This is a genomic window from Trichocoleus sp. DQ-A1 (genome assembly GCF_039961955.1).
In the GTDB taxonomy this organism is placed as follows: domain Bacteria; phylum Cyanobacteriota; class Cyanobacteriia; order Cyanobacteriales; family FACHB-T130; genus FACHB-T130.
In genome coordinates, this window is record NZ_JAMPKE010000019.1 from 1 (window position 1) to 57671 (window position 57671).

Sequence of the window (57671 nt, forward strand, 5' to 3'; positions counted from 1 at the left end):
ATCGCGTTTAGTGAGGAAGACGTTATCGAATTCTTAGAAGTTGGAGAACCATATCGGGGCAATTTGGTACTTCGTTCACCACTACAATGCATCCTTACATCTTTAGCACTACCAAATCCTTTACCCTTTCAAACCACCCCTAGTTGGGATGGTCGTTGAAACAATACATATACGTCCGAATGTCCGATAACAACTTCTTTCAAACCACCCCTAGTTGGGATGGTCGTTGAAACTCGATCGGCACCCACTGGCAATAACCAGTGAAAAATATCTTTCAAACCACCCCTAGTTGGGATGGTCGTTGAAACGGGCTTGGTGGTGGGTAGCTTGCGTTCGCGGGCAGGCTTTCAAACCACCCCTAGTTGGGATGGTCGTTGAAACTTAAATCGGCAAGCTCTTCATAAGTAAACTTTTTGTCTTTCAAACCACCCCTAGTTGGGATGGTCGTTGAAACTTAAGTACCCAACGGCGTTCTGTGGTGCCTACATATTGCTTTCAAACCACCCCTAGTTGGGATGGTCGTTGAAACGTAGCAGACGCATTCTGTACAGTGACTCATTAAATGTCATCGTTGATAGATGAATGTCGCTTTGACAATTAGGGATGTCGTTAAGGCTAAATCATCCAATTTGCCGAAATGATTCGCAGTGGCTTGGGCAGTTGAGGCAGTGGCAGGCATTTTTACAAGGGGACTTGGAATATCGAAAAAAACCTCAATTGGGATTCAAGTTTTCTGACGCCGTTGGCTGAAATTGGAATTTCTATGTAAGGCTTGGCAACTTGCGACAGAGAACTTAGCCGGAAAAGTGAGAGTAGAGGCTAGCGATCGCGCACAATAACAAAGCTTCTGTCCACTCTACAACTGCTCCGTAGGTATCGCCGGTATGACCGCCTAGCTGGCGGTGAAACCAGACTCCTGTTAAAAACGCGATCGCGCATCCTGCGGCGGCTGTTCCCACCGCTGCGAGCCACCGAGTCGGCGATAGGACGATCTGTAATCCCATCAGGGCAAATAGCACTAGCAATCCCAGCAGGATGTCTTGAGGCGTCCGAATGGATTCTCTATGGAAGGCACCTTTACCCTCCGCTTTGAGGTAAGGATAGCAAGCGATCGCTACCACTTGTCCCCACCTTCCCCATCCTGCCGATACCATTAGTGCCAGCCACCGATAAGATTCTAAGTCACTCAGAGCAGATGTTTTTAATAGCAGCAGCGCGATCGCTGCCATCGCTCCAAAGGCACCCGTGGCGCTATCTGCCATCACCTTTAAACGCCGCTGCCGTTCGCGTAGCTCGTCCGAAGAAAAATCCTGCACTGCCAGTCCATCTGCTGTATCCATAGCCCCATCCAGATGCAGACCCCCGGTGAGGGCAATCCAAGCAACAACGACCATTGCAGAGCGAGTCAGCATTGGGACACCCAGCAGTTGAAAACAAGTATCCAGAAGAGCGAGTAACCCTCCAATAAATAAACCCACCAAAGGTGCCCAACGCGCAATGCCGCGAAATTCTAATGTCCATCCAGATGGAATCGGAATACAGGTGTAAAACGCGATCGCACCCAGAAATCCTTTCCAAAATGAGAAAATTTGCACCACAAACAAACTTAATGACTTTTCAATAACAAATTCAGCAGATTAGCGTATGAACAGGGGAGAAATGTTGGGCTAAGATTGTCTCGTAGCAGTTCCGATTGCCATAGGCGTATGCCGTTAGGCTCCTCGCGCTTTGCTGAGTGTTCGCGTTCGCCATAACCGTCGAATGCGTATGCCGTAAGGATTCGGATTCTTGCCCAAAGCGCGTATACCATTAGGTTATGAAAGCTACCTACTTCCCTAAGTAGTGTATATCGCATTATTCTGTTGCATCTACGCAGCGACCAGGCAAGATCGGGCTTGTTTGAACCAGAGGCTGTTCCCATGACTTATGACCAATCTCCGCCCCACTTACCGGCTCCATGTATTATTGACAGCGGCATTATTGTTAATAAACAAGATATGCGACGACTGTTGACCGATCTAGGTCGCGTTCGCTACATCCACACCCTCGATGGCAAAGTTCAGAGCGAGGGCGAAGGATGCGTACTGGACGTATTTGCTGAACCACAGCGGTCTACGATGATTGCTAACCAGGCAATCTATCTTAACGTCCATAGTTTTGATTATCTGCAACTGCACCAGTCGAGCGAACAGGAATCTTATTTTGACTTGATTCAAGATCATCGTCAGTTACGTTTGATACCACTTTCTAGCCCACTCCAAGAGCAAAGCACGCCGATCATTAACGCCGCTGCTTTAGAAGCAATGGTGACACAAGTTCTGTCTGCTAAGTGGGATGTCCAACTTGACGACGACGATTGCTTATTCTAAGTAATCTTTAGTTAGGAAGTCGTTAGTCATCAGTCATTAGTCAATAAAAATCGACTAATCATCTAAAAACTAAAGACTAAAGACTATTGTTAGTAGAACTCGCAGCTAAAGTAAGTGGGATTTTCGTTTCAATGTCAGGCGCGTTGTCGCCATACGCAGGCACGAGCCGGGACTTTTTTGACACCACATGGCTTAGTAGAAACACCTAAGTTTATGCCGGTAGGGACGCTGGCGACTGTCAAATCTGTGACAATCGATCAGCTGGAGGCAACGGGTGCCCAAATGGTTTTGGCGAATACCTTTCACCTCCACTTGCAACCTGGAGAAGCAATTGTGGCGGGTGCAGGTGGGCTGCACCGCTTTATGGGCTGGAAGAAGCCGATGCTGACAGATTCTGGCGGCTTCCAGGTGTTTAGCTTGAGCGAGTTGCGGAAAATTACTGAAGAGGGTGTAACTTTTCGCTCTCCCCGCGATGGGCGGATGATTCATCTAACGCCGGAGCGGTCAATCCAAATTCAGAACGAACTGGGAGCAGATGTCATTATGGCATTTGATGAGTGTCCGCCTTATCCAGCGGAGCGCTCAGAAGTCATGGCGGCAACAGAGCGGACTTATCGGTGGCTGGAACGATGTATAAATGCTAACCAACGTCCGAATGAGCAAGCTTTGTTTGGGATTGTTCAAGGTGGCGTTTACCTGGATTTGCGAGTTGCGGCTGCTGAGTCATTAGCGGAGTTAAATTTGCCAGGATACGCGATTGGCGGCGTCAGCGTGGGAGAACCGGCGGAACTGATTCACCAGATTGTGCGGGCGACTGCGCCAGTGTTACCCGCCGAAAAGCCTCGTTACCTGATGGGTGTGGGCACTTATCGAGAAATGGCACAAGCGATCGCTGCGGGTATCGATTTATTTGACTGTGTGATACCCACTCGCTGGGCGCGTCACGGTACTGTGATGGTACAGGGAGAACGCTGGAATTTGAAAAACGCCCAGTACAGAGAAGATTTCACTTCCCTGGATGCGAGTTGTCCTTGCTACACCTGCCAGAACTTCAGTCGCGCTTACTTGTGTCATTTAGTGCGAACGCGAGAAATCCTCGGTTACACCTTACTCTCAATTCACAACATTACTGAATTGATTCGGTTTACCCAACGAATCCGGGAAGCAATTTTAGGCGATCGCTTTGTCACGGAATTTGGTCACTGGCTAGACACTCCAACAGAATAATTAAAAATTAAAAAACTTTAAGCATGAGCGTAAACGTCTTTCGGATCGAGTCGGCCTTTTTAGAGATAGCGATCGCAATTTTGGGGAATTTTAGCGGTCGAGGATCGTCAAGAGCGATCGCCACCGTTTAGTAAAAGTAAATTTTCCATGTAGGCTGAAATCGCGTCCAGCTAACAGCCGAGTCATGTTAAGATACTTGTCAATTCTTAAAACTGTGTTGGAAAGGTGGATTTTAAATATGGAAGCAGCACTGCTGTTGGCAAAACTGCCGGAAGCTTATTCCTTCTTTGACCCCCTGGTAGACGTTCTCCCGATCATCCCCGTGTTCTTCTTGTTGTTGGCTTTCGTTTGGCAAGCATCTGTGGGTTTCCGCTAAACCCGAACTGCCAAAAAATTGAAAGGGCACCCACGTGGGTGCCCTTTTATGATTCAGGGTAGGCACAAGGCCGATCCCTAAAACTTTTTTAACCCTGCGATCCCATTGCTTTCTGAAAGGCAGGACGTTCCGAGAGTCGCTGGATATAGGTAACAACTGCTGGATATTCGCTCAGGTCGAGCTTCAGCATCATGGGTATATAAGCCAGAATCGACCCTACTGCTACATCGACGACCGTTAGTTCCTCGCCTAATAAAAATGGTTGCCCTGCCAAAATTTCATTCAGCGGTGTCAGCAACTTAGGCGTTTCGCGTTCCCGACTTGCTTCCACAAAAATCCCTGGTCCCAAAGTGGCATTGCCAAATATTACCCATTGGGTGGTTTGTGCTTGTTCCTCCAGAGTGGCTGGCATCTTGCCGTACTTTTGGGCGAGATACAGCAGAATCGCCCCTGACTCCCAGAGTTTAAAATCTCCATCAACAATTGCCGGGACTTTTCCGATCGGGTTAATTGCCAGAAACTCTGGTTGGAGATGAGCGCCTGCCTGCATATCGAGCTGGACGAATTCGTAAGGAACGCCCAACTCTTCAAGATACCACTTAACAATGGATGCCCGACTACGGGCACCGCCATACAGTTTCAACATCGCAGATATCCTAAAGGACTTTATGGGTGTGAGAGTGTTGTTTCACGTTGTCTTCTTTGCGGACAACGCGCTGAGCATTCAGTACTCGCTTGCGTTCGACAGAATAGTTAAAGTCATTGCGGGTAGTGCCCAGAGGAATATGAGATTTGGCCTCTGGTTTGTTCTTATAGGTGCGAACAGATGCGATCGCCCGAAAAGTGAACTCATCGCTAAATTGCGCCTCTTCTGGAAAATCTGCTGGCTTGTAGAGGTTATCGCCGACGATCACTGCACCCATTGTGGTCGCAACAGCCATCTTGTAGGAGGTCGGAATCCCTTTCAGAAGTGCTTCCAGAGCAGCTGATGGGATGGGTTCAATAATGTTGACTTCTTGGACTTCGCCATCTTCCTTGAAGAAACAAGTGGCTAAGCCAAGTAGCAGGTAGTCATTTTCGCTGAGATCGGGAGCATTGGGATAAGAAGTTGCAGTTGTCATAAGACCGTTTTAAGGAACGATTGCCAAACACCGACGGGAGGGCGTAAGTATCGCTTGCATTCTACCAGCATCCATTCAGTTGGGGCAGTGGGGAGAGGTGTAATGGGGAGCATCGCTTCAATTTTCCCTGCTCTTTTGCACCTTTGCATGGTTGTAGGATTTTCACCCCTCGCATCCCCCGCTCAAAATCCATAATTTTTTCCTATGCCAATCCTGCAAGCTTCACAGTCGTCAGTTCTCCTAGACGGGTAAATACGAGATTAAAGGAGTCTCTACAGATAGTTTCAGTAATGCTCTGGATTGGGGCTGTAGATTTCCTAAAGGACATTTAAACCGAACTGAAGGTATAGGAGATCGCTCCAGTGCTGGAAGACGCTTTAAGCAGTGACACAGAACACCCCGGCAACGAATAGGAAGCCGCTAAAGTAGATTCCAGAGAAGTCCAAGGTACCCTTGAGGATGATTATGAACGCTCGCGCAATCAATTTTCAAGACCAGGCAAAACACCAAAACGGTTCGCCGGTTTCATCGACCACCGGCACAGTTCCAAGGCGTTTTAATCTAGTCACCTCGGTATCTGGAGGACACCAGAACCAATCCCTTCGGTCTCTACGTGCTTTAGCAAAGGAAAAAGCTCAACATGGCGATCGCAACGCCGCGATCGCTATCCTGACGACTCTGATCGAACTAAACCCCAGCAGTGCCACTGACTATAACAACCGGGGGTTGATTTATTTCCAGAACGGTCAAAAGGAGCAAGCGATCGCCGACTATAACACGGCGTTGGAACTCGATCCCCACTTGGACAGTGTTTACAACAATCGCGCCAACTACTACGCTTCTTTAGGACAGTTGGCAGAAGCGATCGCGGACTACGAGATGACCCTGGATCTTAACCCTGGTAACGTTCGGGCTTGGATTAACCAAGGGATCACCTTTCGGGATCTGGGACTTTACGACTTGGCGTTAGAAAATTTTGACCTAGTGCTGAGATTAGGTCAGCTACAAGGGAATATCTACGCAGAGCGGGGTCGTACCCATCATCTGCACGGCGACTGGAACTGCGCGATCGCTGATTATCAAAACGCTTTGGCTGTGCTTGCTCCTTTTGGTTCTGCCGGACGCTTGCGCTTGCAAGTCGAAAATTGGATGAACCAACTGCTGAAACCTATCAGCGCTTGAGGAACCATTTAAAATTCAAAAAAATTCAAAATTCAAAATATTTTGAATTTTTACTCATCAGTCGTATTGTTATCCAGCCACACAACTGGACGCTGAGAAGGATCAACTCGATGGCTTTGTTCCTGCATCACGCTTTTGGCTTGCTGGGGATCGAAGTAGCGGCTGAAGTTATTACTTAAACGATTGACTCGTTTTTCTGTGCGCTTCACTTCTTGTCGGATTTCTCCTAGCTTTGCTTGCTGGGACAGGTGATAAGGCAAAAGTTGCACGAGAGCGGCGATCGCTGCCGATGAAAGCACTACATTTACTGCTAATTTAGCTGTCGTTTCTATCGCGATCGCTCGCTTAGGATGGCGTCGCGGTTGTCGCCGCGTCCGAGGAACTATCCGGCTGTTTGGTGCCGGTTGCTGATGAGGTTGTGAGGGTTCAATAGCATTCATGGTGTCAGGATACCACTCTGGACGCAAGCGCCACTATGTCTGTCGATAGATGTCAAAGGCTTTAAGGGAGGTACCCCTGCCTAGAGTTGCTGCAAGTGAATTAAGAAGCTAGGGATTGGATGCTAAGGACTAGAAACCAGGGGAAGAGGGAGCGGGAGAAGGGGAGCCGATGTGTACTAAAGCCCTGTCATTCCCTCACTCTCTCTTGCCATCAGCGGCTAGTCCCTAGCAAGGGGTGACATCTACTTGTACAGTTCCGTTGATAGCCGGAATGCCATGATGCCAGCAAACAGCGCCACAACTAAAGCAATATACACTTGGGTATCGGATATCGACATCGTTTACCAACTCCTTATTTCAGGTTTATAGTTCAACAATTTCGGCTAAATTATGCCCAATATAAACATCTTGTAACAAGATGCAACACAGCCGCGTAAAAATTCTAGCTCCATTGTTTGGCTTGCTGAATGGAATTTTCGACTAATTTTTCCCGACAAAGGTTAAGCTTAATTAAGACAGCAATCATTTTGGCACAATTTAGCCAGTTAATTTTTGCTTTTAGTTTGATAGTTCCAGTTTGAAGCTTGCGTGAATGCTAGACCAAATCCTGAACTCTCCGCTCAATCCGGGACTTGAAGCTCCCCTTGTACTGCTTGTTCTAGTTGTATTAGAGGCAGTGCTGTCAGCGGATAACGCGATCGCCCTAGCAGCTATTGCCCAAGGCTTAGAAGACAGCACGCTCCAGCGTCGCGCCCTCAACTTCGGATTAGCAGTTGCCTACATCCTCCGAATCACTTTGATTCTGACAGCAACCTGGGTAATTCAGTTCTGGCAGTTTGAGTTATTAGGGGCACTCTATCTGCTTTGGCTGGTGTTTCAGTATTTTACTTCCGATGAAGGGGAAGCTCAGGAACATCATGGGCCGCGATTTGCTTCTCTATGGCATGCAATTCCGATAATCGCCGTCACCGATTTAGCTTTTTCCCTCGATAGCGTCACTACAGCGATCGCAATTTCTAAAGATACCTGGCTGGTTCTCACCGGAGGTACGATTGGAGTGATTACGCTGCGGTTTATGGCTGGCTTATTCATCCGTTGGCTCGATGAATTTGTCCATCTTCAGGATGCTGGCTATATCACCGTTGCCCTTGTAGGATTGCGATTGCTCTGCAAAGCGATTCAGCCAGATTTGGTGCCGCCAGAGTGGTTAACCATTGCCTGTATTGGGGTGATATTTGCCTGGGGATTTGCTCAGCGCGTCCCCGCTGAGCAAACCGTAGAGATTCAGCAGAAGGAAGAGCAAAAGCGTTAGGCGAAAAAAGATTGAAAATGGCTAATCGCCGATGGCACATTCTTTAAGCGCCGTTCGCGATTAGCCGTTGGTGATTTACTCGTAGATCCAGGAAGTCAAGCTGGGCTTCCAGCTAACAAGTTCTTCATCTTTAAACCACAGAGCAATCTCGCGCTGCGCGGTTTCGATAGCGTCGGAACCGTGGATGAGGTTGCGACCAATACTGACTCCATAATCGCCGCGAATTGTACCCGGTTCAGCGGTCAGTGGGTTAGTCGCCCCAATCATTTTTCTAGCGGCTGCGACCACTCCATCGGCTTCCCATACCGTCGCGACTACTGGGCCAGAGGTGATAAACTCGACCAAACCCGCAAAAAACGGTCTTTCTCGGTGTACGTCATAGTGCTGCTCTGCCAGTTCCCGGCTCACACTCATCAACTTTAAGCCAACCAGAGTAAAACCTTTGGCTTCAAAGCGCCGGATGACCTCACCCGCGAGGTTGCGCTGTACACCATCAGGCTTGACCATGACAAATGTCCGTTCCAAGTTTATCTCCTTTAGATTTTACAAACTGATACAAAACACAGATTAGACTAGAAGGCTTTTTAACGCAAAGGGCGCAAAGGTTTACGCAAAAGGATATGAAGATCAACTTTAAGTAAATTCCCACCGCGTTGACACTGCCAAATTGAGCATCTCACCCAAATCCCTCTTGGCGTTCCTTTGCGGTTTCCTTCGCCTACCTTTGCGTTAAAAGTTTAAATGAATTGCTGCCGATCTACCCGTTATGACGTTCTAAGGCTAATTGAATCAGTTGATCGACTAATTCTGGGAAAGCAACACCCGTCGCCCCCCAAAGTTGGGGATACATACTCGTTGCCGTGAAACCAGGCATGGTATTAATTTCATTAATCAATACTTCGCCAGTGGCTTCAACGTAGAAAAAGTCCACCCGCCCCAAACCAGCCCCATCAACTGCGGCAAACGCTTGAAGAGCCATTTCTTGGATTTGAGTGGCAACGGCATCTGGCACTCTCGCTGGGATCGCTAAATCCGCGCGTCCCTCGGTGTACTTCGTTTCGTAGTCGTAAAAATCACTGTCAAAGGTAATTTCTCCAACGACAGAAGCTTTGGGATTGTCATTCCCCAAAACGGCACATTCTAACTCCCGCGCCACCACGCCTGCTTCCACAATTAAGCGACGGTCGTAGCTGGCAGCGTTATCGAGGGCGGTTTCTAACTCAGCACGCGATCGCACTTTGGAAATTCCCACCGATGAACCTAAATTCGCCGGTTTCACAAAACAGGGATAACCGAGTGTCGCTTCAATTTGTTCGCAAAGCTTGGGGAAAACACAGGGATTCGACCACACTTGCGAGCGATTAACGGTGATGTATTTCACTTGAGGCAATCCTGCATTGGCGAATGCCATTTTCATGGCAATTTTGTCCATTCCCATCGCAGAACCTAAAACCCCAGTCCCGACAAAAGGCACTTGCATTAATTTAAGCATTCCCTGAATGGTGCCATCTTCCCCATTCGGGCCGTGGAGGATGGGAAACCAGACATCTACCTCAGCAGCTTGGGGGGGAGATTGCCAACGATTGAGGTCTGGCGATGGGATCGTAAGTTCGGTATTCGGTGATGCGTTTTCGTTACTGGGTAATTGTTGCGGAGAATTTTCTGAGGCCAGTTGGGATTCCGGGGGTCTTCCAGATGCTAAAACTTGTTGAGCCACTTCCCCGGCTTGCCAACGTCCATCTTTGTGGATGTAGAAAGGCAGGAGTTCGTACTTAGCGCTGTTTTGGTCGGCACTCAAAGCTTGCGCGATCGCCCGTGCCGAACTTAGCGAAACTTCATGTTCTCCCGAACAGCCCCCAAACAGCAATCCCACCCGCATTTTATTCATTTCGGATATTCCTGACACTGCACACCGCCGATAGTTTACTACAGCCTAGAGGCGTGAGACAAACTCCGATACGGAAACTCCCTCAACCCTCTTTCTTATGATGCCAGTGTTATTTGCCTCGCTCAGGAGCGGACAACGAGTTTCCAGGGACGTTGGACAGTCATCGCTTCTTCCGGCTCCAGCACGGCAATCCGCCATCCTCTGCCCCAAGGTCGCGCCAGGACGACCCGATCGGGATTTGCTGCTTTGACCTTTTGAGCCGCCGTAGTGGTCAACTCGCTCAGTGCGATTTTTTCCACGGCTAGAGGTGCGCGAGCGACTGGCGTCGTGTTTGTGGGAGGCTGAATGGTGGGTATTGCCGTGGGGACTGGGGTTGTGGCGGTGGAAGCCTGGATGCTTGGTTTAGCGGTGGGGAGGGGTGCCGTGGCGGTGCCAGTCTGAATCGCCTGAACCGGGGGTTTTTTACCCTTGAGCTGAAGCGGTTCCTGTTTAGGAAGAATCAGTTGACGAGTGCTAACACCGAGTAAGTAAGTAAAGCGGCAAGTCAACCAAGCAATGCTTCCCGTAGCAATTGCCGTCCAATACACCAATATCAGCGCGTTGTATAAAGTGTAAGCAATGCGAGGGGGAAGATAAACCGCTTCTTGCAAGTCTCGCCGGAGGAGTGGGAGGCGGGAGCTTACTTCAAGTTTCCACAAGGTGATAAATGTTTTCATAGCAGATGCTAGCACCGCGAAATCCTCCGATCCACCTAAAAATCTTATACCGGCACTGGCTGATGCACTTCCAATGGTTCCCCGGTCAAACTAAACGCGCGAACTTCGGTGATTTTGACTTTCACCACTTGACCTTTGAGTTCGGCAATGTTGCCGGTAAAGAAGGTGAGACGGTTGCCCCGCGTACGTCCCATCACCTGGGTGGGATCTTTGGTATTTTGATCTTCTACCAAGACTTCTTCGATGCGACCGAAGTAACGCTGGGACGCTTGAGCCGCTTTAATTGAAACTAAGTGATTGAGACGTTGAAGGCGATCGCTTTTCACCTGTTCGCTCAGCTGATTCTCCCACAAGGCTGCGGGTGTTCCCGGACGCGGAGAATAAGCTGCCGTATTTAACAGGTCAAAACCAATCTCGTCCACCAGTCGCAGCGTATTCTCAAACTGTTCCTCGGTTTCTCCCGGAAAGCCGACAATCGCATCCGCACTAATCGAGGCATCTGGCATATACCGGCGAATCGTGTCAATGATGCGGCGATATTTCTCATGGGTATAACCCCGCGCCATTGCCTTCAGAATGTCGTTATCTCCCGACTGGAAGGGAATGTGGAAATGTTCGCACACGTTGGGCAATTCGGCACAAGCTCGAATTAACCGTTCGGTGAAATAGCGGGGATGGCTGGTGGCAAACCGAATCCGCTCAATTCCCGGCACATCATGAACGTAATAAAGCAAGTCTGTGAGCGTATTCTGGTGTCGCCCTTCTGCCGTGATTCCAGGCAAATCCCGTCCGTAGGCGTCGATATTTTGCCCCAGCAGGGTGATTTCCTTATATCCTTGCCGCGCTATTTCCTCCATTTCGGCGCGAATCGCTTCTGGAGTCCGCGATTGCTCGACGCCGCGAACGCTTGGAACCACGCAGTACGTACAGCGTTCATTGCAGCCGTAAATTACATTCACCCAAGCTGTCACTTTACTGTCGCGGCGCGGCTTGGTGATGTCTTCAATGATATGAACTGCCTCAGTCGCCACTACCTGATTGCCATTGAAAACTTGTTCCAGCAAATCTTGGAGGCGATTGGCGTGTTGCGGTCCCATTACTAAGTCTAATTCTGGCACCCGCCGCAACAGTGCTTCCCCTTCCTGCTGAGCGACGCAACCAGCAACCACCAGTGTCAAATCTGGTTGCTCGTGCTTGCGCTTCGCCTGTCTGCCTAGGTAGGAATAAACTTTTTGCTCGGCGTTATCCCGGATGGTGCAGGTGTTGTAGAGGATCAGGTTTGCATTTTCAGGTTCTTCTGACCATTCAAAGCCCATATTTTCCAGAATGCCAGCCATACGCTCTGAGTCGGCTTTGTTCATCTGGCAGCCAAAGGTGGTGATGTGATACCGGCGGGGAGAAGTGGTCATGGACGGCTACAACAAATCAATGAAAGTAATCGGAACTGTATATCTATAGTACCTATCTGGAGAATACAGCTATCGCGTCTTTACATCTAAAACTGCCAGAACTGCCCGTAAGCATTGCGATCGCTCTCAGCTCTTTACATCTAACAATCGCTCCGACGGTGCCCCAGCAGCAGTGAGTTGGCGTTCTTGCCCCTTCAGGCAAGAGCCATATATTTTCTGATGGTTGTAAAAAATTGCGGCAACAAAGTAGGACTTTTATTCTACGAATTAAGAAATAAATTACAGCATTCTAAAGTCAGTTATTCACATTCTTTTGCAATTTTATCCTGATTATGCATCAGAGAGTCCGAATCAGGCAATAGAAGCTCTGACGAGACATCTACTATGCGCCTTTACAGCTCCCTCCTCTTATCAAGCCTGTTAGTTACTGGTTTAGCGGTGAATTTACCAAACCTACGGGATCGCTCGGAAAATTTGCAGCAATTAGACTCAGCTCAAAAACACTTATTTACTCATGATTCCAGGCATGACAGTGCCCATCGCGGTAGCGGACGACGAGGAAGAGGAAATTCTGAAGCCGCTATGAGGGGGTTGTTTTATCTGAATTTGACATAGAAGCCAACCCAGTTTTACCCAGTTTTTCAGGTCGGTTTTTCTATTTTCTGTGAGGATTAAAATAGTCAACATCAGCCAAATAATCGCCAAGTTATAAAAGCCCGTTTTATTCAAGAAAACGGGGTTTTTATATTATCTTTTTGGAGCCAGCTACTTTGGCTTATTTTGGAAAAATTCAGATAATTACTTAGCCAAAAAATTGTAGATGTAACTCTGGAAATCAGCGAAGAGGGCGCTCATCTGGGTTGATGCTGGAGTCGCCGGATGATGGAAAAAGGCGATCTCGCTTTGAGTGCAGTGTCAATCCTGTTTTGAGGATCTGTAGAGGCACTCTTGCTCTGTGCCCCTACAAGAGACTTCAAAACAAGGTTGATAGAACCCTAGGCTGGTTTCCAGGTGCCGTGGAAGCTATGGGGAATCACACTAGGTAATCCCAAACGGCACGCAGGTTGCTCCGAAAGGCGATCGCTATTCATAACCCAGACTTCGCTAGTGTCGGTGTTGCCGTCATACACCACCGTTAACACCCAACCCTGTTCGGGATTCAGGGCATCCGGGGCATAGATGGGTTCTGAGGGATAACGATTCTCTCCCAAATCGGCTTCCTCTAGGGTGCCAGTTTTAGCGTCAAAACGAGCGATCGCGCCAAATTGTTCTTGGCTAATCTCTACACCCTGCCGATGTACCGATAGATAAGTATGGGGCGAAGCTTGACCAACCAGGTGTTGTGGCACAACCGGGAACTCACAGTGCCGATCTAAGACTTCTTGGATGCTTGTTACCTGACTCCTTGCCGGGTTGAGATGGATTTGCCACAGCGTACTCTTGGCAGGAGTCCGGGTTTCACCCGTCGCGACTTCCTTGAGATACTGATTGGTCTGAAAGTCTTCGTAGCGGACAACATCCACAATCACCGATCCGCTGGTATCTACATAGCCGTTCGCAAAGTGCCACTGATACCAGGGTTCAGTTTCGCCACGACTCACCAACGATAGGGTTTCGCGGTCAAAAACCAAAAACTGAGTACCGAGGTTGGGTTGCCACTCCAGCGCATCGCTATAGCTGGTTATGCCTGTTAGCAACGGCAGCACGTTCACTCGCACTGGCGGCACGAAAAAGACTAAATACTGCCCAGCGAGGACAAAATCATGCACCATTGGGATGCCATCTAGTTGAACTGCCGCCTTTTGCAGAATCCTGCCTGTGGAGTCACTTTTATAAATATTCAGCGTTGCATTCCGTCCGGGTGAAACCCCAAAGTTAAAAATTTCCCCACTCTGGGCGTCGCGCTTGGGATGAGCGGAATAATGTAATCCGTCACTCAGTCCCGATAAATTATCTAATCCCCAAGTTTCCAGGGTTTGCAGATCGAGGGCGTGGGGTTTGCCGCCTTCCCACAGTGCCAGCAGTTTATCCGGCAAAGCGAGTACCGAGGTATTGGCGGCATTTTTAATCGGTTTGAACCATTGATTCCAAACGGGGCCTGGTGCGGTCATGCCATAGTTGCCATAGAGCAATTGATTCGCTTTGGCTTCCTCTTGGTACCCCTCTGATTGAACGTAGCGATAGACACCAGAGGCACCAGCATCGCTGAAATGCACTCCTAGAATTGCACCATCCCCATCAAACCAGTGTCCCACCCGGATGCCGCCACGTTCTAAACGGGCTGGGCCGTTGCGGTAGAGGGTGCCGCGCAAACCTTCCGGTATGTTGCCGGAAAGGAGCGGGAGGGGAGTCAGGGGAAATTCTTGTGCAGGTTGGGCGATCGCATTTGCCCAAGCTTTACGGGTTGACGGTTTCGTGGCTGTGGTCATAGTTCAGGAATAGAACGCTACAGAATGGGGATAAAATTAAGTAATGTTAAGCAAGGTCTTTCTTGAGTGTGAACGATCTTGCGGGCGTGCTGCTATATGAGAGGAAGTGCGATCGCAAAACGCCGACGTGTCGGTTCGCATCCTATGATTTACAGGGAAGGGATCGCGATCGCTAGAGCAAAAATTGGCTTTATATGAAGAAACTGATTAGAGGGCTGCGTGAGTTTCAAAGCAACTACTTCAGCGAACACCAGGAATTGTTTGAGCAACTCGCTCACGGTCAGAAACCGAGGGTACTGTTCATCACCTGCTCTGATTCTCGCATCGATCCGAATTTGATTACTCAAGCGGCTGTCGGCGAACTGTTTGTCATCCGTAATGCTGGCAACCTGATTCCGCCGTTTGGAGCAACCAATGGCGGCGAAGGCGCAAGCGTTGAATACGCCGTTCACGCTTTAGATATTCAGCAAATTGTTGTCTGCGGTCACTCTCACTGCGGTGCAATGAAGGGACTGTTAAAATTGAGCAGTTTGGCGGCAGAAATGCCGTTGGTTCACGACTGGTTAAAGCACGCAGAAGCGACCCGTCGGCTGATTAAAGAGAACTACACAGAGCTTTCTGGTGAAGAACTTCTGGAAGCCACGATTGCTGAGAACGTGTTAACGCAAATCGAAAATCTGCGGACTTATCCAGCAATTCGCGCTAAACTTCACCGAGGCAAACTGTCTCTCCACGCCTGGATTTATCACATTGAAACGGGAGATGTTTGGGGATACGATCCGATTCGTCAGGAGTACCTGCCACTCTACAGTCAACTTTCCACCAATCAGGATGAATCTGTAGAGCCTAAACCTGAGCGAATTGCCTCAATGCTGTTATCTCCGGAGCAAGCGGAACGAATTTACAGAGGTTCTGCCGCGAGATAAAGGTGTGGGTTATCAAGCGTTTATCTGCTGGTATCTGCAATTTCAATTATTAGGAACCAGCAACCTGAAAATCCTTGCCTCTAATAGGGGTTGGATTTTTAGGTATTTTTACTTTCATTTGTGCAATGGTAATTTGTAGCCTCCACATTAAGGGGGCTATCGGCTTCAAAATTACGCCTCACGGTCTTGATATTAAAAAGGAATTTGGGATCAAAAATTCTAACTTGATCGGCGTTAAAAGGAAATCTGCGATCGCACGTCTCAAATGTTTAGAAATATGCGATCGCTTACTTTTAAAACCTACCGACTTGCTGCTTCAGCGGTTTCCTGCTTTTGGGCAGATCCTTGAGTTCCTAGCTGAATCAGCTCAATCTTGTAGCCATTCGGATCTTCCACAAAGGCAATCACCGTAGAACCGTGCTTCATTGGCCCCGGTTCCCGCGACACTTTGCCGCCCCGCGCCTTAATTTCGTTACAGGTGGCGTAAATATCATCAACGCCAAGAGCTATATGACCGTAGGCATCTCCCAGGTTATACTGCTCTACGCCCCAGTTGTAGGTTAATTCCACAACTGTATGGTCAGATTCGTCACCGTAACCCACAAATGCCAGCGTGAACTTCCCATCCGGATAATCTTTGCGGCGCAGTAACTTCATGCCCAGCACGTCGCAGTAAAATTTCAAAGACTCTTCTAGGTTGCCGACTCGCAACATCGTATGTAGCATTCGCATCGTTTTGATCCCGAATTCCTTTTTAATATGACGTTTGAGTGTCCGCTCAGGACGTATTCTATTTCAATCCCCGATCGGGATCTTTACACAACAACCCACGCCACCATAGAAACCATATTACATTCAGCCACGCTAGGTGTTTTCGACAAGGGATGACCACCGCTATAACCAGCTGGCTAAAAAGCCTATCTAAGGTTTGCTGATGTGTGAGACACTTGCAATTTTGCTACTGAAGGGTGAAACGGAATGATTAACACGCCAGATACTGCCATCGACGCCATTGTGGCTCGTGAAATTCTCGACTCGCGGGGGCGTCCTACAGTGGAAGCCGAAGTCTATCTGATCAACGGTGTGATGGGATTGGCTCAAGTTCCCAGTGGCGCTTCTACAGGGACTTTTGAAGCCCACGAACTGCGGGATGAGGATGCCAGCCGCTACGGTGGCAAAGGCGTCCTCCAAGCCGTCCAGAATGTCGAGGAGAAAATTGCTCCTGAGTTGTTGGAGATGGATGCGCTCGATCAGGTTTTAGTTGACCGCACGATGATTGAGCTGGATGGCTCGGAAAATAAATCGAATTTGGGAGCAAATGCCATCCTCGCCGTCTCCCTGGCAACCGCCAAAGCGGGTGCGGCGGCTCTGGAATTGCCGCTCTATCGCTATCTCGGTAGTCCCTTATCGAATGTGCTGCCGGTGCCGTTGATGAACGTGATCAACGGCGGTGCCCACGCGGATAATAACGTGGATTTCCAAGAATTTATGATTGTGCCAGTCGGGGCGTCTTCATTTAAAGAAGCGCTGCGTTGGGGTGCCGAGGTGTTTGCGGCTCTTAGCAAAGTTTTAAAGGACAAAAACTTGCTGACTGGCGTTGGCGATGAAGGCGGTTTTGCTCCTAATTTAGAGTCCAATCAAGCGGCTTTGGAACTATTAGTGGCGGCGATTGAAAAGGCTGGCTATAAACCCGGACAAGACGTGGCGCTAGCGCTAGATGTTGCTGCCAGTGAGTTCTATAAAGAAGGGCAGTATGTTTACGATGGGTCATCTCACTCCCCGGCTGACTTTATTGAGTATCTGGGTAAGTTGGTGGGACAGTATCCAATTGTCTCAATTGAGGACGGACTGCACGAAGAAGACTGGGAAAACTGGAAACTCTTAACCGAGAAAATGGGCGATCGCGTTCAACTCATCGGCGACGATCTCTTTGTCACGAACCCCATCCGCTTGCAAAAAGGCATTGAGCAAGCCGCAGCGAACTCGATCCTGATTAAACTCAATCAAATTGGTTCTCTTACGGAAACTCTAGAAACGATTGAACTGGCTACCCGCAACGGATTCCGGTCAATCATCAGCCATCGCTCCGGCGAAACTGAAGACACCACGATTGCCGATTTAGCCGTAGCTACGAGAGCCGGACAAATCAAAACAGGTTCGCTTTGCCGCAGCGAACGGGTGGCGAAGTACAACCGACTGCTGCGAATTGAAGATGAATTGGGCGATCGCGCAGTTTATGCCGCTACCATTGGGCTAGGCCCCCGCTAAAGCGGATTAATTCGGGCAGTTTGTGCCAGATAATCGGGTGGCTCGTTCAGGAATTCAGTCAATTTGTCTGTTGTCTATAAAAGGATTGACCGACTTTTGCACAACTCAACATGAAACTAAAAATCCTGGCGATCGCCACCCTATTTGCTCCCCTGTCCGTGTCAGCAGCCGTCCGCGCCGAAGCAGTTAGACCATTACTTCAAATCCAACCCTGTAATAACTGTCAGCTCATCGGCGCTGCTGAAACGACGCCAGACGCTCAAGAGGATTGGCAGGAGTTTTCTTCCTCTGAAGGGGGCTTTGTGGTGTTAATGCCGGGAACCCCAGAGGAAGAGACACATACCGAGAAAGCTGAAGAAGGCGACGTTGAGCAGCATTTGTTTACAGCCGCTACGTCGGATGGTGTCTTTTTAGTCTCCTATGCTGACTTTGCCAACGAGATCGATCGGCTAGAGGCTGAAGAACTCTTGGATGCGGCGACTGAGGGTTATATAACGGATGGTGCGAAGTTAATCGCTCAGCGCCCAATTTCACTGCATGGAAGTCCCGGCAGAGAAATTAAGTATAAAGATTCGGATGGTTCTATTGGTCAATGTCGGATTTTTCTGGTGAACAAGCGGCTGTATCAAGTCAGTACGCTTGGTTCAAATACCAAGGAAGTTCAAAAGTTTTTCGGCTCATTTCAATTAGTGCCGTAATCAAAGCATTTGGAGTATTTTTTCACATAAACTCATTCACATTTTGTGGGGGCGTGTTTGTGCCATGCCCCCATACCAGGAATTAGGGGTGAATAAATACTACGACCTGCGATCGCTGTTTGCCAGCCAATTATTTTAGATACCCGTTTTCTAGACTAGAAAACGGGTTTTTGGTATGTACCTAGCGATCCAATATTTTATTGGGCTGCGACTGAGTCGCGCGATCGCGTCAAATTTTTCTCGCCGCAGCTAACTTCAGTAAGCCCCTCTGATTGCCAACACCAGCCGCTCATTCGACGACTCCGAAAAAACGATCCCTCAGCCATCCAACTCAACACCCAAAAATCTAAAAGGCGCTCGCTACGGGTAAAAACCGAGTTGAGGTAAACCTAGGGTTTCTTCCATACCCAGCATCAAATTGAGACATTGGAGAGCTTGACCAGCTTGACCTTTGATTAAATTATCAATCGCTGACATGACAATGACCCGATCCGTGCGGGGATCAACTTCGATGCCGATATAGCAAAGATTAGTCCCGCAAGCCCATTTCGTTTGGGGGTAGATGCCGCCTGGTAATATTTTGACAAAAGGCGAAGCACGGTAGAAGGCTGAAAAGATGGTAATTAAGTCTTCTCGGACTAACCCAGGATCGCGCAAGTTGGCATAAACGGTTGCGAGAATCCCGCGCACCATTGGAATCAAGTGAGGGGTAAACTGCACCGTAACTTCGTGACCGGCGAGATCGCTACAAACTTGCTCAATTTCGGGGGTATGTCGGTGCCGTCCGCCAACACCGTAAGCTCCAAGCGTATTATCTGCCTCAGCCAGTAACAAATTGGTTTTCGCTTGCCGTCCGCCGCCGGAGGTGCCAGATTTGGCGTCGATAATCGCCGTTTCTGGCAAGACTAACCCTTGCTTGAGTAGCGGCGAGAGTGCTAGCAAACTGGCGGTAGGATAGCAACCAGCGCAACCCACTAACTGAGCGTCAGCAATGCGATCGCGGTATAGTTCCGGTAAGCCGTAAACCGCCGTAGTTGCGAGTTCTCGGTCTTGACGTTCTCCACCGTACCAAGCTTGATAGGTTTCCGGGTTGGAAAATCGGTAATCGGCAGATAAATCCAGCACCTTGCAACCCTTCGCCACTAGCGTCGGTGCCATCTGATAGGCAAGACCATTGGGCAAAGAGAGAAAAACGGCTTGACAGCGATTGGCAATGGTATCTAAATCAAGCGGTTCTATCTTTAAGTCAACGCGATGACCTAAATGGGGGTAAAGGTCGGAAAATGACTTTCCAGCGCTACTCTCACCACCTAGGTAAACCAGTTCGACTCCTGGATGCTCCATCAAGAGTCTTACAAGTTGCACACCACCATAGCCTGACGCGCCAACAATTCCAACAGGCACGCGCCCTAAATCACCCATGATGCTTGTTCCCTAAAAAGTTTAAATTTTAAACGCTCACCGGTCAGCAAAGCGCAGTCAACCAAAGTCAGTACTGAGCGATCAGGATACGGCATTGCCATGTCCCTAATGGTTGCTGAATAGAATTTCTTTGTCATTGCTTATTCCTCAGTCCTGCTAAAAGCTGATGGCTGAAAGCGACTTTTGCTGCATTGTAGTATTAAAACCAAGATTTGGTGGTAGAAATATCAGCGTCATCATTTAGGGTTACAAGGTTAGCTGCGGGGAATTCAAGGTTGGCTAGAGCAACTGTTCGGGGAGTGACCGACTCTTTTGGGAATTTATCCTTATAGAAAAGCACCGCTCCAATTGATATTTTGGGCGGTGCTGCGTGGTCTAATTAGCGTTATAAATCAATATCATGACATATTGCGCTTCTCACTTGAACCTAACGCCATAACTCTCTTTTAGGCAAGGTGCGAGGGAATCCTTCTTCTTTCCCTTAATTCCTACTTATAGCAGTCATAAATGAGTTGTGAAGGCGAGATCCTCGACAAGTCTTACGAAGTGGGGGATCTGAAGGGCTGACATCACACAACTCAATTTGGATCGCTATAGCAGTCCGAGGGGATTTCTATGAGATATTTTAAACGAATCGTCTTAGCGAGCGAGCATAGCTGAGGGCGTCCACGCTATAGAATATAGAAGATAAGAGAAACGGAGAAAAAAGAATATTTCACTTTTTTTTAGTTACTATCTATGAATCTCGATTTAGTTATTTATATAATTATTTTTTAAGTTTATATTTTAATCTCAAAACGGTAATATTTTGTATTTCAATCGAATTACTTTCATAGAGATGACTTTAAAAAAACTAATAATGTGAGATTCATTTATTCAATTTGTTTTAGCAACTCGGAGGGAGATACGCTTAAAGCTTTTGCTAAACGGACGATATTAACAAGGGAAACATTTCTCTCGCCCCGCTCAATACCACCGATGTAAGTGCGGTGTAACCCGGTTAATTCTGCTAATTTTTCGTGGGAAAGTTCGCGTGTCTTTCTTAATTTTCGGAGTTGTTTGCCAAATTTTTCGAGTTCGGGATTAGCCGCCATAATTGAGAAAGAAGGTTGTTTTAGATAACGATAAGTCTACAGACGATAAGTATCAATTTGAGCGATCGCTGTCGAATTCGCGCGATCGCGCCGCTGGGGGCTGCCCACAGGCTACTCTCAAAAAGAGATACTGGAGCTATGGTTTATTGCGCTAATTAATCTGTGGAATTGTCTCAAAGCAAAGAGGCGCAAAATCGCGCTTCTTCAACCCAACCGTTTAAATTTGACGCGATTGACGCCGCCTTGGCAGACCTGAAGGCTGGGCGGGTGGTCGTAGTAGTCGATGATGAGAGCCGGGAAAACGAAGGCGACTTGATTGGCGCGGCTCAGTTCGCCACGCCCGACATGATTAATTTTATGGCGGTGAATGCAAGGGGTTTGATTTGTCTGGCGCTGACAGGCGATCGCTTGGACGAACTGGATCTGCCCTTGATGGTGAGTAACAACACCGACAGCAACCAAACGGCCTTCACCGTCAGCATCGACGCCGCACCGAATATGGGAGTTCGTACCGGCATCTCAGCGGAGGATAGGGCGGTGACGATACAAGTCGCCCTTAACCCAGCAACCCAGCCAAATGACTTGCGCCGTCCCGGTCACATTTTCCCCTTGCGGGCGCGGGAGGGGGGCGTCCTGAAACGAGCCGGTCATACAGAAGCCGGTGTTGATTTGGCAAGATTGGCGGGATTGTACCCGGCTGGGGTGATCTGTGAAATTCAAAATCCTGATGGGTCGATGGCGCGGTTGCCACAGTTAATCGAGTACGCCAAGACTCACCAACTGAAAATTATTAGCATTGCTGACTTAATTAGTTACCGCCTCAACCACGAACGGTTTGTCTGCCGGGAGACGATTGCTGAACTGCCGACTCAGTTTGGGAATTTTCAAATTTACGCCTACCGCAACAGCCTGGATCAATCCGAACACGTCGCAATTGTCAAGGGAGACCCAGCCGAGTTCTCAGACCACTCAGTGATGGTGCGGATGCACTCGGAATGCCTCACGGGTGACGCTTTGGGTTCTATGCGCTGCGACTGCCGTATGCAGTTGCAAGCGGCGCTGAAAATGATTCAGAATGCCGGGTCGGGGGTTGTGGTTTACCTGCGCCAAGAAGGACGGGGAATTGGGCTGGTTAATAAATTGAAAGCATACTCGTTGCAAGACATGGGGCTGGATACCGTCGAAGCAAACGAGCGCTTAGGTTTCCCTGCTGACTTGCGGGATTACGGGGTGGGGGCGCAAATTCTCAACGATTTGGGAGTGAAAAAAATTCGCCTGATTACGAATAATCCCCGCAAAATTGCAGGTTTAAAAGGGTATGGCTTAGAAGTGGTGGATCGGGTGCCGCTGTTGATTGAGGCGAATGATTATAATTCCATCTATCTAGCGACCAAAGCGAAAAAGCTGGGTCATATGCTGTTGCAGACGTATTTAATCACCGTAGCGCTGCACTGGCAGGATGAGCCGGAGTCAGTCACGAAGCGCTACGAACGATTAGAGAAACTGCGGCATTTGGCAAAAACTCACGATTTGTTGTTGCAGGAAGAAACGCGACCTGTTGGGATCGCTTTGTTCGGCACGCCATCGTTAACTGTTCATTTGGGTTTTGACCAACCGAATCTGGCGTCACCGGATTGGTATCAGCAGACAGGACATCCTTACGTCCGAGCGATCGCGCAAATTCTGGATGCTTTGAGCGCGTGGCCTCAGTTGCAATATCTAGAATTTATGGTTTCGACGGGAATAGACCCCCTGACAGGCTTACAAATCCAGCTAGACCGGCAGAACTTCCCCGCAAGTACCCTGCCTTCGTCAGTTTGCCATCAGTTAGAAACCCAGAAAATCTACAGCTTTCAGAGTGGTGAGGGCTAAGTAGAGTTAGGACTGAGGACTGAGGGCTGAGGACTGAGTAGAGTTAGGACTGAGGGCTGAGGACTGAGGACTGAGTAGAGTTAGGGCTGAGGACTGAGTAGAGTTAGGAAGGTTTTCAGCTAACGTTTGTGAGCTTTTACTTGATGAGCGTCTAAGTAGATTGGGATAAATAAACTTAACGGATAGGACTGTTTATCGCTCATGGAAAATTGAAAATTACCATGCATAATCAACGATGAACGGGCTTATTGAGTTATGTTTATTGTCACCCAGTTACTTAATTCCGTAATTTCTAGTAATGAAGCGATGCACTACGGATATAAAGCTATCACCGTTATAGGAACTGCCGCCTTACTTAGTGGAGGGACGACAGCTATCTATGCACAGGCTCAGCCCCTACTCTTTCCTCAGCACTCTTTCCCTAACACTCTTATAGTGGCTCAGTCGAGTGCAGAGGAATTATTCAATCGGGGGATGGAGAAGTATAACCAAGAAAACTATAGCGGCGCTTTCAATGATTTCACCGCTGCAATTCGCCAGGATGCCAACCTGACTAAAGCCTACTACAGCCGAGGGTTGGCAAGGCGGAAGCTAGGAGATAATCAGGGAGCGATCGCAGATTACACGGAGTTGCTGAAGCGAAATCCCCAGAATGCCGATGCCTACCTCAACCGGGGTGTAGTTTATGCCGACCAAAAAAAGTATGGGGAAGCAATTGAGGACTACACTAAGGCGCTGAATCTCGACCAGAAAAATGCGATCGCTTATTACAACCGGGGGAACGCCCGCAGTGCCCTAGGAAATCCTAGAGGAGCTGTTGAGGACTACAGCAAAGCGATTCAGCTTCGGCCTAGGGATGCCGCCGCCTACGTGAATCGGGGGAATGCTCGCGTTCAACTGGGAGAAACCCAGGAAGCGATCGCTGATTTTACGAAGGCTCTGGGTCTGAACCCTAATCTAGTAGAAGCTTATTACAATCGCGGGATTGTCCGGCGGCGGCTGGGAAATATCAAGGAAGCGATCGCGGATTATGATCAAGCCATCCAGCGCGATCCCAACAATGCAGCAGCTTACTACAATCGAGCGATCGCTCGTCAGCAAATCGGTAATCCTCAAGCAGCCATTGCCGACTATACCGAGGCGATCGCTATTTCTCCCAACTTTGCTAAAGCTTATGGCAACCGGGGGCTGCTGCGCTACGAAACCGGCGATGCTAGAGGCGCAATTGAGGATTTACAAGCATCTGCGCGACTTTTCTCCGAGCAAGGATTAACCGCTGACTCTCAAAAGGCATTGCAATTGCTGAGACAGTTAAAATAGACCGCCTCCGTCATCGAAATGAGCCAGTGCCCATCTTCTGCCAGATCCCAACCACGTTCTGAGGTGAAAGTCGGTCAGGGTTGTTATTTTTCGCAAACACCGCTGGAATTTTGTACACCCTTTTTCAGAGGAGATAGGGTAGAGATCGTGTGCCGCTTCGCAAGGATACGTCTCTTTAATTACAGCAAATCCAACCGCATCTCATTACTTTCGCTAAAGCAAAGACTAGAGTAGACTGGCTTACCTGGTGGGGAGGCGTGTAGGATAACCCTTGTGCAGTTAAGCGATTTTAGATGGTCGATCGCACAAAGCGTAAGTTTCTTGGCAAGTCCCTGTCTGCGGTGAGGCGGTTCAACGTAAACTCCCCAGATGTATCCATATTTGCGAGATTCCGGTTTGAGGATATGCGGGTAAAGACCAGCAAACAGCTGACAACTTGCTGAAGCGATCGCTCTCCCATCAATCTCCGCCACAAAAGCTTTATGGCATCCCTCTTTTCGAGCGCATTCTATAAACTGGAGCGTAATGTTGAGCCAGTCTGATTCTATTGAGTCAGAAGGAACATGATTATCCAGCCACATTTGATAAAAATGTTGAGCAATTAGAGAATCTTCCTCTGGAAAAGCTTCTCTGATATAAATTTCTCGTTCCATCACCACGATACGGGTTCATTCTTATTTTACGGTCAGAGTAATCTTGAAAGTGGTCTTCTACAAGAGTCACTTTTTCAATCTAATCTCAGTCCACTTCGGTTTGATTATCTCTTATCTGGTAACTATGGATTTAGCGATCGCGCTCGACAGCAATTCCGTATCCTTACCCTTGGGTTAAGTCACCAAAGCGATCGCGATATCTCTCTAATAACTCTGCCAGTTCATTTGAGCGTTGTCGTTCCAACTCAGCTTGCTGTTGTGCTAACTCCCGCTGATTCCGCTCAATTTCAGCTAATTCCTCCCCTGTCTGATACCTCACACCTTGGGCATCGTACCAGTACAATACCTCGCGCTGTATGCCTCCGACTTGAGCCACAAATCGCCCAATTCCTAAACCGATTTCTGGCATCCAGAATGGTTCTCCGATTTGTAACTGATATTGCCCATTTACTAAACGGTAAACTTCAAAAGGTTGTTCCTGGTCGCGCCGCCAGAAATTCGGATTATAAATTACATAATACAACACTCCTAAATTGGCATAAATTGCCATTTTTGTATCGTATTCTCCCCCATAAGTGTGAGAGACAATTTCTAAGACAAAAATGGGGGCAATATTATTTTCTTCCCAGAGAACATAGCTGGAGCGAGAACCATTGTTTTTCCTCCGTTCCACTCCCAAACTTAGAAATCCATCTGGCACCACGGGTACTCTTGGATTCACGCCTGTCGTGTGATAGATGCCCATATCTACACCAAAATACCAGTCAAGGCGATTACCCCAAATGAACTCTAGCAAGAATAATAGAAAATTCGGGATAAAATTCTGGTCTTCGTTATCCACAGGTGTATCATCCGAACAAGGAAGTTCAGCACTTGTTGGTAATCTGGTTTCCGGGTTGTGCTGTACCATAAAGATTAGCTCCACAAGCTATTAATATAATTATCCAATAAATCTCCCTAATATAAATCCAATCTATTTAAAGAATAATCTCTTTTCTCTTCCTCTGCGTTCTCAGCTTCTAAAGCGCTAACGCGCATGGCTTCGCTAACGCTAAGGCGATTCGTTTAAAAAAGATAGTGTTCATAAATTAAATGAGATTGTCATACCATGAGTTTAGATGTAATTGTTATCGGTAGCGGAATTGGCGGTTTAACCGCAGGGGCGTTACTTGCCCGTTACGGAAAACGAGTGCTAGTGTGCGAAAGTCACGCGATCGCTGGTGGCGCTGCACACAGTTTCTCTCGGCAGGGATTCCATTTTGACTCTGGCCCCTCATTTTATTGCGGACTCACCCCTGGAAGCGGTCTAAATCCATTACAGCAAGTGTTAGAACTTTTGGGAGAATCGTTGCAAGCGGTTCCCTACGATCCCCTAGGACATTACCATTTTCCTGAAGGCACCTTTCCCGTTTACAGCAATGCTGAACGCTATCGACAAACTGTTGCTAAAATTACACCTCAAGGTGCAAGAGAATTAGAAAAATTTGAAAAACGTCTGCTACCTCTTTACGAATCGCTGCGGGAGATTCCTACTATTGCTTTAAGGGCAGATTGGCAGATAATACCAGTGGTTTTGGGGAAATATTTACCATCTGTATTGAAACTGCTACCGCATCTAAAAACCGTCCAAGGTTCTGTTGGTAATGTGATGGATCGAGAGGTACGAGATCCTTGGGTGCGGCGCTTAATTGACTTGGAATGTTTTCTACTTTCTGGACTTAAGGCGCACGGAACAATTGCCCCAGAAGTGGCATTTATGTTGGGAGAACGTTCTCGCGCTGGTGTCGAGTATCCCGTTGGAGGAAGTGGCGCAATTGTTGATGCTTTAGTGCGCGGTTTAAAGCGTTGGGGTGGCGAATTAAAATTAAATTCTCATGTTGAGCAAATACTAATCCAATCGGGCAAAGTGACAGGCATTAAGTTAAAGAATGGTGAAGTTATTAATGCGCCTGTTGTAATTTCTAATGCTACCCTTTGGGATACTTATACTAAGTTATTGCGCCCAGAAGATTTGCCGCTGTCTTATCGTCAACAATCTTTAGAAACGCCAGCGGTTGACAGCTTTATGCACTTACACTTAGGCATCCGCGCTGAGGGCTTGGAAAATCTGACGGGACATCATGTGGTAGTTCACGATGCGAGTAAAGATATTACTGAACCGGGGAATACTTGCATGATTTCTATCCCTTCGGTGTGGGATGCTAATCTTGCACCAGAGGGACATCATGTAGTTCACGCCTACACATTAGAACCTTATGAGGGATGGCAACGAGATGAAGGGTATGAGGAGAGGAAAAAAGAGCGATCGCAATCTCTATTCCGTGCGTTAGAAAGAGTGATTTCGGATATACGCGATCGCGTTGTATTAGAACTTATTGGTACACCATTAACTCACGCTTATTACTTACGCCGCTATCAGGGAACTTATGGCCCTGCAATTGCAGTAGGTCAAGGGACATTTCCTGGCACACAAACGCCGATTTCTGGATTGTATCGTGTGGGAGATAGTACGATGCCAGGAATTGGCGTTCCCGCCGTTGCTGCTTCGGGAATTTTGTGTGCGAATACTTTGGTTACGCCGCAAGAGACGGCGAAGTTATTAAAAATTTGAACTTCAAATTAAGTTTTCTTAATTGTCGGCTTTGCGGCGATACTCCCCGCCTAGCATCTCACAACTCAAGTAGGATTGCTAGAAGAAAAGCGATTAGTGAAGCGGGAAAAAAGTAAATGGGTGTGACGAGTATCAAGAAACAGCAACAATATATATTAAAAAAACGAATTGCCCCCCGATCGTAATCATAGAGCAATTAGAAAAGAGAGGATTTTCTTTTAGGGTGCGATCGCACCCCCAATTTAGCCCCTTTCATCCTCTGTTGATTCAGTTAAAATTTCCTGCATGACGGGTGAGAGTCGATTATTCAAACGTCCTGCACGAATCAGTTCAGCGTAGGTGTCGGCTTCAATATCTAAGAGTTTTTCTCGCAATTGTTGCATATTAAGCGCTCGCAACTGAGGATATTGATTTTGCAACTTCTCAATTTCCTCCTCAATACTCTTGAGTTGTCCTTGAACCAGATTTAACTCGTAACGATAAAACTCCTGATCGATTTCTAATTCTTTGCCAGCTTCCAATAAATAATTCAACACTCGATTTAAGGCAACGCGACGGGCAATTGCCTCTGAATATTGCTGGCGTAGCGGCTGATCTCCAATCAATCCTAATCTTTCCAAAAACCACTGAGTTGTCAAACCTTGAACTAACAGAGTAAACAACACAACGCCGAACACCATATCAATAATTTCCTCTCTTCCTGGTAAGATAATGGGTACACTTACCGCCAAGGCAATTGAAACTGAGCCTCTTAAACCACCCCACCAAAGTATTGTTTGATCTCGCCACCCTATTTGAGATTTAACTAGCCAATTGCTCAAAGCACTGAGTCCATAGATGGCAATTGCTCGCGTTACCAATACCGCCCCAATTGTCACCGCAATCAGACTAAAATTCTCTACTAGACGCGAGTAGTGGATTTGATCGCCAATTAAAAGAAAAACGATGGAATTGACAAAAAATGCTAAAAACTCCCAAAATTCAGATACCAATAACCGGGTGCGCGGGTTCATGCCAATTCGAGAGCCAAAGTTACCCAAAATCACACCAACCGTGACAACCCCAATTACCCCAGAACCACCCAACTCTTCTGTTATCAAATAAGTGCCGTAAGCAGAAACAAGAGTGAGTGATTGTTCTACTAATGGCAAGTCAAAACGTTGCGTAAGGTAGGAAATTCCAAAACCAACTAAGCTGCCAATTCCAATCCCAACACCAACAAATACTAAAAAACTAGCAACTGTAGTGTCTAGTGCAAACTCATTGGTTCCCAGCGGGATTCCCACTAGCAACGTAAACGCCACTACCGCCACGCCATCATTAAATAAACTCTCTCCCTCCATCAACATTGTTAAGCGTTTGCCAGCACCCAGTTCCCGAAACAAAGCTACTACGGAAACGGGATCGGTAGCAGATAAACAAGCACCGACAAGGAGGGCAGTTGTAAGAGGAAGTCCAGTCAGCCAATTGAGAGGAAATGCAATACCAACAACCGAGATAATGACACCGAAAATGGCAAACAAAGTGACGGGAAATATATCATCTTTCAAGTCTCGCCAACGGATATTCCAAGCAGCTTCAAATAGTAGGGGAGGCAAAAAAATCTCTAAAATTAATTCTGGCGACAGATTCACCAACCGCACATCTACAAATGCTAAAAATAAACCGACAATTACCAGCAGCAATGTGTAAGGGATTTGGCGTAACCAACTGAAAATTCGCGAAAGTGTCGCCACACTCAAGGAAATAGACAACACTAGCAAAAATTGCTCCAAGCTTTGCTTAATGGAAGCTTCATCTAAGGTGGTTTCTATCGCCATAGGAAACTCCAAATCGTAATTAGTCGTTAAAACACTGTAGCTTTTAATTTGCCTTTTAATCTAGACGTTGTATAGGATAATCTCTTGAATTGCCAACATCGTATCATTCAATAGATTTCGTGTTTGCAAACATAATTTATTGCATCTATCTGAAGTAAGATAAAACGTTATGTCAGACATTAAACAGTTAATTGCAGATATCCAGCAGGAAGCGCAACGGGAAACATTTCCCGTTGATGAACCTGTGTATCTGGCAGCGAGTTTGGAGCCTACGCAGCCAATTCTCTATGCAGGCAATCTAGAGAGCAAGCTATGCTTTTTTGCCCGCGATTTGGGAAAAGATGAAGTACGGGCACGTCAACCGCTTTGCGGTGCTGCTGGTGGCTTTGTGCGTCGGGGTTTGTACAGTGCGATCGCAGCCACCGAACCCAATAAGGATACCGATTTACAAGTTGTCCTCGATCGCGTTTTACTGACAAATACCGTGCCTTACAAACCACCGGGCAACAAAGCATACGCTGAGGCTGTGAAAAAACGATTTCGCCCCTTTTTAGAGCGATTATTGGTATTGCATTGGCAAGGGGATAAAATTATCACTTTGGGAAATGAAGCATTTAATTGGTTTGCCCCTTATGCGGCTAAGGATGAATTGAAGCAGTTTTTTGCAAGAAGCGATCGCTACTCTGCCAGCATTCAAGTTACGCTTCAGGCGAAGGACACAGAAGGCAATATACATCAACGTTCAGTGATGCTACTGCCACTCCCTCATCCTTCCCCACTCAATCAAAAATACTACGCCCAATTTCCTCAACTACTTCAGCAACGCCTCGCTGAAATAGTGCCGTAACACATTAAGCCCAGCTATCGAATGGTTGAGAAAAGCGCTCTGTGTATTTATTTAAAGGGGGTATATATTTAGTTAATCATGATTAATGTAGCGTTTTTTCCCTATTACTTTGCCTTCTTTATCAAAAGACATTTTAAACAAAATCCAAGCAAAATTACCCCCAAGAGCTGCACCATCTACACCATAACTCCAATTCTCACGATCGAGGCTATGTTCGGGAGCAGGTAAGATTTTTAAAATTTCATCTTTGCCCATTCCTAATTGGATCCGGGAGAATTTTTCTTCTAAAAAGCCTAGAGGTAATTTTGTATCAATTAAAGGATAAGGAAGAAAATAACTTTCGGTATGGCAAACAAACCAGGCTAAAGTAAAAATTCCGATTCCTGCAAAAAACAAAGAGTCGATTCTAAGAGGGGATTTCATGGATTTCCTCAATTCATAAATAGAAATATTGACGAGATCGGAATTGATGATTCCCCTGACTACCCTGTAAAATCTAATTTCACAGAACCAAAGTTAATTAGTCTCCCCTAAATTTTGGATTTCTGTTAGTTCCTTGCACTTAGAAGATTAAAGGCAAGATAACTAGCGATCGCGCTTGGGTTGGAAAACAGGGCAAACGCATCGAAAATTCAGATGTACCCATCTCTCCATAATCCTTCCCTCTATTCTCTGATGACTCATTACCGCTACTAACTGATAAGAATTTCTAATGGTTTGGCTAAACTTCGATCGGATAAGTATTTTAAGATTTGCCTGAAAAATTAGCCTAAATGTTGAGCGGATTTGAGACTCATGAATCATAAGTATTGAGTGATTGTTTAAATTTAAAACTCAACACTTATAATTCAAAATAATTCAAAACTTCTGCTTTCTACTCACATTGGTTTTAGGCGCGTTACCTTGAGCTTAAAAGAACCGCCACTTGTTTCCCCAAAAGCCCGAACCCGAATAATATAATCACCCGGCTCGGTAATGCGGGAAAATAAAAGCGAGTTAGTGCTACCGTCGGGACCGTCATCATTTTCCGCCACAGTAGCGCCATCCGACGACATCAGGGTCACAATCGTGTCAAAACTATCAGAGATCAAGTCAACCGCTACCTGATCTCCAGCATCCAGACTCACCACGTAATCACGAGCAAAACCTCCCTCACCTGTCGGAATATCTTTTTCAGTCAGCGTGTCGGAAACTTCGTTGTTTGCTGGTACAGGAATTGGGCTGTACACCTTATTTTGCGCTTTGGCTGATATAGTGGTCAGACAAAGAGCCAGCAGCGTGGCAGGAACAATCAGGGTGCGGTGCCATCTAAGGGCAAAAGCGTCAGTCATAAAAATTTCCGCTGGACACCCTTCCCTTTTGAGGGTTGGGGGAAAGCGGGGCGGGGTGTACCGCTTCCCAAACAAAGAATGTTTCTACTATTTATTGTTTACTTTCTTTGGCACCCGGAAGCGATTCGATAGAAGCGATCGCTTTGCTTTACGCAATTTGTGGATAGTCCGGCACTTGGGAAGAAACCGGAAAATCCGATCGGTAATTGCTCTGTCCGTGTTACCGCCCGACTTGAGCTTTCTCCAGATGGGCAGGCTGGAGCTGGCTAATTCACTAGCTTATCTCCTAAAAGCGATGAGTTGGCGCTCAAACTCCTGTTCATTGATTGAGTGGTGGTGAAATCCATTCTTTTTATATCCTTCCTAATTAGTTTTGACGGACAGGACGATACGGCAATTTACCGCAGAGCGAGGACTTCTCCCTTTACACTGTCCAAACACTATAAACAAAAGCCTGTAGCCATTTCAACACTGCCTCTAGCGCAAAAGTTGCCCCAAAAGCTAGCGTTGAAAAATCTAAAGACTTGAGGAACGTGTTTCCTTTCAGGAGCGGCCTTATGAAATCAATTGTCAAAAGAATTAAATTGTTGTTAGCACGACAAAAAGGAAAAGTCAAAAGGAAAAGGTCAAAATCTATCGCCTTTTTGCTTTTTGCCCTTCCACATCTGGCATTGGGAATATCCGTTTGCTTTCTGAGCGTGCAGGCACAATCGATCGTCCCGGCGACTGACGGCACCGGCACCATTGTGAAGCCCAATGGAACCCAATATGACATCCAAGGCGGCACGACATCCGCTGATAAGACCAATTTGTTCCACAGCTTCACCCAATTTGGTCTTAGCCAAGGTGAGATTGCCAACTTCATTTCTAGCCCCTCCATTCAAAATATCCTGGGGCGCGTTACGGGGGGCGATCCCTCAGTCATCAATGGGCTTCTCCAAGTCTCTGGCGGCAATTCCAACCTCTTCTTGATGAACCCCGCTGGGATCGTTTTTGGCGCAGGAGCCAGTTTGAACGTACCTGGAAGCTTCACCGCTACCACAGCGACTGGAATTAAATTTGACTCAGGATGGTTTAATGCCATCGGTTCTAATAGCTATGCGGCGCTGGTAGGGACGCCTAATACCTTTGCCTTCGCCACCCCTCAAACTCCCGGAGCGATTGTCAACGAGGCACAGCTAGCCGTTAAAGATGGGCAGGATCTCAATCTACTCGGTGGTACGGTTGTCTCCCTCGGTAATCTCTCGGCACCTGGGGGGAAGATCGCGGTTGCATCTGTACCAGGTGAAAAGATGGTTCGCCTTTCTCAGGCGGGAAACCTGCTGAGTTTAGAGATTCAACCTCTCTCGCCTTCTCTCCCCCTCTCCATCGCTTCTCCTCTCTCTTTGCCGCAGTTACTCACAGGTGGAGGCGCTAACAATGCGACAAAAGTAACGGTTAGCGGCACTGGGGAGGTGAAACTGTCTGGAGCTAACATCCAGGTAGACGCTGGTGATGTCGTGGTGCAGGGAGCCACTTCTAAAACTTCCTTGCCCTCCCTGGGGAGTTCTGTGAATTTGGCTTCTGCTAACAACATTACAGTCCTCGGAAAAATCGATACCTCTGCCACTTTTTTAGGGGCACATGGGGGTTCTGTAACGATGTCCGCTTTTAAGGATATTAATATCCTGAGTTCGCCCTTAGACGGGATTTTGACAACTTCTGACTCAGGTAATGGCGGCAATATTTTTCTAACGAGTACAGCAGGTTCAATTAACATTAAAAGTTTTTTAAATTCTTCATCAAATCTTGGGAATGGAGGTGCAATTACTCTTTCGGCACTTGACAAAATTAACCATATTACTTCACCCAATAGTCCGACAGGGACAATTAATATTGCTGGTTCTATCAATTCCTCGTCCAACGCTGGAAACGGGGGTGCGATCGCGCTTTTGGCTCTGAACGAAATCAACGCTGGAGTCATCAACTCTAGTTCAGCAATTGGGAATGGGGGATCTGTAACCCTCGATCCGCTTGGAGATATTCAAGTTGCCTCCATCAATGCCCAAGGGGGAACGAATGGCGTGGGGGGAAACGTTAACATTGCAACTGGTCAATTTTTCAAAGCCACAGGCACTTTTCTAGACCAAGATGGGATCTCTGCCAGTATCTCTACGTCCGGAGGAATTGGAGGAGGCGCGATCGCTATCCAGCATGGTGGCGGCAATAATTTAGTTCCTTTTTTAGTTGGAAATCCAACAACGAACGGGACAGCCGGAGCACTGAACAATGGGCAATTCACGATTTCGACCTTCCAATCTTTTCCTGGGCCAGACACCCAGGGAAATATTCAATTAATTACTGCCGATCCCGATCAAATAATCGATCCCACAATCTTAATCGACGACCCAGAAGAGGAGCCACCCACAGAACTCCCGCCGGATATTCCGGCAATTGAAATTGACGCGGTCGTGACCGAACGCGAAGAAATTTTTACTCGTCAATTTGCCGAATATTTCGGTCTCAATAATCTTCCCACTCGTGTTAATTCTCTGCTTGATGCTCGTCAGACTCTCGCAAGAATTGAAACAGAAACGGGAGTCAGACCAGCGCTGATGTATGTTGCTTTTGTTCCCAAAACTATTGCCCCAGAGGTGCAGGAAAGTAGGAGAGTACAAGGGACTGAAAAATCCCTCTCACTCAACACTCAGCAGGGGCAGGAAACCCCAGCCTCTACAGCCGTTAGCCCTCAGAGCGACGAGCTGGAAGTAGTGCTGGTAACGGCAGAGGGTCCACCCATCCGCAAGCGGTTATCGGGAGCCGTGCTAGGAGCGCAAGGCGCATACGCTTCGCGAACGCAAGTTCTCAAAGTCGCCGAGCAATTTCGCAAGGAAGTCATTCGGATCAGACGCACTCCCACCTACCTGACCTCAGCCAAGCAACTGTATCAGTGGCTAATCGCTCCGCTAGAAGGCGATTTACAAGCTAGAGGCATCCAAAATCTCGTATTCGTGCCCGATAGTGGGTTGCGTTCTGTACCATTTGCAGCTTTATATGATGGTCAACAATTTCTGGTGGAGAAATACAGCGTCAGCTTGATCCCCAGTCTTAGCCTAACGGACACTCTCCAACGCAACCTAAAAAACTCTCAAGTTTTGGCAATGGGAGCATCGGAATTTCCCGACCAAGACCCGCTTCCCGCTGTGCCAACCGAGTTATCAATCATTACACCTGAGTTGTGGCCTGGTAAATCCTTCCTCAACAATGCTTTCACTCTCAAGAATCTCAAGACTCAGCGCCGTCTACAACCGTTTAGAATTGTTCACCTGGCAACCCATGCAGAATTTGAACCAGGAGATCCGAGTAACTCCTACATTCAGCTATGGGACACGAAGCTGTCCTTAAACCAACTGCCACAGCTTGAGTGGAATGACCCGCCGGTAGATTTGTTAGTCTTGAGTGCCTGCCGCACTGCGCTGGGTGATGAGCAGGCGGAGCTGGGTTTTGCTGGGTTAGCGGTGCAGGCAGGAGTCAAATCAGCGCTGGCAAGTCTTTGGTACGTCAGCGACCAAGGCACCTTGGGACTGATGACGGAATTTTACCAAGAATTGAAAAAAGCCTCCGTGAGAGTGGAGGCACTGCGGCAAGCACAGGTAGCGATGCTGAAGGGGCAAGTGCGAATACAGGGAGGTAAACTGCAAACTCCCAGAGGGGATGTGGTTCTAACGCCCGAACTCGCGAAGCTGGAGAATCAAAATTTATCTCATCCTTATTATTGGGCAGCTTTTACGATGATTGGCAACCCGTGGTAATCCATGCAAAATGCAGAATTAAAAATTAAAAATGAGGAGTTCTTCAATTTTTAATTTTTAATTCTTTCTAAAATTGATAGTTAACGCTGAAATAAAATCCCCGATCTTGGGCATTTTCGCCACGGTCTTCAATATCAACCAGTGGAATGCCATAGTCTAGTCGTATATTTAGCTTGGGCAGAGGTTGCCAGATTAGCCCTAAGCCAGCACCTGCTAAAAATCTCTCATCCTGTAACGTGGCATCGTTGGGATTATCAGACACATTCCACACCCAACCCACATCCACAAAAGGAGCAAACTGCAATGTGGCGGCACCGGCTTCATCTCGCTGAACGGTAATGCGATCTTCAATTGAAAGTCGCACTCCATTGTCACCAGCACGCACATTTTGTCGGTAGCCGCGCAACGATTGACCGCCGCCAATTACAAACTGTTGGGAGGGTAATAAGCCACTGGTTGATAGCTGAATATCTCCTTGCACAATTAAGAAATTATTGTTATTCAGGACTTGAACTCGCTGCACTTGGCCCAGCCAGCTTAAGAACCGACCATCGGGTATGGGGTCGGGATTGATGGTGGCATCCAATAAGCCAGTGCCAAGACTAAAAAGCGATCGCAATGCCCAAGCACCCTTAACATCCCGACGCAGATAGTCTTGCCCAAATTTAATCACGCTGGTGCGGCTCCGACCTTCTTCGTCGGGGCCAAAACCAAACGGGGTTGGCCCTGCAAAAGTAAAAGTCTGACCATTCTGGTGAGTAAAGCCTAAAGAAAGGGCAAATTCTTCACGCGGTGAGCGGATTAACGGCTGTCGATAACTAATTTCATAAAGCTGTGATTCTCCCCGAATGTCGAAAACTTCAAAAGGGGCTTGGGTGACTCTATTTCGGTTGGGAGCATATCTCAGTTGCAAGGTGCCGTTCATGGGGTTGAGCGGCACCCGATAGTTTAAGTCAAGAACATCAGCGCCGCCTGTGGTCGTATGGTAATAGGAGCCAAAAATTTCATCTCCAATGCCGGTGATGTTGCGATAACCCAGATTGACGCCCAATCGTTCGGAACCAACGCTCGGAGGCGAGTAGTTATCGACGCCGAAGCTGCCATAAAAGGGGTTGGCTTCGGTAACGCGAACGACGAGAATACTTTGACCCACCCCGCTCCCAGAGCGGAGGCTGGCTTCTACATTTTTAAATAGGGGATCGACGCGCAATAGCCTTAATTGATCTTCTAGCTTGCCCGTATTGAGCGGTTTGCCAGCCCCCAAACGCACGCGCGATCGCACGTAATTTGAATTCAACCGGCGCGTTCCTTCTACCCTAATCTCTTCTAGGCTGCCTTCAATGACGCGAATCTGGACGACACCATCCGTAATGGCTTGGTCTACCAGGATGGCTCTTGAGGTGATGAAGCCTTGATTGAGGTACAACTGGGTAATCGCATCGGCAACGTTTCTGAGTTCTTCTAGGGTGACAGTCCGCCCCTCTACAGTTTGAGTAATCGAGTTCAACTGTTCTGCCCCAAAGATGGTGCTGCCAGTGACTTGAATCTTTTTCACCTCAAGCGTGGCTGAGGACGGTGCAGAATCGGGTGCTGGTGTCGGCGGCGTCAGTACGGGCGACGGTGACTCTTCCGGCAGAGGTTCTGGGAGGGGTGCAGGCTGCGGAAAGCGATCGCGGTTAGGATCGGATTGGGGTTGCAGGGGTTGATTTAGCTGTGGTTGGTTCTGCGGTGAAGCAGGTAGAGTCTGCGCTTGCAGCCGTCTATTTTCAGACCTCTCTGGCTCAGGCTGAACAACTCCCACGCGCTTTTGCTGTATGCCCTTTGACGGGGCAACTGAACGCCTAGCGGGTTCTTTTTTTGCTCTCTCGTCGCTGGAAAACGCTTTCATCGTTTCCATTTCGCGATGAAAATTCAATCCATTCAGATCGGGCGTTGCCGGTAGTGTTTTGGCATTAGCACCGCTGGCAGAGACACAAGCGATCGCACCCTCAATTAACACTCCACACCAAAACCATTGAAATTTTGAACGCATGGTAGCTGTGTTCTCCACGGGTTGAATTGTCTAAAAACTTCAATTAATACAATTTTTTTGTATCCAATCCGTATTTTCTTTACTTAATTCAACTTTTTTCCTTTTCTCTCTCCAAAAGTAACATTCTCGCTTTTAGGAGCGAGAATGTTACTTTTGCAAGCAAACGAGCGGCATGATTTTGCGGTTTTCACCAAAATTGCATCTATCTGAAGACTCAATTTTATGTTTTCATTATGCCATCATCTGTCAATGGCGTCGCCTCTTTGCTAGTTACATTGTGCCTTCGGAAGGCGAGCTAATTTGCTCGCGAACAAGATCGGTTTGCTACCACACTCAAACGCCCAATCAATGACTTTTGCACCTGACTTTTGCACCTGATTGCACGCGCACTCTCATTTCAGGCTGGATTCGCGATCCCCAAGACAAACGGATCGATATCACCTGCGGCACTCTTATTCAGCCAGTGAACGTATTTTTCCGACAGCTTTACCCAGTTTGGGCTAAACCAGGACGGAATTGCTAATTTTCTCCCCCAGCCTGCTATCCAGAATATCCTGCTGAGAGTACGAGGTAATAATGGCGAGAGGGTAAAAGTGTGATGCGTCCCTCTATAGGATTTGAAATTTTGAATTGCCGATTTTGGATGGTACAAGTCTTGCCAGTAGCCACTTTCAGCAATCTATTTTAGGCGATATTAAGGTAAAAGGTTATAGTACAATTTCACAAAAGATGGTACTTCAGAGACACCAATCCCTGCAAAGAGAGTGCATCTGCGCCACAACGCGATCGCTAGAAAAAAGGGCTGCGAGAATTAAAGTACAGCCCCAATAATGTGCTGTCCTCTAGCCGTTCATTTCATATTTACAGAAAATTGCAGTGTTAAGTGGTAGGGGCATAGGCTTTTTCCCTGCCCCATTGCCTGCTGAGTCTTCAAGGATGAGAAATTAAGTATATTTTCATTCTTAAAGTGAGGGAGCAGTTGATTCAAAACTATTGATTTTCTCTCAAGCGCTGAAGGGGTGTCGTTTGGCTAGCAGATGTCGTCATACTGGGGAGCAAAGGCTCTTTGGCAATGTTGTCCAGCCCAACTGCCTTCAAGAGTTGTTCCCACTCAGCAGAATAAGCGGAATTGTTCGGATTGGAGCGGCGCAGCTCTGCCAGAGTAGTTAAGGCATCAAACCACATCCCCGCCTCTGCATAAACATCTGGGCGCTTATTCGGTGTAGCCACCCTCAACTGATTATCAAGCTGCGCGGTTTGTGGAACCCGCTGAATCGAACCTTGTACAAAAACATCGAGCGATCGCTGTTCGGAATCGCAAACCATCGACAAGGACCACTGATAATTCTTACCGACTTCCAAGGGTGGTAATCCAGCATAAGTTGGAAGACTGATGCTGACAATACCCCCCTTCCCCGTAGTCATAAAGGTTGTTGTATAAATCTCTCGATCGTTTTTTTCATCCTTCAGTACAAACTCTAGCGCCAGTGGCGACGCTTGGGCGGGCACTGGAGGGACGTAGAATGAAAAGCTCGGATATGCTGCTACTGTAAGCCCAATATTATTGGCAGGGATCAGCGCGGTGAGCGGCTTGCCTGCCACTGGACAACTTCCAGGACTGCGAGTTCCGCCCCCTTCTCTGCGCCCTGGTGCCCCAACGGTTTTAGGTGGATTATATCCAGCAACTATCCACCGATCGGGCATTCCTTGGGCGAGTAGTGTTGGTGGTGTCCCTATCAGAGTTGAGAAACCCGTGAGCAGTGCCACTTCCATAGAGATAGCTAAGGCTCGTTTTAACCTAGGGGACTTCATCCAGTCCATAGCAGAACTGCTCCAAAGAATTTTGAGTTTTGAATAGATAGGTGCGGTTCAACCAACAAGATTTGATTGTCCCGCCCTAGATTGACTGACTACCCAACCCGTAAATCGTTTTCTTCACGATCCGAACTCGGCTTTCTGCCTTCATCAAGTCGCATTTTGGGGTTGAAAACTCTGAACGAGTGGGTCAAATATTCCTAATTTTTAGCAGATATAACAACCTAAAGACTGGTTGTTTTAGTTTGAGCCAGTTGTTCTTCGACTAGCTGCGCTCTGAACTAGAGGTTCGCTCGCAACCTTGTTCAGTTCAACTGACAGTAACAGCTTTTTCAAGTCAGATGCCAGAGTAGAATCATTAGGATTCAACCGGCGTAGCTCCAGCAGGGTAGCGAGTGTCTCATGCCAAAGGCGAGCTTGTGCATAGAGACCAACGCGCTCTTGTAAAGTGGCTCGCTGGATTTGTCTGACCAAGGCTGAATCGGGTGCGATGCGCTTGATCGCACCCCCGACGACAATATCTTTCTCCCGGTCGTTAGCATCACAAATCACCGAGACGTCCCAATGATATTCCTTGTCCTGCGCCAAGGGTGGTAAATTGGCGGATGGAGGAAGGTTGAGGCTGTAAATGCCAGGTTTTCCTGCGATTGCAAAATTTGCTTTGTAGACTTCTCGGTCGCTTGCATCTCTCAGCACAAATTCCGCTGACCGAGCCGACGTTGTAGACATATACCATGAGAAGGTTGGATACTCTGCAACCGTTAACCCAACATCCAAGGGTCTTAAGGCAGTGAGACCTTGCGTGCAAATGGTGGGATAGCGGGTTGCACCTTGTTCTCTGCCATCAGGGGTGCCTCGCTCTGGCGGCTTGAAGTTTAAAGTATCGGGTAGTAGGCTGCGGCTGAGTGAGGCAGGCTGTGCCTGTGCCTGGGAAGGCACGTTCAGAACCAGTCCGAGCGTTAAGGAAACAGCCAGTGTTGTAATCTGTGAGTAGCGTTTCATCCAAATCATGCTAGAACTGTTTTCTGTTGACACTCCCCAGAACTTAAGCTGTGGGATTTTTACTTCAACGAGTCTACTTAAAAAATTGAAATTGGGTTGAATTTTGCCGAGGGTTTCTCCTTTAGGGAGCGTATCGCAATCGACCCCTAATTTTTGCGGCACTGTAGTTTCTTGTGTAGACCTCATGAATCCGGTCTCTTTCAATTTCCAAACCTTTTCAAGCGGAGTGCCTGAAGATTTTGCCCATCCAGACAGTTGTGGATGGCTCTGCACTCTTACGCTTTTGAAGGTTCTGTTTAACAACCAATCGCTAGATTGATATCGCTTTGGAGCAGCAAGCTCGTCCGATCGCGTGTCCATAATTATATATCAAACTCATGTACGGAAAATTTGTTTTTCTATTCGGACATCGAGTCATGAAGTCTGCCCTTCTGCAAGAATCCCCAGAGGGGGCATCTAAAGGCAATGGGTCGGCTCAATCCTTAGTTGGGTCATTAATTAAAGAAGTCCTAACCGTTGTTAGAGTTCCCGGCTGACACAGACAAATAAGATCGTACTCAAGTTCGTATAAAGCAGTTGTCTTGGTTGCATTTTTGGTAACTTGGGCTAAGACTAGGGTCAAACCAATTTGAGAGTGGCGATCGCTATTCTAGATTGACTAAATCCTCATAATCCCAAATCCCAACTTTCAAACCCCTCTGCCTCCCTGGGTATCCACTTCTACATAAACTTCACTGAGATTTGAGATGATTCCTGATTCAGCGGCTCTACTACTCAAAGAAAATCCTTGGCATCGGACAATTAGACCGATTGCATCTGCTGCCATACATGGCATTGCTACTCAGAAAGATACACTTATCGCCATTGACGCCACTAACGGGTATCTGCTGCAAATCGATCCGAAGAGTGACAACACTACTATACTCAATGCCAATCATCTGCCAGATTTTCTGGGCGTGACTGGGTTAGCTCTTTGGGAAGATACTCTCTGGTGTACCCAGGAAAATGGTGTTTTCTTTTGTCCAAACGCCATTAATGGCATCTCTACCACTGATTTGACGCCTCAGTCTTTTGTCACCTTGCCCTACCCAGCCAATGGGGTTGCTGTTTGGGAATCAACTGTTTACGTGACTTCCCAGAAGGCGGGATATATTCTTGTTCTTAGTCGTGAGACAGGTCAAGAAATTACCCGATTTTATGCCCCTGGAGTAGGGGTAGAAAATATCACAGTCAAGGGTGAGGAACTCTGGGTTTCCGATAGCATTGAGCAAACAGTTTACTGCCTTGACCGAGCTACGGGTGAGATCAAATTCAGCGTACTGACGCCTTTTGAATGCCCGACAGGGTTAGCTTTTTACACAGATCCTCAAACGGGGAAAGATATTCTCTACGTAGCTTATGCAGGTGAGGAGCCTTACCTGCGCGATAACCCGAACGCCGACCCGAATTACGAATTACAGTACCGCGATCGCACGTTTATTCACCCGTTGTATTTTTACTACAACGAGGCTGAACGCTACGCTCTCTCAAATGGTTATCTGATGGAAATTTCCTACGTCGAGGAACTTTCCCCCCTCGACGAGGTGGATTTAGAAAATGTGGAGTGGCGAATTGCTCTACCCTCGGAGACTCATCGACAGAAGATCAGAAAAATTGAAGCCGTCGGATTGCCTTTCACGGAAGAAATTCAAGACGGACAGCGGGTGGCTGTATTTAAATTTAACAGCCTCAAAACTGGCGATCGCTATATATTTGGCTGGAAAGCCCTGATAGAAGTCTGGAGCATCAAATATCGCCTGACGCCCAGAGATGCCGAAAAACTTCCCGACCTCCCGCCTGAGTTACGCAGCAAATATCTGACGGATGATGATGATTTGGCAATGGAGACCGATATCATCCTCAAGGCCGCCAAGGAAGCGATTGGCAGCGAAACGAATATGCTGCGGAAAATTTTCAAAATTCGCAACTATGTCTATGACCGTCTTTCCTACGGGATTAAGCCCTACATTGACCCGCCAGATGTCGCCTTAGAAAGGGGTGTTGGTTCCTGCGGTGAGTACCTGGGGGTTTTACTTGCCCTGGCGCGGCTGAATGGCATTGCCTGCCGCACGGTAGGTCGCTACAAGTGCCCTCCCCATCCTGAATTGATGAATTTGCCCCTGCAACCTGATTTTAATCATGTCTGGATGGAGTTCTACCTGCCTGGATTTGGCTGGTTGCCGATGGAATCCAATCCGGATGATGTGGTCGAAAAAGGCCCCTATCCATCGCGGTTTTTCATGGGTTTAGCTTGGTATCACGCTGAGATGGGCAAAGGTATTACCTTTGAAAGGTTGATGAGTCATGGGGAAAGAGTCAATAAGCAGGACGTTTCCATTGGAGAATTATCCCTAAATCATGTGAGATTTACGATTTTGGAGGAACTAGCACCGTCCTCATAAGGGTGAATAAAGTCAGAAGGGTGGGCACTGTCCACCCTTTTTCACTGGGTACTCATTGCTAATTGTCCGCTATTCCCTAGGAGGTCGCTGCTTAAACTGTCACAAACTGTTCTCCGTTTTTACCAGAAAGCAGCAGTTTAGGGAAAATGGTATCTATCGCCTATTAAAGTAATTGGAAATCGCTTAACGATCGCTAATTTAAGACTTTCACAGTAGGTCAATATTTTAACTGTCACAAAATTCAAAAAAAATCCGGATTGCTTTTCGATACTAAATTTGTCCTAGAAGTATCAATCTTTATCAAAAATCTAAGCTTTTGAATATCAGAATGCTGTTACAAAGATACTTGATAGAAGATTGAATAGGTAATTAATAATCAAGGTCAAAGCAATAAGGAAGAACTGAATCTATGAATAATTCTAGCATTAAGGAGCGGTCGGTCGATCTAGCTGGAAATCAATATCCCCATCCGCATTATTTACAAACGCGATCGCGCATTAATTATCTGATTGAGCGCTATCTAGCGTTGGAGATTCTCCAGCAGAACCTGTCAGACTTACCGAGACAGTTTAAAAATCCTCATCAGCGCCGCTGGGAAACGATTGATTGGCAAGCAATTACTTCTAATCAAATTATCGGTGTCGCTCCCGAATTATTTATTGCAACAGTTGCAAATGCGGTGGAGATTGAAACGCCGATTCGCGCTTATGCGATGGAAAGCTGGAATTATTTGCAAGCAGCCCACTTTCCAATGGCACGATTTGTGGGCGGTACCTTTGCAGGGGATGGCTCGGTGATAGAAGTAGGAATATGGGAGAAAGAAGAACGGCAACACCGCCCCACTTTTAGCAAAATCTATCAACAATTAACAGGTGAAAAAATCCAAGCCTATCCGAACTCAGTAAAAGGCTATGAAGCGAGTGGAAATCTGCGAGAAGATGTTTATAAACACGCGATCGCCCGGATCGCAACCGAGTGGGGAGCAACGTCTGTATATCTCTGGTTAATGGCTCATTCGACGGGGGCATTGCAACAAGCGATCGCGCAACCCATGCAAGACGAAATCAATCACCTAGTAAAGTTCTGGGGGATTAGCCGTTGGGCGTTTGGAGATTCCTATCTCACCCGCTTGCAGGGCACCACTAAAAATTTAATGGGTATTCTCAAACATCACCAGGGCGAACGCCCGAAAGGGAACGATGTCTTGCAAATTGGCTATGCCTTGTACGCAGTGGAATTAGTTTTCACATTTGCCCGACTCATGGTGCAGCTGCGTCAGTGGAACCAAACGCTTACGTCTGATTATCTCGAAGAGTTATTTGGGCTGCCGCCACAACAATTAGCTGCTAGCTGATAGCTGTTAGCTGATAGTCTGGACTGAGTAGGGGGGCGCTGCCCACTCTACTCATTTGATTATTTGAATAGCTGAAGATGAATGTAATTCCAGCGATTGATTTGCTAGAAGGTCGGTGCGTACGGTTATATCAGGGAGACTACGCGCGATCGCAAGTTTTTGATAACAACCCCGCTAATATTGCTAAACAGTGGGTAGAACAGGGGGCAACCCGGTTGCATATCGTAGACCTCGACGGTGCTAAGGCGGGTCAACTGGTCAACCGGCAGGCAATCGAGGCGATTTTACAGGCAGTGCCGGGAGAAATCCAAGTAGGGGGCGGCTTGCGCGACAAAAGCTCAGTCTCTCAGCTGCTAAACATGGGTGTGAAGCAGGTAATCTTGGGAACCATAGCCGTAGAACAACCCCAGTTGGTCGAAGAACTTTGCCAGGAATTTCCAGGGCAAATTATCGTAGGAATTGACGCCCGGAATGGACAGGTTGCCACAAGAGGCTGGTTAGAAACGTCTGAAGTTGCGGCAATCGACTTGGCTAAGCAAATGCAACAATTAGGGGTTGCTGCCATTATCTACACCGATATTCATCGAGATGGCACGCTTTCTGGCCCTAATTTAGAGGCATTAAGAGAACTCGCCAACGCTATTTCCATCCCCATTATTGCCTCTGGCGGTGTTAGTTCGATTACTGACTTGTTGAGTTTACTAACACTCGAACCTTTGGGAGTTAGCGGTGTGATTGTGGGTCGTGCCCTCTATACAGGTGATGTTTCGCTCAAAGCAGCCCTGCAAGCGATAGGGTCGGGACGTATTCAAGATGTCCCGCCAGATTTGGGCTTTTCCACTTTTGCTTGACACTTCAACGAGCTAAAGACGCGCAACTGCGCGTCTCTACATTTCCTTCTTTTTATCCCCAAAACTAGAGGTTTAGTTAATTAGCCTATAATAAGCCCGGAGGTTGGGTTGAGGCACGAAAACTAACATCTAGTAAGTTTAGCGAGTAATTGGGTGAATCATAGTGAAACCCAACCAACAAATTACTTTTTCTGTTTAAGCTTTTTATGCTTAAGTAAGTGCCATTCGCTAATTTTTACACTCCTTCCGGCTGGGGAAGATTTACGGGCAGCTCGATACAGAATTCCGTTCCTTCTCCCGGTGCTGACTGACACTTCAAGACGCCGCCGTGTTTTTCTACAACAACCTGGTAGCTGATTGACAACCCCAAGCCAGTACCTTGACCGACTGGTTTAGTAGTAAAGAAAGGGTCAAATATATGTTGCTGCACTTCCGATGGAATGCCAGGGCCATTATCAGTAATCTGAATGACCACCTTATTGTCATTTGCCAGTTCGGTGCGAATCCGGATAGTAGGAATGTCAGTTGTTTTTCTACTGGCAACTGACCATTCACCATTAATGATTGACTCTTCTAGGGCATCAATCGCATTACTCAGAATATTCATAAATACCTGATTGATTTGCCCAGCATAGCAATCGACACGAGGCAGGTTGTCATACTCTTTAACTATCTGGATCTCGGTGCGTCCTGCTTTCGGCTTCAAGCGATGTTGTAACAAAAGTAAAGTGTTATCAATTCCATTGTGAAGATCGAAAGGCTCTCTTGCCGCTTTATCTAGACGAGAGAAGTTCCTCAAGCTCAGCACAATTTGTCGAATACGTTCAGCTCCCACTTGCATTGAATTCATCAGTTTTGGAAGGTCTTCACTGAGGAAATCTATGTCCAGTGCTTCTGCTGCTTCTTGAATGGCGGGTGTCGGTTGTGGATATTCCTGCTGGTAGAGGTGAACGAGATGCAGCAGGTCTTGAGTATACTCCGTCGCGTAGGGAAGATTACCGTAGATAAAAGAAACCGGGTTGTTAATTTCGTGAGCAACACCGGCGACTAACTGCCCCAAACTGGACATTTTTTCTGTTTGTACCAGTTGACTTTGAGTTTGTTGCAGTTCGTATAAGGCTTGTTCTAACTGAGCTGCTTTGTCTCTCAGTTGCGCTTCCGATTGAATTAAAGCTGTCTCAGCCAGTTTGCGATCGGTAATATCACGAGAGTTCACAACAATGCGAACCCCTGGTGCATCCATTACCAGATTGCTGTGGGTTGCTTCGATATAACGCCACGAGCCATCTTTGTGCTGAAATCGGAACTCAATGGATAAAGCAGTTGTTGAATTTTCGAGGACGCCTTGAAAATCGTTTTTGACTAAAGAAACATCCTCTGGGTGAACAAGGTCAAAGGTATTTTTGCCAATTAATTCTTTTTGCTTGTATCCTAAAATGCCCTCAATGGCAGGACTTGCGTATTTGATGGTCCCGTCAGCTTCCAAGATTGTGATCAAATTGGAGCTGTTTTGCAGTAGCGATCGCCATTTCCCTTCGTTTTGCGCCCACACCACTGCTTCCCTCTTGCGTTCCTCTTCTACACCGATCGCCGCAGCCATGATCCCGATCAGCTTCTTATCAGATTCTGTGGGAACAAACTGGTTCTGATAGACCACGCAAAGCGAGCCGATATATTCACCCGCGCATCTAACTGCTTGTCCAACGTAGGTTTGCAGTTGGTAAGGAATAACCCAAGGATCTCTGTGTGCGTAGGGGGTGTTGGGTAAATCCTGAACGACATAGGGCTGGTTGCTTCCCTGCTGAATCACGTCATAACAGAGATGTCCGTCCGGATCGCCTACATTTGGGAACTCCGACGGCGTTTGCCATTGACCCCAAGACCACAGTAAGCCTTGATGCAGTCGATTGTAGACTGCCCAAGCACCGCCTAGTAATTCCCCTGCGGATGCCGTGATGCGGTTAATATTCTCATCTGGGTCGGAACCAAGACCCGAAAAACATTCATTGATTTTTGAAAATTGTTCGCTTGCCTTTTGGTTGGTGATTTCACTCAGCGTGCAGACGACTTGCTCGACGCAACCGTCTGGATCTAACTGCGGTTCGGTGTTAACAGATATCCAAATGCGATCGCGCTTTGTCGGTCTATAAACCCCTAGCACCAGGTTTCGCAGCGATTGTCGGGTCGAAAGCAGCAACAATGCTTGCTTTGCCCGGACTGGTGCCGTGTGGAGTTTCATCTGAAATGGCGTTCCATTCTCCTGGATGACGTGCCAAGCGGGATCGAGCGGCGTTTGATCCAGCATCTGGTCTGCTGTTAAATCCAGCAAGTCCAGTGTCGCCTGATTCGTAAAGCGTATTTCCCCCTGCGCTCCCATCACCAAGACGCCAACTGCTAGTTCGCTCAGAAGTGCCTGAGGGAGGGTATCCATCCTGGGCGCTGATTGGGCAGCGCCTTGCTGATTCGCTTGTAAACTTCGCATAGCTTTCAATCAAGGCACTGGCTGAGTACCTGGAGTTTTTATTATGGCAATCTTTGTTAACTCGTTCAGCCGTTGGACTGGATACACCCTTTTGTCTCTACTCTGGTATAGCCTTTCTAGCTGTGGAGCTGCATACACCCTGAGTCGTAACTTTCAGACTATTTTATTTAAGTCTTTGAAGCCACCAGATTAACAAGTTTGTCTACAAATAGATAGATGCTTATTTTTTCTAAAAGTTACACTCTAATCACTGTAGCTAAGGGTTTTGAGTTTGTATTGGTATCAGTTTTAACAAGTAATGAGAATTTCTGGCCTAAAAGGAGTTATTTCCCCAAAACTCGGTTAAAAAATCGAATACGATATTTAGATTTCTGTATATATTTTTAAATATTTAAATAATACTTGTCTTTTCTTAATGTCCAAAAAGCTAAATTGTTGCTAGTTGTTCTCTGGAATTAACCACAAGGACTATTCCTAAGGATTAATCGGTTATTCGCCAGTCAGTATTCGTTATTTTTTACACGCAAACATACTGAAAGTTTTGACCTAATCAAAAATTAAAGTAAAAGGAAAAAGCAGTTTTTATACCTATTTTTTGAATTGCAAAAGACAGCTTAATGATAAATGTTCGTCTAATTGCAAAAAAAACGATGGGGCAGTGCTTCGGGTACTGCCCCATCGATTGATTCTGTAGCTGGTTGAGCAAAGGAAAAGTAGCCGCGTGCTTTGTGCAACAGCCGCGTTTTGTGGTAGAGAGAATCAGCGAGAAGCTTGGTGGAGTAACTTTGCTAGCAGCAGGAGTTGCTCTTTATTAAACACTTGAGCCAAAACCTTTGCCGCCGCCCTAGGTTCTACAGGCACGGCGATTTGTTTGATGGATGTCGGAGTGGGTTTTGACTCCGTTGGGCTGGGTGCCCCTTCCCCAACTGCCACTTTTGCCGGCGGAATTGGGGCGGTAGTTGCTTCAGGGGAAGCTGCCAACAGCCGCAAACTGGCACTCGGCGCGATCGCGTCAGTTTTTCCGTGTGGCAACAGATCGCTAGCCTGCTTGAGTTCCTTAATTACAATCGGTGCCAAGGTGGCATAAGTATTTTTGGGATTAGCGATCGCTCGATTTGCAGTTCTTACCAGCACTTGCCAGGTTTTTATTTCAGCACTCATCTGCACGAGACGACTGCACAAAGCGCAAAGTTGTTGACGATTTGCGGGTGTTTCTGCTTGTTTAAACAGCGGCAACATTTGTTTTAGCACCCCAGTCACCTGAGCAGAAATATCTGGAGTTGACGTTTTGCTCGCTTCTGGCGCACTTCCTGCCGCCCCAAGCAGGCGGTTAAGGTGTGCCTGTAACTTAACAAAATTAGGTTCTGCTGCTTGCACGATTTTCTCGCCTTCCTCTTCTCGGAGACCAAATGGCCCCTGAAGCTGGTCAACTAAGTGCTTAAGGGTGTCATACCCTTCTAAAAACATGGACTCCAGATCGTTATCGATATTGACTGGATGTTCCTTGAGGAGCTTGAAACAATCCTCAAACCGATGGGAAACTTTTTGAATACTGTTAAAGCCCAGCATCGCTGCCCCTCCCTTGACAGAATGGGCGGCGCGGAACATTTCATTAATCCTTTCTTGATCTGCCATTACGCCTCGCAAATCCAGTAGCCCTTTTTCCAGGGTTTCGAGGTGTTCTTTTGCCTCCTCGATGAAAAAGCCTAAAATCTTTCCCGACTCCACGGCAGCATTCCTCAAAACAACAATTTTGTGTAGTCACCTGGTTATGGGGGAGTCGTTCCTGGCAGTGGATTTTTCCACTAGGCACTGTTTACCCCTGTTCCTGTCGGCACGCCTCAGGTTGAAGCGCAGCTAAGTTTGATATACGTTGGAGACTGTTCCTAAAATAGCCGAAACCACCAATTTAAAGCTTGGTAGCAATACTTAAATTAGCAAGTGCTAATTTTGCCATTGCGTGAAAGTATTTTATAACTAAGCTTCAAAAAGCTGAAAGGCGAACCAGTGGCTTCTAAAACAAACAACACTTCACAGTTACCTGTTGACGGGCGAAGTCACCGGGTTCGATTGTCGCCTTCCTTGTGTTTTCCAGAGAATACCAGTGCATGGAGGGCGAACCCGTAACCTCTGGCGAAGCCGATAGCGGCGCGGATTCGCTTAGTCGTGCGCTGTCTGGGCTATAGGACGCATAGAAACGTAGAAAAAAATAGAGTTTCCAAATCAGTTACGAATGCGAAGGGCTGAATGCAAGTACGATTTTCTCTGTCTCAGTCCTCAGTCCTCAGCCCTCAGCCCTCAGTCCTCAGCCCTCAGCCCTCAGTCCTCAGTCCTCAGCCCTCAGTCCTCAGTCTTTACCCCTTACTCCTCTTACCAAGGATTGCCAATCATCGTGAAAGCTGCCCAGTAGTAAGGATGCGTTAGCTGCGTGTCGCCCCGGTTGGCGAGTTCGGGTGGCAGCTTGATGTTTCCTGTGGGGAGGCGCAGTTCGCCCGCCTCCAAGCGTACCTGCCCCTTGAGCATTGCTATCTGCGCTTGCCGTAAAGCTTCTGACTTGCTCGGGGCTTTCTTCAATTGGGCATAGAAATCCGCCATCAATCCTTGAGTTCCCTCGTCGCTGACATACCATAAACTGGCTACAACTGATTTCACCCCTGCCAGCACTGCTATGCCCCCAAAGCCTAACTCTGCTTGTTCATCTCCCAGTGCGGTGCGACAGGCACTCAGTACCAACAATTCCACTGGCGGGTCATTCCAGCCCAATTGGCGCAGCTGGTTGAGTCGTAGCTTGGTATCCCATAACTGAATGTAGGAGTTTTCGATTTTCCCAGGTTTAAATTCGCCATGCGTCGCCAGGTGGATAATTCCATAAGGCTGTTGCTGACGCTGTGCCTTGAGATTTCCTAGCGTAAATTTCTCGTTGAGGAAAGATTTCCCCGACCACAGCGTCGGAGTGATGATAGATAATTCAATCGGCACGGCTGGTAAGGAATTCAGTTCGGTAAACTTTGACGCGCCCATTGCCAAAACTTGAGTGTTTTTGATATTCACGTAGCGGGTATCGGTGAGGCTGAGACTGGGCATCATGCCGATGCTGTAGTTTTCCACCAGGAACTGTTGACCATTGTGGAGGGCAGCCATTGGCAGCGATCGCAAACCTGTATCCATCAGAAATACTAGGTTTTGGATACCTCTAGCTTGTAAATCGGCTTCTAAAGGTGCCACCATCCACTGATAAAGTTCCTGAGATGGTGCCAGGTAGCCATTGGGTTTTTTAAGGTTAGTAACTTCGCTGCGGAATTGTTTAGCGACTGTGAGAACTTCTTCGCGTGTTGTCCCCTGCACCCGTTTGCGAATTGGTTGACCCTTGGCAGTGATGACAACTAATTCGAGTTGGTCGTTGTCTTGGGCGGGGGGACTGGTAGCGGGAGTAGCGGCGGGTTGCGGGGATGCTTGGCTGAGGGCAAAGCCTTGGGGATTAAACTGCCAAAGGATGTCTGATTCTGGCGGTGTTGCAGGTAATAGAGTCTTATCAGTAGCTGAAGGAGGTGCCGCCGTGGCAGGAACAAAAGTGATGTAGATAAGTGCCGGTTTTACCCCAGTCGATTTTTCAATGTTTTGAAGAATATCGCGGGCTTCGGTGAGGGTTCTAATTGGAGTGTCCGCACTTCCACTAAAATATTGCTCAAACTGGCGCGTGAACGGTTCGTCTAGGTCAGCGAACAAGGTGTCAACTTCCGCGAGAGCCGAACTGGCAGACACCGACAATTGGGGCGTTAGCGTTTCCTGTGGAGGCTTGATTTCCTCTGGCAGGGGACTCGGTGAGGACGGTGTATCAGGTTGATCGGCTTGATCGGCAGTAATGAGCTGAATCTTGCCCTGAGTATAGCTGCCGGGGAAAGATCCTGAAGCAATTGTATTGCCTGACCCAGTTGTCAAGACTCCGGCTGTGCCGTTCTTACTAGCGTTGCTGACAACGAAGGGAACGTTTTTGGAACCGCCTCCGTGGCGCAGGATGATGGAACCTTCACTAGCACCCCCAGCGGCAGAAATACTTGCTTTTTGCCCATTTTGGTCAGTGAAGGTGCCCGTAGCTCGAAACAGACTTTCGGTGGTAATGTCAACGATGCCCCCTTTGCCTCCCGTTCCGCCTTGGGCATTAATGAAGCTAACTTGAATGTCGTTTTCGGGGTCAAGGGTGACATTACCAGCATCTCCGAAGCTAGCGCTGGAATTAATTCCCAGCGTTGTAATGCTGTCAATGGCAGATACAAAGATATTCCCGCCTTTCGTGGTGCCTGAGGCAGTTAAATTTCCGGTTTTTATCGCGGCTGTTTGGCTGATGAGGGTAATATTTCCGCCAACCCCATTATCAGAATGAGAGTCGATGTTAGCAGTGGTAAGGTTGTTTTTAGCAGTAAGAGCGATCGCGCCCCCATTTCCCGTCGTCTTGCTAGTATTGAGCGAACCTGTACTGATGCTATTGTTCGCTGTTATTTTAATCCCGGTAGCCGTAATATCTTTTGCGATGACATTGTTGCCGCTATTTACTGTCAGATTATCTAGAAAATAACCATTTCCTCCCACTGCATCCTGGAAAGTGACATCACTGCTGACACTGATAGTTAGGTCGGTGGCATTGCCGCTATTAGCGAGGATACCGCCAAAGGTAATCGAGCCAGCGCTACTACTGAGTTCTATCGGGTTTTGACCGACGAGGTAAACATCGCCGCCATAGTTTTGAATTCCACTGGTGGTGACATTCCCGCCGATGACGCTACTCCCCTGTATCGTCACGCTGGCTGCATTGACGCTGCCATCCAAGCTAGTGAAGCCACTGGTGTTAGCAGTTAAGGCTCCGATGGAAGTGCTGTTGCCCACTGCATCAGCGATTTTAAGGCTGCCGGTACCGGCAGTTAAAGTAAGGTTTTGCCCCCCTGTGCCCGTTCCATTTGTCTTACCACCGAGATTAATATCACCACCCCCTTGAGCGCCGGTACTGAGGGTGATGTCTTTAGCCAGAAGCGTATCGCCTTTGATAGTAATGTTTTGCTCGGCGGTCGTGATATCTGCGTTGAGGGTGGTTAATCCAGCATTGAGGGTAATGGAGGCGTCCCCCGTGCCTGTAATGGCTCCATTAACTGCCACTGAGCCAGAGGGTGCTTGAACGGTAAGAGGAGCTTTGAAGGTGACACCCGCACTGTCGATTGTAATGGCACCACTGCCGTCAAGGCGTCCAATTGTAATAGAGCTAAAGCCATCTTGCAATTGTCCCAACTTTGCGGCGGTCAGATTCAAACTATCGGTTACAGGAGTCGCATTCCCAACCTGAATATTTTTCGATGCCGTTGCGGGTGCCAGTCCAATCTGGTATCCCGCACCACTGACTGCCCCATTAAAGTTAATCTCGTCTGCGGTTATGGTTGCATTGTTACTCAACGTCACAGGGGTATTGAAACTAAGGGTGCTGCCGCTGGTTGTGGTAACGTTGCCGTTCAGGGTGAGATTGGAGGCACTATTGACGCTCAAATTTCCAATAGGTGTAATATTGCCGACAGCGTTCCCAAATGTAATGTTACCCGTGTCTGCATTCAGCGTCAGATTTTGACCGCCTGCACCCGTGCCATTGACCGTTCCGGTGATTTCGATGTTACCGTCCCCATAACCAGAACCATAACCATAACCAGTACCACCGATTGTGGTGAATGTGGCGTTGTTACTGAGCAAGACATCGCCAGTGAGGGTGATAGCAGATCCGGAACCATAAGCACCGCCAGAGGAATTGAGATCGCCTCCAATTGCGATTTTGCCACCTGCACTCGTTATCAGGTCAATATTTCCACCATTAAAAAAAGTAGAACTGGCGTTGAGGAAGCCTGTAGTAATGTTGCCAGTAGCATCAATGTTGATATTCCCGCCTTGGGTGGTAATGGTAGTAGCGCTACTGTTGAAAGTGTTGCTCAGGCTACTGAAGTCACCGCCGTCAGTATCAATCAGACCATTAATTGTTACATTGTTTGCTCTAGTTCCCGCACCCCCTTGACCTCGAAGCACGACATTTAGGGCGTAGCCATTACCGCCGATAGAGCCATTGAGGATAATGTCATTGGCTGCCTCAAGAGTAAGAGTGACAGGACCACCAAAAAAATACCCACCGCCAATCGCTGCATCAGCATTCTGCGTAATATTGCCTACCTGGGTGCCATAAGGATTATTCGTGGAGATGATTACGCTACTGCCAAAGTTGAGGGCGTTATTGATTGCGCCATTACTAACCGTAGAATTGTCGGCATTCGCAGTGAAATTTGGCGAAAAACTGTCTAAGCTACCATAGCCATAACCGCCGCCATTGATGATAGTGATATTCGAGGGATCGAGCAACCAAGTGCCGGGAAGACCTTTAGGGGCGCTGGCATCCGCAGCTTTGGTGACATCCAGGTAAACTTTACCAGAAGTTTCGATAAACCCGCCGTTACCGCCTTGTGCGCCGCCACGGGCACTAATGGTGCCATAGGTACGAGTGGCTTGATCTGACCAGACAATGACTTTACCGCCATTGCCATTAGTAATGGCATCGGCATTGAGTGTCACATCTGCGCCGACAAAGGTGAAAGCAGCATTGGGTACGCTACCTTTCCCCAGATAATCTCCGCCAATCAATACTTGACCGCCGCCTGCATCTCCGGAGGCATTCACACTGGCGTTCTCGACTAAACCAACTTGATTACCTAGTACAGCTACTGCGCCGCCAATACCAACTTGAGTGTTAGAGGTATCCAGCTTCCCGGAGACAATTGCAGTTCCCGGTTCTGTGGGAATGGTAATACCCGATCCGCTTAGCACCACTTGTCCCGCACTGTTGACGGTCATTTTGGTGGCATTGGCGACACCTCCACCGGAGAGTAATTGCGGCAGTGAGGGAGGATTTGATAACTGGGCATTAAAGCTGGAAGGTAAGACGGATGGCTGAATTTCTAAACTCAGCACGTTTCCCGCTTGCGAAATCTGTACCGTCTTCTTGCCCGGTACGGCGGCTACGGTGATATTACCTGCTGGTGCTTTGAGTTCTCCGGTGTTGACGACAGTTCCGCCGATAAGAGTGAGATTTTTTCCCTCTCCCACCGTTAAATTCCCAGCGTTGATAATGCTACCCGGCTGGGATGTGGTAATGGCAAAGAGATTGGGCGTGCCTACCAAGTTGGCGTAGTTATTCGGATCAAAGGCATTGAACCAATTGTCACCAATCCCTATTCCTGTGGCGGTGGTGGCGGTGAAGCTTCCTGGTACGTTCAAAGTGGCACCCGAACCAAACACAATGCCAGCAGGGTTCATCAAGTATAAGTTGGTGGAGTTGCTGCCGGAAACTTGGATAAGTCCGTTAATAATAGAAGGGTTGCCACTCGTGACGCGACCCAAAATATTGTGGATAGATGGGTTAGAAAGAAAGTTGGCAATTTGATTTTGTTCTAAGCCAAATTCGTTGAAGCTGTGGAAGAGATTTCCTCCATCGGCTGAAAGTTTTCCACCAGTAATATTGAATTGATTGCCAGAGGTGGTGACATTGGTGTTGGTGCCGTCAGGTGCGGTGGTAATTGATTGTGCTTGGGCAAAAGTTGGAGAAAGGCTACAGGTGAGGGCGAGAAGGCAAGAGGCGATGTTTTTAGCAATCGGTAATCGAGAATTAGTAATTGAGAATTGGTAATCGAGGATTGATTGCTTTTTGCGAACTAATAGGACTTTAGAGTTGAAAGGGAAATGGCTGAGGATGTGCAGTTTTACAGAGAAGCGATCGCTTAATCCTCTCCTTTGGAGTGCCCGCGCGATCGCTTTGCAGGCGTTTTTCGCCTGTTGCTTGGTATAGGTGTGCGAGTCACTCGCCTGATGGCAACGATAGTAATAAAGTGGCTTGTTGATATGCCGCACTTCGGCAACTTCTGACAGCTTCAGGCACAGATCGTAGTCTTCAACGTAGTCGAAGGACTCTTCGATTCCCCCCACTTGGTCGAAGAAACTGCGACGCATCAACCGGAAGTGAAAGGTCATAAAATCGAGCAAAAGCCGCTCTTTTGAGTAGGGAATGCGACAGCGCTTCCCGTAGTCGATGACTTTGCCGCTTTGGTCGATGTCGATGTAGTCGGTGTAGACAAAACCTACCTCCGGGTTCGCCTCCAGCACGGTTGCTGTCTCTTGCACTGCTGTGGGGGCAAGCAAATCGTCACTATCTACCAAACCGATGTAGGTGCTGGTAGTCTGCGCGATCGCTGCTTGCAAGGCGCTGACTCGTCCTTGATGTTCTGCCGCAACTACCCGAACTCTGCGATCGCGGGCTTCGTATTCACGGGCAATTTCTACAGTTCTATCTGTAGAACCGTCATCCCACACCAGTAGCTCAAAGTCTTGCCTAGTCTGCGCCAGAATACTTTCAATTGTGGCAGCAAGATAAAGTTCCCGGTTGTATGCCGTGATGACTAGGGAAATGGGTACGAACATGGGAAGACTCCGGAGGTGTTAACTCTCGTTGCCGAAAGTCATGCGAGTGCTAACTAAATTATTTTCTTTTCTAGAATACTCCTATGGATAGTTGCATTGGTGAACTTCTTTATACAATTCCTCCTAGAGATTTGCCTCACATCATGCTCCGGGCGGGCGGTTGAAACCGTACAGCGACAGCAAGCACACAAACGAAACCTGCCGGGAGCAGGTTACATTTGTATCGATCGATCGCTGAAACTCTAAAAATCTACGCCACGCTTCAAGTCCACCCCTCTGTCAGCGTAATGCTTATGGCAAATCATCTCTGAATGGACGCTGGCAAGGTCAAAATACGCCGGACGATTTAGACAGCGCCCCGTGATAATCACTTCCGTGTCGCGGGGTTTGCGTAGCAGTGCGTCTACGATTGGTTGTTGATCCAGCAGTTCTAAGTCAACTGTGGGATTGAGTTCGTCCAAGATAATTGTCTTATAAAGCCCAGACGCGATCGCTGCCCTAGCAATTTCCCAACCGCGTTCAGCTTCCACATAGTCTAGTTCTTGCTGTTGTCCGCGCCAGACAATCGCATCTTGTCCGCAGCGCTGATGATCGACTAAGTTTGGGTAACTTTGTTGCAAAGCTGCGATCGCGGCATCCTCAGTATATCCAGTCCCACCTTTGAGCCACTGCATAATCAGCACTCGGTGCGACTGATCCTGACTAATCCCGCGCCCAATCGCCTGCAATGCTTTACCCAATGCGCTAGTAGACTTGCCTTTACCAGCACCCGTGTAGATTTCTATCCCCTGTAAAGGCAGGTAAACCCCGTCCCTACCTTCGGTAATCGGGTGGTGCGGCTTCATCTCAGAGTGCAAATCCGCAATTTCTAGCAGTTGTTGGGGGGCAGCCCGACCTGTAACAATTACTTCCAACTCCTGCGGTTTATGCTTGAGCGTCCGAACCACTTCCTCCACTGGCAACAAACCCAAGTCCAGTAACGGGTTCAGTTCGTCCAGAACTAGGACAGAATAGAGGTCAGATGCGATCGCGCCTTTTGCCACATCCCAACCGCGCTGCGCCTCCTGTCGGTCAAAGCGCGTTATTTCCTCCGCACCAAAAAATTCTGACCGCCCTGTGCGAACTTGGTCAATCAAGTGAGGGAAGCCCTGTTGCAAGGCAGCGATCGCCCCATCTTCATCGTAGGAGCGTCCCGGTCCTTTGAGAAACCGCAACAGCAGCACTCTCGTTGCTAAATCAGTATTAATTCCCAGCCCAATTGAGCGTAACACCACGCCCAGCGCTGCCTGGGACTTTCCCTTCCCCGCCCCATCGTAAACATGAATCTGACCGACGAGACGCTCAGAACGCACTTGAGCCGTGCGAATGCCGATCCCCATTCTACTCATAATTCTCATGAATCTTAGCTGTCACAAACTGTTAACAATAGCAGCTTAGAAGGGTAAAGTGAAAAGAATCAAGAGTAGCCGTTCCAAAAAAGCTAAAGTTGAGACTAGAAATAGGTAGTAGGGGGTAGGGAGTCAATTGTCCATCATTCAGTTATCAGTTCTTTTTTCTCTTCTACTGAGTTATTTCTCGCGCTAAACTACCCACCCCTCTACTTAATTTAGGAGTATTCCAAATATGCTTTCTTTACATAAAAGTTTTCTTGATATTCCCAAATCCGCAGGATAATAGAAGTAAAGAGCAAGCTGCCATTAACAACATCAAAATTTACGTCCAAACTTAATTGAATAGGTGTTAGAGAGACAACCTTATGCTTGCAAATGTTTTCCCGCTTCAAACGATTTTATTTCAATTTTTATTGCTGTTGGTTGGAATTGCGATTGAATCATTCATTTTATACCGACAATTAAATCTTAGTCAAAGAAGAAGCATTGACTATGCCATTTCGATTAATTTATTTTCAACAATTTTGGGTTGGATAGTTTTCTTTTACGTACATCCTTGGCTTCCCCGGTCGCTGAAATCTCAGTTAATCAGTTATATCTTTTTTGATCGATTCTTTCCATTTGCTCAGTCGTCCAATATTGTAACAGAACTAATCTTAAGTGGCTTTGTTGTCTTCTTTGCCACCTTTAT

At 47.6% G+C, this 57671-nt stretch carries 45 protein-coding genes, 1 pseudogene and 1 CRISPR repeat array (1 of these 47 running past the window's edge); of the genes and pseudogenes, 21 read left to right on the forward strand and 25 right to left on the reverse strand.

Annotation, left to right across the window (positions count from 1 at the left end):
• A pseudogene (locus NDI33_RS17670) lies at positions 1–106 on the forward strand (IS1 family transposase); the annotation flags it as partial.
• A 19-nt stretch (positions 107–125) separates the two neighbouring features.
• Positions 126–529: direct repeats of the CRISPR family, unit length 37 nt; unit sequence CTTTCAAACCACCCCTAGTTGGGATGGTCGTTGAAAC.
• A gap of 265 nt (positions 530–794) precedes the next feature.
• Here NDI33_RS17670 and cobS read toward each other — a convergent pair.
• A complete protein-coding gene (gene cobS, locus NDI33_RS17675) occupies positions 795–1598 on the reverse strand; it encodes an adenosylcobinamide-GDP ribazoletransferase (protein ID WP_348245651.1) in 804 nt (267 codons plus the stop codon).
• Positions 1599–1919: 321 nt separating this feature from the next.
• Between cobS and NDI33_RS17680 the strand changes: the two genes are divergently transcribed.
• From NDI33_RS17680 to NDI33_RS17690, 3 genes are all read left to right on the forward strand, one after another.
• Positions 1920–2369 carry a hypothetical protein gene (locus tag NDI33_RS17680; protein WP_190432259.1) on the forward strand — a complete coding sequence of 150 codons (450 nt, stop codon included), beginning with the start codon at positions 1920–1922 and terminating at the stop codon, positions 2367–2369.
• Between the two features lie 114 nt (positions 2370–2483).
• Positions 2484–3596, forward strand: a complete 1113-nt coding sequence (gene tgt, locus NDI33_RS17685; RefSeq protein WP_190673265.1) for a tRNA guanosine(34) transglycosylase Tgt — start codon at positions 2484–2486, stop codon at positions 3594–3596.
• Between the two features lie 238 nt (positions 3597–3834).
• Positions 3835–3972: a photosystem II reaction center protein K gene (locus NDI33_RS17690; RefSeq protein ID WP_190413748.1), complete on the forward strand. Its 138-nt coding sequence runs from the start codon at positions 3835–3837 to the stop codon at positions 3970–3972.
• A gap of 88 nt (positions 3973–4060) precedes the next feature.
• On the opposite strand, the gene NDI33_RS17695 is transcribed toward NDI33_RS17690, so the two are convergent.
• Positions 4061–4618: a glutathione S-transferase family protein gene (locus tag NDI33_RS17695; RefSeq protein ID WP_190426881.1), complete on the reverse strand. Its 558-nt coding sequence runs from the start codon at positions 4616–4618 to the stop codon at positions 4061–4063.
• A 10-nt stretch (positions 4619–4628) separates the two neighbouring features.
• On the reverse strand, positions 4629–5093 hold the full coding sequence (locus tag NDI33_RS17700) for a hypothetical protein (RefSeq protein ID WP_190413324.1): 465 nt from the start codon (positions 5091–5093) through the stop codon (positions 4629–4631).
• 465 nt (positions 5094–5558) lie between these two features.
• Here NDI33_RS17700 and NDI33_RS17705 point away from each other — a divergent pair, with 465 nt between their 5' ends.
• A complete protein-coding gene (locus NDI33_RS17705; RefSeq protein ID WP_190673267.1) occupies positions 5559–6275 on the forward strand; it encodes a tetratricopeptide repeat protein in 717 nt (238 codons plus the stop codon).
• Between the two features lie 50 nt (positions 6276–6325).
• Here the strand turns inward: NDI33_RS17705 and NDI33_RS17710 are convergent, their stop codons facing one another.
• Positions 6326–6715 carry a hypothetical protein gene (locus NDI33_RS17710; protein ID WP_190673270.1) on the reverse strand — a complete coding sequence of 130 codons (390 nt, stop codon included), beginning with the start codon at positions 6713–6715 and terminating at the stop codon, positions 6326–6328.
• A 242-nt stretch (positions 6716–6957) separates the two neighbouring features.
• Entirely contained in the window at positions 6958–7053 is a 96-nt protein-coding gene (gene psaM, locus NDI33_RS17715) for a photosystem I reaction center subunit XII (protein WP_190413318.1), read from the reverse strand.
• 254 nt (positions 7054–7307) lie between these two features.
• On the opposite strand from psaM, the gene NDI33_RS17720 reads away from it, so the two are divergent.
• Positions 7308–8027, forward strand: coding sequence for a TerC family protein (locus NDI33_RS17720; protein ID WP_190673273.1), 720 nt, complete (start codon positions 7308–7310; stop codon positions 8025–8027).
• Between the two features lie 75 nt (positions 8028–8102).
• Here the strand turns inward: NDI33_RS17720 and ndk are convergent, their stop codons facing one another.
• From ndk to miaB, 4 genes are all read right to left on the reverse strand, one after another.
• Positions 8103–8552 carry a nucleoside-diphosphate kinase gene (ndk, locus tag NDI33_RS17725; RefSeq protein WP_190413315.1) on the reverse strand — a complete coding sequence of 150 codons (450 nt, stop codon included), beginning with the start codon at positions 8550–8552 and terminating at the stop codon, positions 8103–8105.
• Between the two features lie 232 nt (positions 8553–8784).
• The gene (locus NDI33_RS17730) at positions 8785–9915 is read right to left on the reverse strand and encodes a D-alanine--D-alanine ligase family protein (protein WP_190673276.1); all 1131 of its coding nucleotides are present in this window, start codon (positions 9913–9915) and stop codon (positions 8785–8787) included.
• 122 nt (positions 9916–10037) lie between these two features.
• Entirely contained in the window at positions 10038–10631 is a 594-nt protein-coding gene (locus NDI33_RS17735; protein WP_348245652.1) for a hypothetical protein, read from the reverse strand.
• Between the two features lie 44 nt (positions 10632–10675).
• Positions 10676–12040 carry a tRNA (N6-isopentenyl adenosine(37)-C2)-methylthiotransferase MiaB gene (miaB, locus tag NDI33_RS17740; protein ID WP_190673282.1) on the reverse strand — a complete coding sequence of 455 codons (1365 nt, stop codon included), beginning with the start codon at positions 12038–12040 and terminating at the stop codon, positions 10676–10678.
• A 384-nt stretch (positions 12041–12424) separates the two neighbouring features.
• Between miaB and NDI33_RS17745 the strand changes: the two genes are divergently transcribed.
• Positions 12425–12655, forward strand: a complete 231-nt coding sequence (locus NDI33_RS17745; protein WP_348245653.1) for a hypothetical protein — start codon at positions 12425–12427, stop codon at positions 12653–12655.
• 380 nt (positions 12656–13035) lie between these two features.
• On the opposite strand, the gene NDI33_RS17750 is transcribed toward NDI33_RS17745, so the two are convergent.
• The gene (locus NDI33_RS17750; protein WP_190673288.1) at positions 13036–14469 is read right to left on the reverse strand and encodes a carotenoid oxygenase family protein; all 1434 of its coding nucleotides are present in this window, start codon (positions 14467–14469) and stop codon (positions 13036–13038) included.
• A 194-nt stretch (positions 14470–14663) separates the two neighbouring features.
• On the opposite strand from NDI33_RS17750, the gene NDI33_RS17755 reads away from it, so the two are divergent.
• The gene (locus tag NDI33_RS17755) at positions 14664–15395 is read left to right on the forward strand and encodes a carbonic anhydrase (RefSeq protein ID WP_190413306.1); all 732 of its coding nucleotides are present in this window, start codon (positions 14664–14666) and stop codon (positions 15393–15395) included.
• A gap of 300 nt (positions 15396–15695) precedes the next feature.
• Here NDI33_RS17755 and gloA read toward each other — a convergent pair whose 3' ends face one another.
• Positions 15696–16127 (reverse strand): lactoylglutathione lyase, encoded by a 432-nt coding sequence (gene gloA, locus NDI33_RS17760; protein WP_190432239.1) that lies wholly within the window; start codon positions 16125–16127, stop codon positions 15696–15698.
• Between the two features lie 246 nt (positions 16128–16373).
• Here gloA and eno point away from each other — a divergent pair, with 246 nt between their 5' ends.
• Both eno and NDI33_RS17770 read left to right on the forward strand, forming a co-directional pair.
• On the forward strand, positions 16374–17663 hold the full coding sequence (gene eno, locus NDI33_RS17765) for a phosphopyruvate hydratase (protein WP_190529929.1): 1290 nt from the start codon (positions 16374–16376) through the stop codon (positions 17661–17663).
• Between the two features lie 110 nt (positions 17664–17773).
• A complete protein-coding gene (locus NDI33_RS17770) occupies positions 17774–18361 on the forward strand; it encodes a hypothetical protein (RefSeq protein WP_190673292.1) in 588 nt (195 codons plus the stop codon).
• A gap of 360 nt (positions 18362–18721) precedes the next feature.
• Here NDI33_RS17770 and argC read toward each other — a convergent pair whose 3' ends face one another.
• Together argC and NDI33_RS17780 are read right to left on the reverse strand one after the other, a co-directional pair.
• On the reverse strand, positions 18722–19783 hold the full coding sequence (gene argC, locus NDI33_RS17775) for an N-acetyl-gamma-glutamyl-phosphate reductase (protein ID WP_190413299.1): 1062 nt from the start codon (positions 19781–19783) through the stop codon (positions 18722–18724).
• Between the two features lie 872 nt (positions 19784–20655).
• The gene (locus tag NDI33_RS17780; protein ID WP_190673296.1) at positions 20656–20877 is read right to left on the reverse strand and encodes a helix-turn-helix transcriptional regulator; all 222 of its coding nucleotides are present in this window, start codon (positions 20875–20877) and stop codon (positions 20656–20658) included.
• A gap of 162 nt (positions 20878–21039) precedes the next feature.
• On the opposite strand from NDI33_RS17780, the gene ribBA reads away from it, so the two are divergent.
• Both ribBA and NDI33_RS17790 read left to right on the forward strand, forming a co-directional pair.
• Positions 21040–22749, forward strand: a complete 1710-nt coding sequence (gene ribBA, locus NDI33_RS17785) for a bifunctional 3,4-dihydroxy-2-butanone-4-phosphate synthase/GTP cyclohydrolase II (protein ID WP_339380239.1) — start codon at positions 21040–21042, stop codon at positions 22747–22749.
• Between the two features lie 255 nt (positions 22750–23004).
• Positions 23005–24069: a tetratricopeptide repeat protein gene (locus NDI33_RS17790; protein ID WP_190673299.1), complete on the forward strand. Its 1065-nt coding sequence runs from the start codon at positions 23005–23007 to the stop codon at positions 24067–24069.
• A 179-nt stretch (positions 24070–24248) separates the two neighbouring features.
• On the opposite strand, the gene NDI33_RS17795 is transcribed toward NDI33_RS17790, so the two are convergent.
• Positions 24249–24722: a GNAT family N-acetyltransferase gene (locus tag NDI33_RS17795; RefSeq protein ID WP_190673301.1), complete on the reverse strand. Its 474-nt coding sequence runs from the start codon at positions 24720–24722 to the stop codon at positions 24249–24251.
• Positions 24723–24885: 163 nt separating this feature from the next.
• Positions 24886–25632 carry a Uma2 family endonuclease gene (locus tag NDI33_RS17800; protein ID WP_190673304.1) on the reverse strand — a complete coding sequence of 249 codons (747 nt, stop codon included), beginning with the start codon at positions 25630–25632 and terminating at the stop codon, positions 24886–24888.
• A gap of 198 nt (positions 25633–25830) precedes the next feature.
• Here NDI33_RS17800 and NDI33_RS17805 point away from each other — a divergent pair, with 198 nt between their 5' ends.
• Positions 25831–27333 carry an NAD(P)/FAD-dependent oxidoreductase gene (locus NDI33_RS17805; RefSeq protein WP_190673308.1) on the forward strand — a complete coding sequence of 501 codons (1503 nt, stop codon included), beginning with the start codon at positions 25831–25833 and terminating at the stop codon, positions 27331–27333.
• Between the two features lie 242 nt (positions 27334–27575).
• Here the strand turns inward: NDI33_RS17805 and NDI33_RS17810 are convergent, their stop codons facing one another.
• Positions 27576–29153 (reverse strand): Na+/H+ antiporter, encoded by a 1578-nt coding sequence (locus tag NDI33_RS17810; protein WP_190673312.1) that lies wholly within the window; start codon positions 29151–29153, stop codon positions 27576–27578.
• 169 nt (positions 29154–29322) lie between these two features.
• Between NDI33_RS17810 and NDI33_RS17815 the strand changes: the two genes are divergently transcribed.
• Positions 29323–30000 (forward strand): uracil-DNA glycosylase family protein, encoded by a 678-nt coding sequence (locus NDI33_RS17815; RefSeq protein WP_190673315.1) that lies wholly within the window; start codon positions 29323–29325, stop codon positions 29998–30000.
• Between the two features lie 72 nt (positions 30001–30072).
• Here the strand turns inward: NDI33_RS17815 and NDI33_RS17820 are convergent, their stop codons facing one another.
• Together NDI33_RS17820 and NDI33_RS17825 are read right to left on the reverse strand one after the other, a co-directional pair.
• Positions 30073–30423 (reverse strand): hypothetical protein, encoded by a 351-nt coding sequence (locus tag NDI33_RS17820; RefSeq protein ID WP_199302314.1) that lies wholly within the window; start codon positions 30421–30423, stop codon positions 30073–30075.
• Positions 30424–30878: 455 nt separating this feature from the next.
• Entirely contained in the window at positions 30879–31331 is a 453-nt protein-coding gene (locus NDI33_RS17825) for a PPC domain-containing protein (protein ID WP_190529909.1), read from the reverse strand.
• 557 nt (positions 31332–31888) lie between these two features.
• Between NDI33_RS17825 and NDI33_RS17830 the strand changes: the two genes are divergently transcribed.
• Positions 31889–35122: a CHAT domain-containing protein gene (locus tag NDI33_RS17830; protein WP_190673317.1), complete on the forward strand. Its 3234-nt coding sequence runs from the start codon at positions 31889–31891 to the stop codon at positions 35120–35122.
• A gap of 67 nt (positions 35123–35189) precedes the next feature.
• Here NDI33_RS17830 and NDI33_RS17835 read toward each other — a convergent pair whose 3' ends face one another.
• The 3 genes from NDI33_RS17835 to NDI33_RS17845 all read right to left on the reverse strand — a co-directional run bounded on the left by NDI33_RS17835 (position 35190) and on the right by NDI33_RS17845 (position 40157).
• Positions 35190–37154, reverse strand: coding sequence for a ShlB/FhaC/HecB family hemolysin secretion/activation protein (locus NDI33_RS17835; protein ID WP_242030362.1), 1965 nt, complete (start codon positions 37152–37154; stop codon positions 35190–35192).
• A 990-nt stretch (positions 37155–38144) separates the two neighbouring features.
• Positions 38145–38975: a DUF928 domain-containing protein gene (locus NDI33_RS17840; RefSeq protein ID WP_190673320.1), complete on the reverse strand. Its 831-nt coding sequence runs from the start codon at positions 38973–38975 to the stop codon at positions 38145–38147.
• Positions 38976–39209: 234 nt separating this feature from the next.
• The gene (locus NDI33_RS17845; protein ID WP_190413274.1) at positions 39210–40157 is read right to left on the reverse strand and encodes a DUF928 domain-containing protein; all 948 of its coding nucleotides are present in this window, start codon (positions 40155–40157) and stop codon (positions 39210–39212) included.
• A 560-nt stretch (positions 40158–40717) separates the two neighbouring features.
• On the opposite strand from NDI33_RS17845, the gene NDI33_RS17850 reads away from it, so the two are divergent.
• The 3 genes from NDI33_RS17850 to hisA all read left to right on the forward strand — a co-directional run bounded on the left by NDI33_RS17850 (position 40718) and on the right by hisA (position 44617).
• Positions 40718–42412: a transglutaminase domain-containing protein gene (locus NDI33_RS17850; RefSeq protein ID WP_190673323.1), complete on the forward strand. Its 1695-nt coding sequence runs from the start codon at positions 40718–40720 to the stop codon at positions 42410–42412.
• Positions 42413–42821: 409 nt separating this feature from the next.
• On the forward strand, positions 42822–43766 hold the full coding sequence (locus NDI33_RS17855; RefSeq protein WP_190673326.1) for a hypothetical protein: 945 nt from the start codon (positions 42822–42824) through the stop codon (positions 43764–43766).
• Positions 43767–43843: 77 nt separating this feature from the next.
• Positions 43844–44617, forward strand: a complete 774-nt coding sequence (gene hisA, locus NDI33_RS17860) for a 1-(5-phosphoribosyl)-5-[(5-phosphoribosylamino)methylideneamino]imidazole-4-carboxamide isomerase (RefSeq protein ID WP_190432201.1) — start codon at positions 43844–43846, stop codon at positions 44615–44617.
• A 235-nt stretch (positions 44618–44852) separates the two neighbouring features.
• Here hisA and NDI33_RS17865 read toward each other — a convergent pair whose 3' ends face one another.
• Positions 44853–47099 carry a PAS domain S-box protein gene (locus tag NDI33_RS17865; RefSeq protein WP_190673329.1) on the reverse strand — a complete coding sequence of 749 codons (2247 nt, stop codon included), beginning with the start codon at positions 47097–47099 and terminating at the stop codon, positions 44853–44855.
• Positions 47100–47142: 43 nt separating this feature from the next.
• Here NDI33_RS17865 and NDI33_RS17870 point away from each other — a divergent pair, with 43 nt between their 5' ends.
• On the forward strand, positions 47143–47292 hold the full coding sequence (locus tag NDI33_RS17870) for a hypothetical protein (RefSeq protein WP_190413262.1): 150 nt from the start codon (positions 47143–47145) through the stop codon (positions 47290–47292).
• 566 nt (positions 47293–47858) lie between these two features.
• Here the strand turns inward: NDI33_RS17870 and NDI33_RS17875 are convergent.
• On the reverse strand, positions 47859–48827 hold the full coding sequence (locus NDI33_RS17875) for an Hpt domain-containing protein (protein ID WP_190673332.1): 969 nt from the start codon (positions 48825–48827) through the stop codon (positions 47859–47861).
• Between the two features lie 505 nt (positions 48828–49332).
• On the opposite strand from NDI33_RS17875, the gene NDI33_RS17880 reads away from it, so the two are divergent.
• Entirely contained in the window at positions 49333–49509 is a 177-nt protein-coding gene (locus NDI33_RS17880; RefSeq protein ID WP_190673335.1) for a hypothetical protein, read from the forward strand.
• On the opposite strand, the gene NDI33_RS17885 is transcribed toward NDI33_RS17880, so the two are convergent.
• The gene (locus NDI33_RS17885) at positions 49470–55589 is read right to left on the reverse strand and encodes a CHAT domain-containing protein (RefSeq protein WP_190673338.1); all 6120 of its coding nucleotides are present in this window, start codon (positions 55587–55589) and stop codon (positions 49470–49472) included. The two genes, NDI33_RS17880 and NDI33_RS17885, sit on opposite strands and share 40 nt — an antisense overlap.
• 242 nt (positions 55590–55831) lie before the next feature.
• The gene (locus tag NDI33_RS17890) at positions 55832–56977 is read right to left on the reverse strand and encodes a cob(I)yrinic acid a,c-diamide adenosyltransferase (protein ID WP_190673341.1); all 1146 of its coding nucleotides are present in this window, start codon (positions 56975–56977) and stop codon (positions 55832–55834) included.
• A gap of 368 nt (positions 56978–57345) precedes the next feature.
• Here NDI33_RS17890 and fraC point away from each other — a divergent pair, with 368 nt between their 5' ends.
• On the forward strand, positions 57346–57671 hold the 5' portion of the coding sequence (fraC, locus tag NDI33_RS17895) for a filament integrity protein FraC (RefSeq protein ID WP_190673344.1). Its footprint extends 211 nt past the window's final position; only the first 326 of its 537 coding nucleotides appear in the window; the start codon lies at positions 57346–57348; its stop codon lies off the right edge, out of view.

Excerpts from the sequence above, each read along its gene's own strand:
- NDI33_RS17680 (WP_190432259.1), top strand. The coding sequence starts at position 1,920 with ATGACTTATGACCAATCTCCGCCCCACTTACCGGCTCCATGTATTATT.
- NDI33_RS17690 (WP_190413748.1), top strand. The coding sequence starts at position 3,835 with ATGGAAGCAGCACTGCTGTTGGCAAAACTGCCGGAAGCTTATTCCTTC.
- NDI33_RS17695 (WP_190426881.1), bottom strand. The coding sequence starts at position 4,618 with ATGTTGAAACTGTATGGCGGTGCCCGTAGTCGGGCATCCATTGTTAAG.
- NDI33_RS17700 (WP_190413324.1), bottom strand. The coding sequence starts at position 5,093 with ATGACAACTGCAACTTCTTATCCCAATGCTCCCGATCTCAGCGAAAAT.
- NDI33_RS17705 (WP_190673267.1), top strand. The coding sequence starts at position 5,559 with ATGAACGCTCGCGCAATCAATTTTCAAGACCAGGCAAAACACCAAAAC.
- NDI33_RS17710 (WP_190673270.1), bottom strand. The coding sequence starts at position 6,715 with ATGAATGCTATTGAACCCTCACAACCTCATCAGCAACCGGCACCAAAC.
- psaM (WP_190413318.1), bottom strand. The coding sequence starts at position 7,053 with ATGTCGATATCCGATACCCAAGTGTATATTGCTTTAGTTGTGGCGCTG.
- NDI33_RS17720 (WP_190673273.1), top strand. The coding sequence starts at position 7,308 with ATGCTAGACCAAATCCTGAACTCTCCGCTCAATCCGGGACTTGAAGCT.
- NDI33_RS17730 (WP_190673276.1), bottom strand. The coding sequence starts at position 9,915 with ATGAATAAAATGCGGGTGGGATTGCTGTTTGGGGGCTGTTCGGGAGAA.
- NDI33_RS17735 (WP_348245652.1), bottom strand. The coding sequence starts at position 10,631 with ATGAAAACATTTATCACCTTGTGGAAACTTGAAGTAAGCTCCCGCCTC.
- miaB (WP_190673282.1), bottom strand. The coding sequence starts at position 12,040 with ATGACCACTTCTCCCCGCCGGTATCACATCACCACCTTTGGCTGCCAG.
- NDI33_RS17745 (WP_348245653.1), top strand. The coding sequence starts at position 12,425 with ATGCGCCTTTACAGCTCCCTCCTCTTATCAAGCCTGTTAGTTACTGGT.
- NDI33_RS17750 (WP_190673288.1), bottom strand. The coding sequence starts at position 14,469 with ATGACCACAGCCACGAAACCGTCAACCCGTAAAGCTTGGGCAAATGCG.
- NDI33_RS17755 (WP_190413306.1), top strand. The coding sequence starts at position 14,664 with ATGAAGAAACTGATTAGAGGGCTGCGTGAGTTTCAAAGCAACTACTTC.
- gloA (WP_190432239.1), bottom strand. The coding sequence starts at position 16,127 with ATGCGAATGCTACATACGATGTTGCGAGTCGGCAACCTAGAAGAGTCT.
- eno (WP_190529929.1), top strand. The coding sequence starts at position 16,374 with ATGATTAACACGCCAGATACTGCCATCGACGCCATTGTGGCTCGTGAA.
- NDI33_RS17770 (WP_190673292.1), top strand. The coding sequence starts at position 17,774 with ATGAAACTAAAAATCCTGGCGATCGCCACCCTATTTGCTCCCCTGTCC.
- argC (WP_190413299.1), bottom strand. The coding sequence starts at position 19,783 with ATGGGTGATTTAGGGCGCGTGCCTGTTGGAATTGTTGGCGCGTCAGGC.
- NDI33_RS17780 (WP_190673296.1), bottom strand. The coding sequence starts at position 20,877 with ATGGCGGCTAATCCCGAACTCGAAAAATTTGGCAAACAACTCCGAAAA.
- NDI33_RS17790 (WP_190673299.1), top strand. The coding sequence starts at position 23,005 with ATGTTTATTGTCACCCAGTTACTTAATTCCGTAATTTCTAGTAATGAA.
- NDI33_RS17795 (WP_190673301.1), bottom strand. The coding sequence starts at position 24,722 with ATGGAACGAGAAATTTATATCAGAGAAGCTTTTCCAGAGGAAGATTCT.
- NDI33_RS17800 (WP_190673304.1), bottom strand. The coding sequence starts at position 25,632 with ATGGTACAGCACAACCCGGAAACCAGATTACCAACAAGTGCTGAACTT.
- NDI33_RS17805 (WP_190673308.1), top strand. The coding sequence starts at position 25,831 with ATGAGTTTAGATGTAATTGTTATCGGTAGCGGAATTGGCGGTTTAACC.
- NDI33_RS17810 (WP_190673312.1), bottom strand. The coding sequence starts at position 29,153 with ATGGCGATAGAAACCACCTTAGATGAAGCTTCCATTAAGCAAAGCTTG.
- NDI33_RS17815 (WP_190673315.1), top strand. The coding sequence starts at position 29,323 with ATGTCAGACATTAAACAGTTAATTGCAGATATCCAGCAGGAAGCGCAA.
- NDI33_RS17820 (WP_199302314.1), bottom strand. The coding sequence starts at position 30,423 with ATGAAATCCCCTCTTAGAATCGACTCTTTGTTTTTTGCAGGAATCGGA.
- NDI33_RS17825 (WP_190529909.1), bottom strand. The coding sequence starts at position 31,331 with ATGACTGACGCTTTTGCCCTTAGATGGCACCGCACCCTGATTGTTCCT.
- NDI33_RS17830 (WP_190673317.1), top strand. The coding sequence starts at position 31,889 with ATGAAATCAATTGTCAAAAGAATTAAATTGTTGTTAGCACGACAAAAA.
- NDI33_RS17835 (WP_242030362.1), bottom strand. The coding sequence starts at position 37,154 with ATGCGTTCAAAATTTCAATGGTTTTGGTGTGGAGTGTTAATTGAGGGT.
- NDI33_RS17840 (WP_190673320.1), bottom strand. The coding sequence starts at position 38,975 with ATGGACTGGATGAAGTCCCCTAGGTTAAAACGAGCCTTAGCTATCTCT.
- NDI33_RS17845 (WP_190413274.1), bottom strand. The coding sequence starts at position 40,157 with ATGAGGTCTACACAAGAAACTACAGTGCCGCAAAAATTAGGGGTCGAT.
- NDI33_RS17850 (WP_190673323.1), top strand. The coding sequence starts at position 40,718 with ATGATTCCTGATTCAGCGGCTCTACTACTCAAAGAAAATCCTTGGCAT.
- NDI33_RS17855 (WP_190673326.1), top strand. The coding sequence starts at position 42,822 with ATGAATAATTCTAGCATTAAGGAGCGGTCGGTCGATCTAGCTGGAAAT.
- hisA (WP_190432201.1), top strand. The coding sequence starts at position 43,844 with ATGAATGTAATTCCAGCGATTGATTTGCTAGAAGGTCGGTGCGTACGG.
- NDI33_RS17865 (WP_190673329.1), bottom strand. The coding sequence starts at position 47,099 with ATGCGAAGTTTACAAGCGAATCAGCAAGGCGCTGCCCAATCAGCGCCC.
- NDI33_RS17870 (WP_190413262.1), top strand. The coding sequence starts at position 47,143 with ATGGCAATCTTTGTTAACTCGTTCAGCCGTTGGACTGGATACACCCTT.
- NDI33_RS17880 (WP_190673335.1), top strand. The coding sequence starts at position 49,333 with ATGCGAAGGGCTGAATGCAAGTACGATTTTCTCTGTCTCAGTCCTCAG.
- NDI33_RS17885 (WP_190673338.1), bottom strand. The coding sequence starts at position 55,589 with ATGTTCGTACCCATTTCCCTAGTCATCACGGCATACAACCGGGAACTT.
- NDI33_RS17890 (WP_190673341.1), bottom strand. The coding sequence starts at position 56,977 with ATGAGTAGAATGGGGATCGGCATTCGCACGGCTCAAGTGCGTTCTGAG.